53 protein-coding genes and 1 pseudogene (2 of these 54 running past the window's edge) are annotated in these 57,671 nt (G+C 38.1%); 14 read left to right on the top strand and 40 right to left on the bottom strand.

Annotated features, from left to right (window positions below; genetic code table 11):
- From OZX60_03500 to OZX60_03480, 5 genes are all read right to left on the bottom strand, one after another.
- Positions 1 to 211, bottom strand: partial view of an HAD family hydrolase gene (locus OZX60_03500; protein ID WEV45808.1) — the beginning only. The gene continues 497 nt to the left of window position 1, outside the view; 211 of the gene's 708 nt are visible here — the first part of the coding sequence; the start codon lies at positions 209 to 211; its stop codon lies beyond the left edge, outside the window.
- Between the two features lie 168 nt (positions 212 to 379).
- The gene (locus OZX60_03495) at positions 380 to 1,138 is read right to left on the bottom strand and encodes an ABC transporter ATP-binding protein (protein WEV45807.1); all 759 of its coding nucleotides are present in this window, start codon (positions 1,136 to 1,138) and stop codon (positions 380 to 382) included.
- Positions 1,122 to 2,000 carry an ABC transporter permease gene (locus OZX60_03490; GenBank protein WEV45806.1) on the bottom strand — a complete coding sequence of 293 codons (879 nt, stop codon included), beginning with the start codon at positions 1,998 to 2,000 and terminating at the stop codon, positions 1,122 to 1,124. The genes OZX60_03495 and OZX60_03490 overlap by 17 nt, the downstream gene beginning before the upstream one ends.
- Positions 2,001 to 2,062: 62 nt before the next feature.
- Positions 2,063 to 3,046 (bottom strand): tryptophan ABC transporter substrate-binding protein, encoded by a 984-nt coding sequence (gene trpX / locus OZX60_03485; protein ID WEV45805.1) that lies wholly within the window; start codon positions 3,044 to 3,046, stop codon positions 2,063 to 2,065.
- Between the two features lie 20 nt (positions 3,047 to 3,066).
- Positions 3,067 to 3,552 carry a hypothetical protein gene (locus OZX60_03480; GenBank protein WEV45804.1) on the bottom strand — a complete coding sequence of 162 codons (486 nt, stop codon included), beginning with the start codon at positions 3,550 to 3,552 and terminating at the stop codon, positions 3,067 to 3,069.
- 128 nt (positions 3,553 to 3,680) lie between these two features.
- Between OZX60_03480 and OZX60_03475 the strand changes: the two genes are divergently transcribed.
- The 5 genes from OZX60_03475 (at position 3,681) to OZX60_03455 (ending at position 9,207) form a co-directional block, all read left to right on the top strand.
- A complete protein-coding gene (locus OZX60_03475) occupies positions 3,681 to 4,031 on the top strand; it encodes an iron-sulfur cluster biosynthesis family protein (protein ID WEV45803.1) in 351 nt (116 codons plus the stop codon).
- A gap of 2 nt (positions 4,032 to 4,033) precedes the next feature.
- Positions 4,034 to 5,683, top strand: a complete 1,650-nt coding sequence (locus tag OZX60_03470; protein ID WEV45802.1) for an NFACT RNA binding domain-containing protein — start codon at positions 4,034 to 4,036, stop codon at positions 5,681 to 5,683.
- A 198-nt stretch (positions 5,684 to 5,881) separates the two neighbouring features.
- On the top strand, positions 5,882 to 6,862 hold the full coding sequence (locus OZX60_03465; protein ID WEV45801.1) for an L-lactate dehydrogenase: 981 nt from the start codon (positions 5,882 to 5,884) through the stop codon (positions 6,860 to 6,862).
- Between the two features lie 1,309 nt (positions 6,863 to 8,171).
- Positions 8,172 to 8,537, top strand: coding sequence for a hypothetical protein (locus OZX60_03460; GenBank protein ID WEV45800.1), 366 nt, complete (start codon positions 8,172 to 8,174; stop codon positions 8,535 to 8,537).
- A 79-nt stretch (positions 8,538 to 8,616) separates the two neighbouring features.
- On the top strand, positions 8,617 to 9,207 hold the full coding sequence (locus OZX60_03455) for a DUF4352 domain-containing protein (protein ID WEV45799.1): 591 nt from the start codon (positions 8,617 to 8,619) through the stop codon (positions 9,205 to 9,207).
- Between the two features lie 127 nt (positions 9,208 to 9,334).
- Here OZX60_03455 and OZX60_03450 read toward each other — a convergent pair whose 3' ends face one another.
- The 12 genes from OZX60_03450 to OZX60_03395 form a co-directional block, all read right to left on the bottom strand.
- Positions 9,335 to 10,282, bottom strand: a complete 948-nt coding sequence (locus OZX60_03450) for a tyrosine-type recombinase/integrase (GenBank protein ID WEV45798.1) — start codon at positions 10,280 to 10,282, stop codon at positions 9,335 to 9,337.
- Between the two features lie 139 nt (positions 10,283 to 10,421).
- Positions 10,422 to 11,378 carry an ABC transporter permease gene (locus OZX60_03445; protein WEV45797.1) on the bottom strand — a complete coding sequence of 319 codons (957 nt, stop codon included), beginning with the start codon at positions 11,376 to 11,378 and terminating at the stop codon, positions 10,422 to 10,424.
- Positions 11,378 to 12,442, bottom strand: a complete 1,065-nt coding sequence (locus OZX60_03440) for an ABC transporter permease (GenBank protein ID WEV45796.1) — start codon at positions 12,440 to 12,442, stop codon at positions 11,378 to 11,380. Before OZX60_03440 ends, OZX60_03445 begins: the two co-directional genes overlap by 1 nt.
- Positions 12,443 to 12,472: 30 nt before the next feature.
- Positions 12,473 to 13,996 carry an ABC transporter ATP-binding protein gene (locus OZX60_03435; GenBank protein ID WEV45795.1) on the bottom strand — a complete coding sequence of 508 codons (1,524 nt, stop codon included), beginning with the start codon at positions 13,994 to 13,996 and terminating at the stop codon, positions 12,473 to 12,475.
- 151 nt (positions 13,997 to 14,147) lie between these two features.
- On the bottom strand, positions 14,148 to 15,206 hold the full coding sequence (locus tag OZX60_03430) for a BMP family protein (GenBank protein ID WEV45794.1): 1,059 nt from the start codon (positions 15,204 to 15,206) through the stop codon (positions 14,148 to 14,150).
- Between the two features lie 243 nt (positions 15,207 to 15,449).
- Positions 15,450 to 16,499, bottom strand: coding sequence for a BMP family protein (locus OZX60_03425; GenBank protein WEV45793.1), 1,050 nt, complete (start codon positions 16,497 to 16,499; stop codon positions 15,450 to 15,452).
- Positions 16,500 to 16,604: 105 nt separating this feature from the next.
- Positions 16,605 to 17,003 (bottom strand): cytidine deaminase, encoded by a 399-nt coding sequence (locus OZX60_03420; protein ID WEV45792.1) that lies wholly within the window; start codon positions 17,001 to 17,003, stop codon positions 16,605 to 16,607.
- Positions 16,993 to 17,658: a deoxyribose-phosphate aldolase gene (gene deoC / locus OZX60_03415; GenBank protein WEV45791.1), complete on the bottom strand. Its 666-nt coding sequence runs from the start codon at positions 17,656 to 17,658 to the stop codon at positions 16,993 to 16,995. Before deoC ends, OZX60_03420 begins: the two co-directional genes overlap by 11 nt.
- A complete protein-coding gene (locus OZX60_03410; GenBank protein WEV45790.1) occupies positions 17,658 to 18,941 on the bottom strand; it encodes a pyrimidine-nucleoside phosphorylase in 1,284 nt (427 codons plus the stop codon). Before OZX60_03410 ends, deoC begins: the two co-directional genes overlap by 1 nt.
- Positions 18,938 to 19,531: a class I SAM-dependent methyltransferase gene (locus OZX60_03405; protein WEV45789.1), complete on the bottom strand. Its 594-nt coding sequence runs from the start codon at positions 19,529 to 19,531 to the stop codon at positions 18,938 to 18,940. Before OZX60_03405 ends, OZX60_03410 begins: the two co-directional genes overlap by 4 nt.
- Before the next feature lie 383 nt (positions 19,532 to 19,914).
- Positions 19,915 to 20,112 carry a hypothetical protein gene (locus OZX60_03400; GenBank protein WEV45788.1) on the bottom strand — a complete coding sequence of 66 codons (198 nt, stop codon included), beginning with the start codon at positions 20,110 to 20,112 and terminating at the stop codon, positions 19,915 to 19,917.
- Between the two features lie 9 nt (positions 20,113 to 20,121).
- Positions 20,122 to 20,589, bottom strand: a complete 468-nt coding sequence (locus OZX60_03395) for a hypothetical protein (protein WEV45787.1) — start codon at positions 20,587 to 20,589, stop codon at positions 20,122 to 20,124.
- A 60-nt stretch (positions 20,590 to 20,649) separates the two neighbouring features.
- On the opposite strand from OZX60_03395, the gene OZX60_03390 reads away from it, so the two are divergent.
- The 3 genes from OZX60_03390 to OZX60_03380 all read left to right on the top strand — a co-directional run bounded on the left by OZX60_03390 (position 20,650) and on the right by OZX60_03380 (position 23,533).
- On the top strand, positions 20,650 to 21,195 hold the full coding sequence (locus tag OZX60_03390) for a biotin transporter BioY (protein WEV45786.1): 546 nt from the start codon (positions 20,650 to 20,652) through the stop codon (positions 21,193 to 21,195).
- A gap of 2 nt (positions 21,196 to 21,197) precedes the next feature.
- On the top strand, positions 21,198 to 21,509 hold the full coding sequence (locus tag OZX60_03385) for a CHY zinc finger protein (GenBank protein ID WEV45785.1): 312 nt from the start codon (positions 21,198 to 21,200) through the stop codon (positions 21,507 to 21,509).
- Positions 21,510 to 21,649: 140 nt separating this feature from the next.
- Positions 21,650 to 23,533 carry a heavy metal translocating P-type ATPase gene (locus OZX60_03380; protein WEV45784.1) on the top strand — a complete coding sequence of 628 codons (1,884 nt, stop codon included), beginning with the start codon at positions 21,650 to 21,652 and terminating at the stop codon, positions 23,531 to 23,533.
- A gap of 43 nt (positions 23,534 to 23,576) precedes the next feature.
- Here the strand turns inward: OZX60_03380 and OZX60_03375 are convergent, their stop codons facing one another.
- The 3 genes from OZX60_03375 to OZX60_03365 form a co-directional block, all read right to left on the bottom strand.
- Positions 23,577 to 24,698: a Fic family protein gene (locus tag OZX60_03375; protein ID WEV45783.1), complete on the bottom strand. Its 1,122-nt coding sequence runs from the start codon at positions 24,696 to 24,698 to the stop codon at positions 23,577 to 23,579.
- Positions 24,699 to 25,034: 336 nt separating this feature from the next.
- On the bottom strand, positions 25,035 to 25,880 hold the full coding sequence (locus OZX60_03370) for an alpha/beta hydrolase (GenBank protein WEV45782.1): 846 nt from the start codon (positions 25,878 to 25,880) through the stop codon (positions 25,035 to 25,037).
- 24 nt (positions 25,881 to 25,904) lie between these two features.
- Positions 25,905 to 26,315 carry a type II toxin-antitoxin system HicB family antitoxin gene (locus OZX60_03365; GenBank protein ID WEV45781.1) on the bottom strand — a complete coding sequence of 137 codons (411 nt, stop codon included), beginning with the start codon at positions 26,313 to 26,315 and terminating at the stop codon, positions 25,905 to 25,907.
- 137 nt (positions 26,316 to 26,452) lie between these two features.
- Here OZX60_03365 and OZX60_03360 point away from each other — a divergent pair, with 137 nt between their 5' ends.
- Complete coding sequence (locus OZX60_03360) at positions 26,453 to 27,031, top strand: hypothetical protein (GenBank protein WEV45780.1); 579 nt, start codon at positions 26,453 to 26,455, stop codon at positions 27,029 to 27,031.
- A 43-nt stretch (positions 27,032 to 27,074) separates the two neighbouring features.
- Here the strand turns inward: OZX60_03360 and adhP are convergent, their stop codons facing one another.
- The 5 genes and pseudogenes from adhP to OZX60_03335 form a co-directional block, all read right to left on the bottom strand.
- The gene (gene adhP, locus OZX60_03355) at positions 27,075 to 28,139 is read right to left on the bottom strand and encodes an alcohol dehydrogenase AdhP (protein ID WEV45779.1); all 1,065 of its coding nucleotides are present in this window, start codon (positions 28,137 to 28,139) and stop codon (positions 27,075 to 27,077) included.
- Between the two features lie 126 nt (positions 28,140 to 28,265).
- The gene (locus OZX60_03350; protein ID WEV45778.1) at positions 28,266 to 29,036 is read right to left on the bottom strand and encodes an HAD-IIB family hydrolase; all 771 of its coding nucleotides are present in this window, start codon (positions 29,034 to 29,036) and stop codon (positions 28,266 to 28,268) included.
- 21 nt (positions 29,037 to 29,057) lie between these two features.
- Positions 29,058 to 29,654 carry a hypothetical protein gene (locus tag OZX60_03345; protein ID WEV45777.1) on the bottom strand — a complete coding sequence of 199 codons (597 nt, stop codon included), beginning with the start codon at positions 29,652 to 29,654 and terminating at the stop codon, positions 29,058 to 29,060.
- A gap of 456 nt (positions 29,655 to 30,110) precedes the next feature.
- Complete coding sequence (gene guaA, locus OZX60_03340; protein ID WEV45873.1) at positions 30,111 to 31,637, bottom strand: glutamine-hydrolyzing GMP synthase; 1,527 nt, start codon at positions 31,635 to 31,637, stop codon at positions 30,111 to 30,113.
- 219 nt (positions 31,638 to 31,856) lie between these two features.
- Positions 31,857 to 32,469 (bottom strand): annotated as a pseudogene (locus OZX60_03335) (histidine phosphatase family protein).
- 188 nt (positions 32,470 to 32,657) lie between these two features.
- Here OZX60_03335 and OZX60_03330 point away from each other — a divergent pair.
- The gene (locus tag OZX60_03330; protein ID WEV45776.1) at positions 32,658 to 33,686 is read left to right on the top strand and encodes a M42 family metallopeptidase; all 1,029 of its coding nucleotides are present in this window, start codon (positions 32,658 to 32,660) and stop codon (positions 33,684 to 33,686) included.
- A gap of 48 nt (positions 33,687 to 33,734) precedes the next feature.
- Here the strand turns inward: OZX60_03330 and OZX60_03325 are convergent, their stop codons facing one another.
- Entirely contained in the window at positions 33,735 to 35,918 is a 2,184-nt protein-coding gene (locus OZX60_03325) for a glucosaminidase domain-containing protein (protein ID WEV45775.1), read from the bottom strand.
- A 265-nt stretch (positions 35,919 to 36,183) separates the two neighbouring features.
- Between OZX60_03325 and OZX60_03320 the strand changes: the two genes are divergently transcribed.
- The gene (locus tag OZX60_03320) at positions 36,184 to 37,605 is read left to right on the top strand and encodes an MFS transporter (protein WEV45774.1); all 1,422 of its coding nucleotides are present in this window, start codon (positions 36,184 to 36,186) and stop codon (positions 37,603 to 37,605) included.
- Positions 37,606 to 37,632: 27 nt separating this feature from the next.
- On the opposite strand, the gene OZX60_03315 is transcribed toward OZX60_03320, so the two are convergent.
- The 4 genes from OZX60_03315 to OZX60_03300 form a co-directional block, all read right to left on the bottom strand.
- The gene (locus OZX60_03315; GenBank protein ID WEV45773.1) at positions 37,633 to 38,436 is read right to left on the bottom strand and encodes a histidine phosphatase family protein; all 804 of its coding nucleotides are present in this window, start codon (positions 38,434 to 38,436) and stop codon (positions 37,633 to 37,635) included.
- Positions 38,437 to 38,576: 140 nt separating this feature from the next.
- A complete protein-coding gene (gene clpB / locus OZX60_03310) occupies positions 38,577 to 41,186 on the bottom strand; it encodes an ATP-dependent chaperone ClpB (GenBank protein WEV45772.1) in 2,610 nt (869 codons plus the stop codon).
- Between the two features lie 192 nt (positions 41,187 to 41,378).
- Positions 41,379 to 41,654 carry a hypothetical protein gene (locus OZX60_03305; protein ID WEV45771.1) on the bottom strand — a complete coding sequence of 92 codons (276 nt, stop codon included), beginning with the start codon at positions 41,652 to 41,654 and terminating at the stop codon, positions 41,379 to 41,381.
- A gap of 163 nt (positions 41,655 to 41,817) precedes the next feature.
- Complete coding sequence (locus tag OZX60_03300; protein WEV45770.1) at positions 41,818 to 42,321, bottom strand: small multi-drug export protein; 504 nt, start codon at positions 42,319 to 42,321, stop codon at positions 41,818 to 41,820.
- A 150-nt stretch (positions 42,322 to 42,471) separates the two neighbouring features.
- Here OZX60_03300 and OZX60_03295 point away from each other — a divergent pair, with 150 nt between their 5' ends.
- On the top strand, positions 42,472 to 42,858 hold the full coding sequence (locus OZX60_03295; GenBank protein ID WEV45769.1) for a hypothetical protein: 387 nt from the start codon (positions 42,472 to 42,474) through the stop codon (positions 42,856 to 42,858).
- A 31-nt stretch (positions 42,859 to 42,889) separates the two neighbouring features.
- Here OZX60_03295 and OZX60_03290 read toward each other — a convergent pair whose 3' ends face one another.
- A complete protein-coding gene (locus tag OZX60_03290; GenBank protein ID WEV45768.1) occupies positions 42,890 to 43,612 on the bottom strand; it encodes a pseudouridine synthase in 723 nt (240 codons plus the stop codon).
- 172 nt (positions 43,613 to 43,784) lie between these two features.
- On the opposite strand from OZX60_03290, the gene OZX60_03285 reads away from it, so the two are divergent.
- Complete coding sequence (locus tag OZX60_03285; protein ID WEV45767.1) at positions 43,785 to 45,155, top strand: DUF1958 domain-containing protein; 1,371 nt, start codon at positions 43,785 to 43,787, stop codon at positions 45,153 to 45,155.
- A gap of 40 nt (positions 45,156 to 45,195) precedes the next feature.
- On the opposite strand, the gene OZX60_03280 is transcribed toward OZX60_03285, so the two are convergent.
- The 6 genes from OZX60_03280 to lepA form a co-directional block, all read right to left on the bottom strand.
- Positions 45,196 to 46,155, bottom strand: a complete 960-nt coding sequence (locus OZX60_03280; GenBank protein ID WEV45766.1) for a siderophore ABC transporter substrate-binding protein — start codon at positions 46,153 to 46,155, stop codon at positions 45,196 to 45,198.
- A gap of 21 nt (positions 46,156 to 46,176) precedes the next feature.
- Positions 46,177 to 46,935, bottom strand: coding sequence for an ATP-binding cassette domain-containing protein (locus OZX60_03275; GenBank protein WEV45765.1), 759 nt, complete (start codon positions 46,933 to 46,935; stop codon positions 46,177 to 46,179).
- Positions 46,928 to 47,890, bottom strand: coding sequence for an iron chelate uptake ABC transporter family permease subunit (locus OZX60_03270; GenBank protein WEV45764.1), 963 nt, complete (start codon positions 47,888 to 47,890; stop codon positions 46,928 to 46,930). Before OZX60_03270 ends, OZX60_03275 begins: the two co-directional genes overlap by 8 nt.
- Positions 47,883 to 48,833, bottom strand: coding sequence for an iron chelate uptake ABC transporter family permease subunit (locus tag OZX60_03265; protein ID WEV45763.1), 951 nt, complete (start codon positions 48,831 to 48,833; stop codon positions 47,883 to 47,885). The genes OZX60_03270 and OZX60_03265 overlap by 8 nt, the downstream gene beginning before the upstream one ends.
- A 197-nt stretch (positions 48,834 to 49,030) precedes the next feature.
- Positions 49,031 to 49,693: a glutamate racemase gene (locus OZX60_03260; GenBank protein WEV45762.1), complete on the bottom strand. Its 663-nt coding sequence runs from the start codon at positions 49,691 to 49,693 to the stop codon at positions 49,031 to 49,033.
- Between the two features lie 96 nt (positions 49,694 to 49,789).
- Positions 49,790 to 51,613: a translation elongation factor 4 gene (gene lepA, locus OZX60_03255; GenBank protein ID WEV45872.1), complete on the bottom strand. Its 1,824-nt coding sequence runs from the start codon at positions 51,611 to 51,613 to the stop codon at positions 49,790 to 49,792.
- A gap of 192 nt (positions 51,614 to 51,805) precedes the next feature.
- Between lepA and birA the strand changes: the two genes are divergently transcribed.
- Complete coding sequence (gene birA / locus OZX60_03250) at positions 51,806 to 52,732, top strand: bifunctional biotin--[acetyl-CoA-carboxylase] ligase/biotin operon repressor BirA (GenBank protein ID WEV45761.1); 927 nt, start codon at positions 51,806 to 51,808, stop codon at positions 52,730 to 52,732.
- A gap of 27 nt (positions 52,733 to 52,759) precedes the next feature.
- On the opposite strand, the gene OZX60_03245 is transcribed toward birA, so the two are convergent.
- The 3 genes from OZX60_03245 to OZX60_03235 form a co-directional block, all read right to left on the bottom strand.
- Positions 52,760 to 53,662 (bottom strand): RluA family pseudouridine synthase, encoded by a 903-nt coding sequence (locus OZX60_03245; GenBank protein ID WEV45760.1) that lies wholly within the window; start codon positions 53,660 to 53,662, stop codon positions 52,760 to 52,762.
- Positions 53,659 to 54,129 carry a signal peptidase II gene (gene lspA, locus OZX60_03240; protein ID WEV45759.1) on the bottom strand — a complete coding sequence of 157 codons (471 nt, stop codon included), beginning with the start codon at positions 54,127 to 54,129 and terminating at the stop codon, positions 53,659 to 53,661. The genes OZX60_03245 and lspA overlap by 4 nt, the downstream gene beginning before the upstream one ends.
- 72 nt (positions 54,130 to 54,201) lie before the next feature.
- On the bottom strand, positions 54,202 to 57,671 hold the 3' portion of the coding sequence (locus OZX60_03235) for an acyl-CoA dehydratase activase-related protein (GenBank protein ID WEV45758.1). It continues 787 nt past the right edge of the window; the window shows 3,470 of its 4,257 coding nt (coding positions 788-4,257); its start codon lies off the right edge, out of view; it ends in the stop codon at positions 54,202 to 54,204.

The following is a 57,671-nucleotide window of genomic DNA, read 5'->3' as shown; positions in this document are numbered from 1 at the left end:
TGCCTGCTGAAACATCTGGCCATAGTTTTTTATCATATGACAAATAAGTTTCCATTAAATTATCAAAGGAATCTAGTTTTTTCAACCTTGGGGAGTTCTCATAAAAAATTTTATGGGCTGCTAGCCAATAACCATGATAGTCAAATAGGGTATTATCCCAGTCAAAAATCAAATTTTTCCTGCTTCTAAGTTCACTTATATCTTCAACCAATTTTTAACACCAATCCCTTATTATTTTATTCACATAATCATCCTAGCAGATAGCTAAATCAAAAGCAAATTATACAGGGATGTTATTCTTAATACAATCAAAAAACGTTCGTATTTACGAACGTTTTTCTTACCTGTCGGAGTTTCTTCCGACATTAACTGATATTCTTTACTCAAATATCTGATAAAAATCTTGGATGCTTAGTTTAGCTTTTTCCTGACTATTTAAGTCCTGAGCTATTTTTCCGTCCTGCATAACTAAGAGGCGGTTACCGTATTTCAGGGCATCTTCCATATGGTGGGTAATCATGAGTGAGGTTAATTGATCTTTTTTAACCAACTCATCAGTAAGTTCCATTAGGGACTTGCTTGTTTTGGGGTCAAGGGCTGCCGTATGCTCATCTAACAGGAGAAGGTCTGGTTTTTTAATGGTTGCCATAAGAAGACTTAGAGCCTGCCTTTGACCTCCTGAAAGGTTTCCTGCTGGTGTATCCAGATGCTTTTCAAGACCGTTGCCGATTTTTGAGGCCAGTTCAGTAAACTCTTTTTTATAGCTTGCAAGCCGTCTAGGAACCAGTCGTCTTTTTTCACCTCGAAGCCTGGCTACAGCTAGATTTTCAGCTAGGGTCATTCGGGGAGCCGTTCCCATCTTAGGATCCTGGAAGACTCTTGAAATATACTTGGCCCGGACTTCAGGAGATTTTTTAGTCATATCCTCACCCATTATAAAGACCTGACCACTTGTAAGGGAAAGATTTCCAGCAATGGTATTAAAAAGGGTAGATTTACCTGCTCCATTTCCCCCAAGAACTGTAATGAAATCTCCCTGGTTAATGGTCAAGTTTACTTGATCCAGGATAACTTTTTGTTCATCACTACCATTATCAACTACCTTGGTTGCGTTTTTTAACTCAATTATTGCCTGCATTTATCTTGACCCCCTTGAAGAATTTGTCCTTTAATGTTGGGATAATTAGACAGATTGCAAGGATAATCGCACTGAATAATTTTAAGTAGTTGGTATTGAAACCTAGGCGGATTATTAGCATGATAATGATTTGGTAGAAAATACTTCCAATCACAATAGCAATTAAACGCTCAAGAAGACTTACATTTGCAAAGAAAACCTCTCCGATGATAATACTTGCAAGACCGATTACAATAACTCCAATCCCCTTGTTGATATCAGCGTAACCATCACTTTGACTTATAAGCCCTCCTGCAAGGCCGATTATACCATTTGACAAAACAAGTCCCAAAAGCTCCATCTTATCAGTATTAATCCCAAGAGATTGGGCCATATCAGAATTGTCTCCAGTAGCTACAAAGGCCTGACCTAAATTGGTATTTAAAAAGAAGATCATAAGTGATATTACTAGGCAGGCTGCTAGAAGGCCAAGAACTAAGATTGAAAGATCTTGATTTTCAAAGGGTAGGTAGTCCTGCAGGCGCTTGTTGTCCAAAAGTCCTAGGTTGGCCCGGCCCATAATCATAAGCATGATTGAGTTACAGCTGGTCATGACCAAAATACCAGCTAGAAGGGTTGGAACACGTCCTTTGGTATATAAAATACCAGTTGTAAAGCCTGCTAGAGCTCCTGCCAGAAAGGCTGCAAGGGTTGATACAACAGGGTTAAAGCCATGACTAATCATGGTTACAGCCACAGCACCACCTAATGGAAATGAACCCTCTGCGGTCATATCAGGAAAGTTTAAAATCCTGAAGGTTAGGTAAATCCCAAGCCCTAAGATGGCCCATAATAAACCTTGATTGATGGTTGATAAAATCATAAATTATCCTCTTATTTGATGTGTTATGAAAAACTCGCGATTAAGGTCACGAGTTTTACTTGTTATTTTACCTTGTCTGCTTCAGCCAGTAATTTTTCTGGTAAAGTAATTCCAAGTTTTTTTGCTGCTTCTTCGTTGACGACTGGTTTAACCTCGCTAAACTCTTCAACAGGAAGATTTGAAACTTTTTCTCCCTTAAGTATCTTGGCAGCCATTTTCCCAGTAGCCTTACCAAGATCATATTGGTTAATGGCTACAGCCGCAAGACCACCTTGTTCGACCATGGTATCAACACTTGGGAAAACAGGTTTTTTAGCCTTGTTTGCAATATTAATTACTGTTGGAAAGGCACTTGCTACTGTATTATCCATTGGTGTATAAAAGGCATCTACCTTAGAAGTCGCAACTTCCATGGTTGCTGAAATTTCATTTGTTGAAGGTACTGCATACTCAATTACTTCAATTCCAGAAGCTTCTGCTGCTTTTTTAAACTCAGCCACCTGTGACTTAGAATTGTCCTCACTACTTGAATAAAGGACACCGACAGTTTTAAGGTCTGGTAAAACTTCTTTCATTAAGTCAAGTTGTTTGTCAACAGGAAACTTATCAGATACACCTGTAATATTCTTATCAGGTTTTTCAAGATTGCTGATAAGTTTAGCACCCACAGGATCACTTACAGCTCCCATGATAATTGGAATACTTGTTGTTGCATTGGCAAGGCTCTGAGCAGCAGGTGTTGCAATCCCAACGAGAACATCATTCTTCTGGGCTACAAGCTCCTTACTCATGGTTTGAAGCTTACTTTGATCACCTTCACCATTTAGGAAGTTAATCTTTATATCCTTATAACCTTCTTCAGATAAACCTTCCTTAACTCCCTTGTAGATTTCATCAAGGGCTGGGTGAGTTACAAACTGTAAGACACCGATTTGAAGGCTATCACTTTTGCTGTCCTTTTTCTTATCAAGCTGAGGTAGGACAATTGCAGCTAGGGCAAGGACTACAAGACCAAGCAGGGTAAACATTAGTTTTTTATTTTTCATAATTTTCTCCTAAATTCTTCCTATTGTACTGACAATTTGTTAAGTTTGTCTGCAAAATCCTTATTAAAATTGCTTGAACTATCAAAGTAGATAACCTTTGTTTTTTTGTCTCCCTCAAAGAAAACAACAGCTATCCTATCCTTCATATCAATTTTTAAATCCTGCACCAACTTATTAGGGTAAACTTCTTCATAAATATAGATTTTACGATTTAACTTGGTATCTCCCTTACTTTGATCAACATAATCGTAAAACTTTTGATTTAAATCCTCATTCTTAGGATCTATGAAAATAACAGTTGTAGCTAAATTACCTTGTAAAACCTTGCTAATATCCTGAGTTGATGTATCTGCAATTTTATCATTTGTAGCAACATTTAAAACCGCATCAAGCTGCTCTGCCCGGATATTTTTTCTAAAAGTTGGAATTAATAATAGAAAAATAAGTACTAAAATTCCTAAACAAAGTTTAAGATCTCTTGAAAGTTTTCTGGCATCAGTTCTCAAATCTCCCCCTCCTTTCTAAAAGTAAAAATATAGAAAATTATTGATTTCTTAATTATACCTAAAAGCGAGATGCACCGCAAGCAAATTCCTGGGCAAAGTGATAGAATAGGGGTGAGGAGGATACATATATGTACTTAAAAATTACTGATGAAGCACAAGAAAAAATCAAAAAAATGATAGGTGATAAACCAGCCAAATTAATCTTTGACATGGATGACGGAAATGGATTGCTTTCACGCAAGGGATCATGTTCACTTTTCAACCATTTTAGAATCCTCTTAGTCGATCCAGATTTCACTGATCCTGTTTATGATAATCAAATGGATAGTGATTTAGGTCCTATGCCCTATAAAGGCTATTCAAAGAATTACCTATCTGATAAAATGAAACTATCACTCGAAAACTTCAGACTTTTCCTAACTTGTGATTATGAAAGTCTTGACCGCAATTTCGAAATAATAGATTTTAGGAATAAATAAAAATGGCTTTTGATGGTATATTTCTCCACTATATGACCTCTGAATTAGAGGAAAGTCTTACTGGTGGACGAATTCAAAAAATAAACCAGCCCTTTGATAAGGAGCTGGTCCTTACAATTAGGGGAAACGGTAAAAATCATAAACTTCTCTTATCTGCCCACCCAAGTTTTGGCAGGGTCCAATTAACTAAGACGGTTTTTGAGAACCCAAAAACTCCTACAACCTTTGTAATGATTTTAAGGAAATACTTGAGCGGTGCCCTAATCAACAGTATCAAACAGGTTGAAAACGACAGGCAGATTGTCTTTGAAATTTCTAGCAAGAATGAAATCGGGGATGCCATGGAGATTGCCCTAATCTGTGAAATCATGGGTAAACACTCAAACATTCTTTTGGTCGATCGAAAATCAAATAAAATCCTTGAGTCGATTAAACATGTGGGCTTTTCGCAAAATGCCTACCGGACCATTCTTCCAGGAAGCACCTATTTGGCCCCACCTAGTGACGGTAAGATAAATCCCTTTACCGTAAGTGATGATAAATTATTTGATATCTTAAATACTGAGGATAATTTACAAAGAGTATTCCAAGGTCTAGGACGAGATACAGCTGCTGCTCTGGAACAAAATATTCTTCCCAACGAGAAAATAAAATCCTTCCATAATTTCATTAATGACCTTTGTCCTTCCCTTTATCCCTCAAGCGACAACTTCTCTGCTCTTAAACTGGCTGACGATTATTTGGCCTATGATAGTTTATCGGAACTTCTAGATGTCTACTATTCGGATAAGGCTGAGCGGGACCGCGTCCGCCAGGTGGCCAGTGAGGTTATCCGTAAGGTTGATAATGAGCTTAAAAAGAACCGCCAAAAACTTAAGAAGCAGGAAAAAGAACTTAAGGCAACTGACAAGGCTGAAACCTTTAGGCAAAAGGGTGAACTTCTTACGACCTTCTTGCACCAGGTACCAAATAATAAGGATTCAGTTATTCTTGATAACTACTACGATGGTCAAAAGATTGAAATCGCCTTAAACAAGGCTCTAACACCCAATCAAAATGCCCAAAAATACTTCCACAAGTACCAAAAACTAAAACAGGCAGTTAAATATCTTAATAGTCAAATTGAACAAACCAAACAGGCTATTTTATACCTGGAAAGTGTTGAAAATTCCCTAGCCCAGGCTGACTTATCTGAAATCGCTGAAATCAAGGAAGAATTAATCCAAACAGGCTATATTAAACTAAGAAAAAGGGACAATAAACGTCAAAAACTTAAGGATCCTGAACGATATATCGCAAGTGACGGAAGTCTAATCTTAGTTGGGAAAAACAACCTGCAAAATGAACAGTTGACCCATAAAATCGCCCGGAAAAATGATCTTTGGTTCCATGCTAAGGACCTTGCAGGAAGTCATGTTGTTCTTAGAGATAATCCCCATCCAAGTGATGAGGTTGTTACAGAAGCTGCTATGCTTGCTGCCTATTTCTCTAAGGCAAGAATGTCAAACCTGGTCCAAGTTGATATGATTGAAATCAAAAAATTAAACAAACCTGCAGGATCTGCTCCAGGTTTTGTAACCTATACTGGTCAAAAAACCCTCCGGGTCACACCAGATTTTGAGCGAATCAAAGAAATGAAGGAAGAGAACTAATTTTATCTTCCTGTTATATATTGTGTTGCAATATAAAGTGAATTGTTTATAACAACTTTTTGAAACTGTATCTAAAATCTGTTGAAAATCTTTGTTAATCGAATGACAAAGCATAAAGTAAGTGGTATAATTGACCTGTCTGATGGTTTTTTCAAGAACCATCCAAATTAATCTAAATTTAATAGAGGAGATTTAAAAATGACTGATGTTAAACAACACAAAAAAGTAATTCTTGTCGGTGATGGAGCTGTAGGTTCTTCTTACGCTTTTGCACTTGTAAACCAAGGTATCGCCCAAGAACTTGGAATTGTTGATATCTTTAAAGAAAAAACTGTAGGAGATGCTGAAGACCTTAGCCATGCGCTTGCTTTCACTTCACCTAAAAAAATCTACGCTGCTGACTACTCAGACGCTCACGATGCTGACCTAGTAGTACTTACAGCTGGTGCTCCTCAAAAACCAGGTGAAACTCGTCTTGACCTAGTTGAGAAAAACCTACGTATCAACAAAGAAGTTGTTACTAAAATCGTTGAAAGCGGATTTGACGGAATCTTCCTAGTTGCTGCTAACCCAGTTGACGTTCTTACTTACTCTACTTGGAAATTCTCAGGATTCCCTAAAGAGCGCGTAATCGGATCAGGTACTTCACTTGACTCAGCTCGTTTCCGTCAAGCTCTTGCTGAAAAAGTTGGAGTTGATGCACGTAGCGTCCACGCATACATCATGGGTGAACACGGAGATTCAGAATTTGCAGTTTGGTCACACGCAAACGTTGCTGGTGTTAAACTTGAACAATTCTTACAAGACGTTGAAGGAATTGATGAGCAAGGTCTTGTTGACTTATTCGTATCAGTACGTGATGCTGCTTACTCAATCATCGAGAAAAAAGGTGCTACTTTCTACGGTATCGCTGTAGCTCTTGCTCGTATCACTCAAGCAATCCTTAACGATGAAAACTCAGTACTTCCACTTTCTGTATTCCAAGAAGGTCAATACGGAGTTGAAGACGTATTTATCGGTCAACCAGCTGTTGTTGGTGCTCACGGTATCGTTCGTCCAGTTAACATCCCACTTAACGACGCTGAAACTCAAAAAATGCAAGCTTCAGCTAAACAACTTAAAGACATCATCAACGAAGCTTTCAGCAAAGAAGAATTCGCTTCTGCAGCTAAAAACTAATCGTCATTTGATGACTAACCTCCCCTCCTTGTGCGGGGAGGTTTTTTATTACATTTGTTGTCCCTCTACCGAGGATTTACAAAACAGTTTACAAAGAAGCTGAATAGAGCCTCTAAGCACCTTAAGAAGACACAAAAAAAGCAATCAAGTTGATTGCTTTTTATTCACTTTTGCAAGTTATTGTTGCCACTATCCCAAAAATTATTTGAAACAACATCGACATAGCTAGAACAAGAAGTGATGTCAGAAAGACTACTCCCCATGCATGATTTATCTTATAGAAAAGAATCCAAGAAATAATTACAAGTAAAAATAAAATTGCATGTGTGAAGTTTAGTGTTTTCTTAGTTATTTTAGAATCTAATTTGCTTTCATTCATAGTTAAAACTCCTGCTTTCATATAGCTCGTTCATCTAAATTTCCCTTAGAACAGGCATATAATATCAGAAATACTTAACCAAGTAAAGCTAGATATTGCACTTATGCTGCACTTCTTTTAGCCTACTATTCATTTCTATGATCTACTTAAATGATACTTAAACTTATAAGAAAAGGATACCACATAAATTACACCGGCTAGTCCATTCGATTTGAAACATGGGGCCTAATCTAAGAGTTTCTTCGTCATGATTTGCCTAAATACTTTCCTTTCTGCATTTTACAGATTGATTTTTTTGTTTTATTAACTTTATTTAAGAAAAGTAGAAAAAAGATGGAAGTTTATATTTTAATGTAAGTGTTTATTATTTTATTTACTTAATTTAAATCTTTTATTTATATTTTATTTTTGTATCTTTAAATAGTTGTTTATTCAAATAAATATATAGTAAATATCTTAATTTTGCATTTATTTCCTACTTCCGCTAATGCTTATTTGCGGAAGTAGATGTTAATTATTAAATATATTTTTTAATATATTTAAATTAGTTAATTTTTTATTATTTTTATAAATATATTTTATTTAATTAAATATAATAATTATATTAATTATTTATTAAAATATTTTATAATTTTTGTAAATGTCGAAGGCAAAAAAATATTTTCTTAAAAAATGAGCCAAATAACAAAAATCGATCATTTGGGCCCAAAAATAAAACTTCCATTATTTCCCTCTGCATTTTTTAACAAAATCAAAAAATTTAAAAAAAAATGGCTAGAAGGTACTATTTGTGTACTAATTTAGATCAAAATGACATATCCTAATTTCTTATTGATATAATTAAACTAAATGCAAAAAAGTCCCTGACGGCAATCAAGGACTAGGATGTACTGTATTTACAAAATTATTATATCATAGGAGGCTTGTTTTATGGAGAAAAATGTTACTAATGGTAGTAATAAACAAGAGGAATTTATAGCAAAGAAGATTATTATTATACTTTACTCAGCTACTAGCTTATGGCTTTTCTATACCGCATGGAGGGTCCACGCTGTAATTGTTGGTAGTACTAATAGCATGCATGATGCAAGTGACACTATGAGTAAAATCAGATCTGTGAGCGGGGACAGTATAGCTGAAAGCTATTATCAACAAGCAGGGAATGTCTATTCGTCATTTGCCGAAGGATTAAGTGGTATGCGTATCTTTTTCATTGCTATTTTAATTTTTTTAGGAATCATTTGTATTATCAAAGCTCTGAAGGAATCCGAAAATCTTAAGGTATCGATTAATTAACAATATAAAAAGCCCCTGATGGCAATCAGAGACTAGGATGTAATGCATACAAAAATATTATATCATAGGAGGCTTGTTTATGGCTAAAAAAATTACAGACGAAAATGGAAATACATACGTTCAGAAAAAACCTTTTTATAAAAAGGTTTGGTTTTGGGCGATCGTTGTTATTCTGATATTCATTATAGGAGGTTCTCTAGGAACTTCTAAAGCGAAAAAAGTTGAAGATGGTTCTTCAACTGCATCATCTGAAAAAAAATCTGAGCAGACTACTTTCAAGATTGGTGATGTTGTCGAACATAACAACGTTCAATTCAAAGTTAATAGTGTTGAATATTCATCAGGTACAAAATACTCAAAACCTAAGGAAGGAAATCAATATGTTATCGTGAATATAACAATTACTAACAAAGGCGATGACACAATAGACTATAATCCATACGATTTCAAATTAGACAGCAATGGAAATCAGACTAACTTGACTGAATTTGTAATGGCTGATTCTGGGGAGCAATTTGTCAACGATTCTCTTAATTCTGGTTCTTTAGCTAAAGATGGAAGTGTTACTGGTAGTCTAATCGGTCAAGCAAAGGTTGGCGATAAATACAAACTTCTCTATAACGGGAATATGTTTTCAAACAAAAGTAAAATCACTTTTGAGCTTAACTAATTAGATCATCAAAAAAATAACTTACTTCAATCAATGTTTGAGCAGTAATAAAAACCCTTATAAATAAGGGTTTTTTACTTTTCAAATATAAAAAATCGATAGGATTTATGATTTAAATTATCAACCTTCAAAAAATAGAATTCGATATTCCGTCGCTGCAGCCATTTTTATCACGATCGAGGGCGTGATTGTAGATCATAGTTGTGTTTAGACTTGAGTGCCTTGCAAACTGCTGAACCTCTGTTATGTCATGTCCCGCAAGAAGGGCAAGGGTTACAGCCGTATGCCTGAGGCTGTGGGCTGTTAGTCGCTCACTATTAAAGCCTGCTTCCTTCATAACTTTTTTAGCAATGGCTGAAACGGACCTCGTAGTAAGTCTTTTCCCCCTACTATTATTGCTTGTTGAGACAAAAAGTGGACTGTCTTCTTCCAAATCTTCCCGGCTGGCTAAGTACTCTCTTATAGCTTTTTCTACAGGAGCACTTATCTTGATATACTCTGTCTTCTCCTCCCGGCCCTTACCCTGAACATAAAGCACAGTATTACGGCCAAGGATTCTTAAATCTTTGATATCAGCCCTTGAAACTTCAATAGTCCTCAAACCACCTGTAATCATTAAAGAAAAGATGGCATAATTTCTAAGTCCTTCTTCAGTATCTTGATTAATACTTTCAATAATGTGTTTGACCTGATCAGCTGTTAGATAATCCTTTTTATGATTTTTATCAAGCTTTGCTCCTTTAACCCTATCAGCGATATTAGGATAAATTCCCTCTTGAGCTGTCCACTGGAAGAAAAGCCTGGCTGCCATGATGTAATTTTGAACCGTTGTCGGCTTAAGCCCACTATCCTTAAGTCCCTCCCTGTAAGCTAAAATATCAACCCTTTGGGGATTTTTAATATTGTTTAAGGCAAAATACTTAAACATTTGTCTGAGAGCTCTAGTATAAGTCTCAATGGTTTTAGGACTTGTATCTAGGTAGCTTATGAAACTTTCAAGGACCGTGGAATTAATCTCATCTTTAACAAGTAAATCCCTTTTATCATTATAATCTTCTAATTTTATAACTTCCATCTGACTACCTCCTTAGCTATTATTAATAAATTTTCTAGTAAATTTTCCTCAGTAATGATTTTTAAGTCTATTATAACCATTAAGTGGGTAAATATAAATAAAAACCAACAAATTTTTGAGGATTTGTTGGTTCTTTTTTTTATTTTGATTTGATGTAGTTAACACCGTTAGCTTTTGGTCCTGTTGACTTACCTAGGAAGATTGCAAGAACTACGATTGTAAGAACGTAAGGCGCAATTTGTAGGTAAACGATTGGAACGTTAGCAAAGAGTGGAAGTTGACCACCGATTACTGATAAACTTTGAGATAATCCAAAGAAGAGACTTGCAAGCATAGCTCCGATTGGATTCCACTTACCAAAGATCATAGCTGCCATGGCGATGAAACCTTGACCTGCGATTGTTGTCCCACTAAAGTTAACTGAGATTGATTGAGCGAAGATTGCTCCTCCAATTCCTCCAAGAAAACCTGAAATCATAACTCCTAGGTAACGCATTTTATAAACGTTAATTCCAAGAGTATCAGCCGCTTGAGGGTTTTCTCCCACACTTCTTAGGCGAAGACCAAAGCGTGTTTTAAAGAGAACATACCAGGCAACAAAGGAAATCAGAATTGCCACATAACCAACAAGTGAAGTTTTTTCAAAGAAGATTGGACCAATAACAGGAATTTTTGATAGAACTGGGAAGTCATAGTAACCAAAACTTTGTCTGATATTGTCTGTTTGACCTTTTCCGTAAAGGATTTTTGTTAGGAAAACAGCTAGGGCTGGCGCCATCAGGTTAATTACTGTACCACTAATAATTTGGTTGGCACGAAGTGATACTGATGCCAGAGCATGGATTAGTGAGAAAATAAGACCCACCACTCCTCCAGCTAGGCAGGCAATCCAAGGAGTAGCTGCACCAAACTGGTTTGTAAAAGTTAGGTTGAAGACGATGGCTGAGAAAGCTCCCATAACCATGATACCTTCAAGACCCACATTAACAACTCCTGAACGTTCAGAGAAGGTTCCTCCAAGACTTGTTAGAATCAAGGGAGTTGCGTAGATGAGCATTGATGAAATCAATAATTGAAAGATAGTTATTAAATCCATTATGCCTTACCTCCTTTTTCCTTGAAATTTGGGATTAGTTTTTCAATTACATATTTAATCCCCACAAAGAAGATAATACTTGCAATAACAATACTTACGATTTCTGGTGGAATTCCTGTCTTGTTCATTCCTGGAGCTCCAACCTTTAAGATTGAGAAGAGGAATGATGAGAAGAGGATTCCAAGTGGACTATTTTGTCCCAGAAGGGCTACAGCCATTCCATCAAAACCAATCGATGGACTAGATGGTTGAACAAAGAAGTTTTGGAAGGTTCCAAGTCCTTCAATTGTACCTCCAAGACCTGCAAGAGCTCCTGCGATAAGCATTGAACTTACAACGATACGTTTGCTTGACATACCAGCATATTCACTGGCATATGGATTTAGTCCAACTGAGCGGATTTCAAATCCAAGAGTTGTTTTAGTCATCATAATATAAACAAGGATTAGAACAATCAGGGCGATAAAGATCCCAATGTTTAAACGTGAGTTATTAGTTATTGATGACAGCCATTCCTGCCTGAAAGTAGCATTAGCTCCAACCTGAAGGGTTGAATCTTTTTCAGCAAGAATGCTTTTGCTAAATTTATAATGAATCAAGTATGTAGAAACAAAGAGGAAGACATAGTTTAACATGATTGTTACAATAACTTCACTCGTTCCCAGATAGGCTCTTAAAATCCCTGGAATTGCTGCAGCAAGAGCTCCTGCAAGCATACCGATTATAATTAAAAGAGGAATCATTACAAGCCTTGGAATGTCAGGGAAGCTTAGGGCAAACCAAACGCTTGCCATCCATCCACACAGGGCCTGTCCACTCATTCCGATATTGAAGAGTCCAGCCTGGCTTGCGACCGCAAAACTTAAGGCTGTAAGGATTAGTGGTCCCATACTTCTAAAGATTTCACCAATACTTCTTGTTGTCCCGAAGGCTGAGGTTAAAAGATCTTCGTATCCCCATAAAGGATTATAGCCAAAGATTAGCATGATGATAGCTCCAAATAGGAAACCGAATAATACGGCTACCACTGGGACTAAAAATTTCTTCAAGTCAAATGTTTTCATAATAATTAAGACTAAGTGGAAGAAGAGATCTTACTTAGTCTCTCCCCCTTTCCCGCCGACCATTAAGATACCAAGTTCTTGCTTATTAGTATCTTTTGGAGTAACGATTCCTTGTATCTTACCACTATGGATAACAGCTATTCTATCTGAAACATTCAGGATTTCATCTAACTCAAAACTTACAACAAGTACAGCTTTTCCTTCGTCACGTGCTTGAATTAAACGCTTGTGGATGTATTCAATGGCACCGACGTCAAGACCACGAGTTGGCTGGCTGACAATCAATAAATCAGGATTTAAATCAATCTCTCTTGCGATGATTGCCTTTTGTTGGTTACCTCCAGACAATGACCTTGCTGCTACAAGTTCATTAGCTGTCCTTACGTCAAATTCTTCAATCAATTCTCTTGCGTGGGCATTGATTTCCTTGTAATTTAGGAAACCGTGCTTGCTTAGAGGTGATTTATAGTAAGTTTGAAGGGCAATGTTTTCAGCCAGTGTCATATCAAGAACTAAACCATCACGGTGACGGTCTTCAGGGACATGTCCCACAGCCATTTCTGTAATCTTACGTGGTGTAAGATTAGTTGCATCTTGACCTTTAATTTTAACAAGACCACTTTCAATCTTACGAAGACCTGTAATAGCTTGAATTAACTCACTTTGACCGTTTCCGTCAATACCTGCAATCCCAACAATCTCACCAGCACGAACTGAAAGACTTAAGTTATTTACAGCAGGCACTCCACGGCCTTCATTAACCACAAGAGAATCAATTTCAAGGACAACATCCCCTGGAGTTGACTCAATTTTATCTGTCTTAAATGATACGCTGTGACCAACCATCATTTCAGCAAGTTCTTGGTTAGAACGACCTTCAACATCAACAGTATCAATCATTTGACCACGTCTAATGACAGTTACACGGTCTGCAACCTCACGGATTTCATCTAATTTGTGGGTAATCAAAATGATTGATTTCCCTTCCTTAGCAAGCTCCTTCATGATTTGCATTAATTCACCAATTTCAGCAGGTGTTAAAACTGCTGTCGGTTCATCAAAGATAATGATATCAGCCTTACGGTAAAGGGTTTTAATGATTTCAACCCTTTGCTGTTGCCCAACACCAATATCACGAACATAGGCATCAGGCGTTACCTCAAGACCATATCTTTTAGACAGGGCTTCAATTTCTTTAGCCGCATCCTTAGTATCAAGCTTTATACCAGATGTTTTCTCGTCACCTAAGATGATATTCTCGGTTACTGTGAAGGCATCAATCAACATAAAGTGCTGGTGGACCATTCCGATACCCAGTTTTGTAGCCTTGGACGGTGAGTCAATCTTCTCAACCTTACCATTTATCAAAATCTCCCCACTTGTTGGCTCTAAGAGTCCAGCAAGCATGTTCATGAGAGTTGATTTTCCGGCTCCATTTTCACCAAGTAAGGCGTGGATTTCTCCCTTACGTAGGGTCAGATTGATATTGTCATTGGCAACAAAATTACCAAAGACTTTTCTGACGTTACGCATTTCAATAACATTTTCAGCCATTAGTTTTTCCTCGTCTTTTTATTCCTACCATGGAAATAATCATGGTTTTCCATTTGCATAGATGATAATAATTATACCAAAAACCTTGATTATTTGTAAGTAGTTTGGGCACACAAAAACGAGAATAATTCTCGTTTTCATGGTATTTTCATTAATTTTCTGGAACTTCTACTTTTCCATCTTTAATTTCAGTACGAGCAGCTTCTACAGCTTTTTTAGCATCGTCAGAAAGGTTTGTTTCAACAAAGTCAACTGATCCGTCTTTGATACCAAATACTTCATGTTTTCCACCTGGGAATTTTCCGTCAACTGTTTCGTTAGCGATTGTTTTAACAACGGCACCAACACCTTTAATAGATGAACCTAGAACAAAGTTAGATTCTTTACCATCTTTAGATTTGTATGAACCTTCGTCAGCTTGGTCACGGTCAACTCCGATTACCCAAACTTTATCAGCTTCATTTTTTCTTTCGTTTTCTGATTTAGCAGCAGAGAATACTCCAGCACCAGTTCCACCAGCAGCTTGGTAGATTACGTCAACTCCACTTGCGTATTGAGCTGCAGCGATTGTTCTACCTTTAGAAGCATCAGCAAAGTCAGCAGCGTAGTCAACTTTTACGTCAATGTTTTTATCAACTGATTTAACACCTGCAACGAAACCTTTTTCGAAACGAGTGATTACAGTTCCTTCAACCCCACCGATAAATCCTACTTTGTTAGTCTTAGTAGTTTTAGCAGCAGCAACACCTGCAAGGTAAGCAGCTTCTTGGTCAGCAAATGTTGCACTTGCTACATTGTCTTTCCCAGTGATTTCATCGTCAATGATTACGAATTTAGTATTTTCATTTTTAGCAGCAGCTTCTTCAACAGCTTTTTGAAGTTTGAAACCTACTCCAAAGATTAATCCGTATCCGTCAGCTACAGCTGTGTCAAAGTTGTTAGCGAAGTCTGATTCATTTGTAGAAACAAAATATGTGTATCCTTTGTCTTTTGAAAGGCCGTGGTCTTTACCCCAAGCTTGCATACCTTCCCAAGCTGATTGGTTAAATGATTTATCGTCAACACCACCTGTATCAGTGATCATTGCGATTTTAAGATCAGTTTTACCCTCAGATGTAGATGATGAATCTTTCCCATCACGTGATCCACAAGCAGTTAGTGATAAAAGAGCTGTAGCCGCAAGACCAGCACCTAAAACACGTTTGTTCATAATAAAGTTAATCCTCCAAAAAATTTATTCTTTCGTAACCAATGATTATCTAATAATCACTTTCAAGTAAATTATAGTATATTATTTTTTATTTTTCAACATAATCTTAAGATTAATATTAGGAAAACGTTTTCTAAAAGGCTTAAAAACGAACATTAACCAAAAAATTCTTTCTTACCTTCTAAATGTTTACTATTTAACAAAAAATAAAAAAAGATTAGGAAAATTTCCTAATCTTTTTTATTATTTTTCTGGAACTGTAATTTTTCCACCTTTGATTTCAGTACGAGCAGCTTCTACAGCTTCTTTAGCTGAATCTGAAAGGTTAGTTTGAGCAAAGTCAACTGATCCATCTTTGATTCCGTAGGCAATGTGTTTTCCACCTGGGAAACTTCCTTTGACTGTTTCATCACTGATGATTTCAATAACTTTTCCAACTTCTTTGATTGTTGAACCTAAAACAAAGTTAGACTCTTTACCATCTTTAGACTTGTATGAACCTTCATCTTTTTGGTCACGGTCAACTCCGATTACCCAAACTTTATCAGCTTCGTCTTTTCTTTCATTCTCATCTTTAGCAGCAGAGAATACACCATTTCCTACACCACCGGCAGCTTGATAGATTACGTCTGCACCAGTTGCATATTGAGCTGATGCAATTGATTTTCCTTTAGCAGCATCTGAGAAACTTGCTGCATAATCAACTTTTACATCAATGTTTTCATTAACTGATTTAACACCTGCAATGAAACCTGCTTCAAAACGTTTGATTACGACGTTTTCAACTCCACCGATAAATCCTACTTTGTTGGTCTTAGTAGTTTTAGCAGCAGCAACACCAGCAAGGTATGCTCCCTCTTGGTCAGCAAATGTTGCGCTTGCTACGTTGTTTAGGCCGTCAATTTCATTGTCGATAATAACAAATTTAGTATCAGTATTATTTTTAGCAGCATCTTCTAAATCTTTAGTTAGTTTAAAACCAATACCGTAGATCAGATTATAGCCACTTGCAACTGCTTGGCTGAAGTTATTTGCAAAGTCTGCTTCAGAACCTGAGTTGTAGTAAGTGTAACCTTTATCTTTAGAAAGGCTGTGCTCTTTACCCCAAGCCTGTAAACCTTCCCAGGCTGATTGGTTGAAAGAACGGTCATCAATACCACCTGTATCAGCTACCATAGCTACCTTAAGATCAGTATCTCCTGATTTAGAAGTACCACCATCACGTGAACCACACGCTGTTAAGCTTAAAACTGCACCAGTTGCAAGGCTAGCTGCTAAAAATTTTTTGTTCATGAAATAACTCCACCTTTTTCCGTTTCTATACGGCATAAAAAATGCCTACAGGTATTAATTATATTACATTTATTTTACATTTGCAATAGTAAATATGAGGAAATATTAGCTTAATTCGTCAAATTGATAAGGTAAAAGCTCAGTTATCATAATTTTTTTGACTTCTTGGGTATTAGAAATTAAATATACTGGAAAATCACGGTCAAAGAATTCAACCATTACCTGCCTACAGGCTCCGCATGGTGAGATTGGTTTTGCAGCCTTGTCGCCATAAACAGCCATAGCTACAAATTCGCCCCTTTCTTCACCCTCACTGATTGCCTTAAAAATTGCTGTTCTTTCAGCACAATTTGTTAGGCCAAAAGAAGCATTTTCAATATTACATCCTTCAAAAATCTTTCCATCAATCGTAAGTAGAGCTGCACCTACTGGAAATTCTGAATAAGGAACATAGGCATTTTTACTGGCATTAATGGCAGCATCTTGTAACTTCTTAATATCCATCGTTTGCTTTCTCACCCTCCATAATTGCTACTCCAGCGCTGGTACCAATTCTTGTTGCTCCAGCTTCAATCATAGCCTGAGCATCAGCATCACTGTAGATTCCACCACTAGCTTTAACTCCCATGTCAGGACCTACTGTTTGACGCATCAAGCGGATGTCTTCCACTGTTGCTCCACCTGTAGAAAAACCAGTTGAAGTCTTAACAAAGTCAGCTCCTGCTTCTTTGGCGATTTTGCAAGCTGTAACTTTTTCTTCGTCAGTAAGAAGGGAAGTTTCGATGATAACCTTCGTTGTAGCCTGACCTGATGCATCAACTACTGCCTTAATATCGCGAGAAAGAAGATCTAAATCTCCTGATTTTAAAGCACCGATATTGATTACCATGTCAACCTCGTCAGCACCATTTTCAACAGCATTTGCTGTTTCGAAGGCTTTAGTTTCTGGTGTATTTGCTCCCAAAGGAAAGCCAATTACTGTACATACTAAAACATCAGAATCCTTAAGTTGGTCAGTTGCATAGCTCACCCAAGTAGGATTGATACAAACACTCTTAAAGTCGTATTTTTTAGCTTCATCAATAATTTGTTGAACTTTTTCCCTAGCTGTATCGGCCTTTAAAACCGTATGGTCGATATACTTGTTTAATTTAGTCATTATTTAATAATCTCCAAAATTTCTTTTATTTCTTTTTTGTTAGGTCCAATTACAATCTTAGGACGAACTTCTTCGATTTCTGAATCAGACAGATGATTATTATAGTAGATAGTAAAGATTTTGTCACCCACTTCTACTGAATCACCTATTTTTTTGTCAAGGACAATTCCTGCATCCATATCAATTGAATCAGCCTTGGTTGCGCGTCCTGCCCCCGCTTTCATGGCCAAACGACCTAAAACATCTGCTGGCAATTCTTCAATGAAACCTGCCTTATCTGCCTTAAATTCATAAGAGTACTTGCAGGGAGTTATATGACGAGCATTTTCCAAATCACCACCTTGGGCTAGAACAAATTGATCAAATTTATCAAGGGCTGGCCCTTCTGTTAGATTGTATCTGATTTCTTCATCAGTCTTTTCAAGACCAGCAAGAGACAGCATGATTTTAGCCAACTGACAGATAAAATCAGTTAATTCCTTGCTGCCACGTCCTTCCATGACCTCAATGGCTTCAATGATTTCAAGCTTGTTACCAATTGTAAGACCAAGTGGCTGCTGCATGTCGGTAAGTACCGCCACAGTATCACGTCCCACTGCTTTTCCAAGATCAACCATGGTAGTAGCAAGCGTTTCTGCGTCACTCAGATTTTTCATGAAGGCACCATCTCCGACTGTTACATCTAAAAGAATAGCATCAGCTCCTGCCGCAATCTTCTTAGACATGATAGATGATGCGATTAAGGGGATAATATCCACTGTCGCTGTAACATCACGCAAGGCATAAAGAAGCTTATCTGCCTTAACCAAATCATCAGATTGGGAAATAATTGCAAGATCGATATCTTGAACTTGATTCATAAAACGGTCTTCAGTAAGCTCTGTTTCAAAACCTGTAATTGATTCAAGCTTATCAATAGTACCACCTGTGTGACCAAGACCTCGTCCACTCATTTTGGCAACAGGAACATCAAAACTTGCCACAAGTGGGCCCAAGATAATACTTACCTTGTCTCCCACGCCACCAGTTGAATGTTTATCAACCTTAATTCCTTCAATCGAAGAAAGATCAATCTGTTTACCAGTTCCAACCATGGCCATGGTTAAATGACGAGTTTCCTCTGTTGTCATCCCCTGAAAGTAAATGGCCATGGCAAGAGCTGACATTTGATAGTCAGGAACTGTACCTTCTGCATAGTTATTTACCAGCCAGTAAATTTCTTCTTCCTTAAGCTCAAGACCGTCTCTTTTTTTCTGAATAAGATCAATCATCCTGTAAGTCATTCTTTCACACTCCTTAGAATAAAATACCCCTTCTCCTTGGCTACAACACTTACATTACCGAAGGTTTCCTCCATTTTTTTCTGAGCCGACGGTGCCCCTTGTTTCTTCTGGATAACAATCACTAAATCCCCACCCGGATTCAAGTGATCATAAGCTCCCGTAAGAACAGAATGAACGACAGTCTTCCCAGCACGAATGGGCGGATTACTCACGATATGATCAAATTTTTCGTCCCCAAGAGCTGAGTAAACGTCAGACTTGAAGATACGAGCATCAACATGGTTTGCTTGGGCATTTTGTTCCGCAAGGCCCAACGCACGTTCATTAACGTCAATTAAAGTTGGATGAACACCGTATTTTTTGGCAAGGGTTAGTCCCATAGGACCGTAACCACATCCAACGTCAAGTAGGCTTTCTCCCTCTTCCATGTGGGTATTATCGAGAAGAACACGACTTCCAAAGTCAATTTGAGTTTTACTAAAAACCCCGCTATCAGTCAAAAATGACATAGGGATATCCAGCAATTTAACCTTTAACTCATGAATGTCATGCTTGGCATCTGGATTTTCATCAAAGTACATTTTAGCCAATTACTTCAACCTCTTTCTATATCTTAGCCAATTACTAAAAGACAGGTAATAACTGCAAATATAATTACTACCAGCTAGCAAATACGCTAACAAATCTTCTAATAAACTGCTTTCATCTAATTCTACCATATTTTTCAACATGTAACCCTCTTTTAAAGGATAAATGCTTATAGACCAAAAAGTTAAACAAAATCACGCGCGGTTGGTGAGTGTTTTTGGTATTTGTTTATAAATCTTATCTTGCATATTCAATATTCTTCAGTAATACAAGAACTAAATACTGCTTAATCACCTAACCCACGTCATCCAAATTCTTCCTGTTTCCTTGTGTTTTTCTTTTGTTATTCATTGAATAAAAAAAGCCCGTGTGGGCTACTAGATACTTAAAAAATAATCTTATTATAGATGTCTTCTGGGATTGTCTCTAAAGGCGTATTAGTATCAATTGCTTTATTAATATCCCTTCTCATATTAGCAAGTCCTTCTTTTGCGAGCTCATAATTATCATAAAAATGCAAAAGTTCAAACCAACTAATAATATTTCTAAGAAATTCTCCACTAATTATTACTCTTGAATTCAAGTAATGCTATTAATAAAAGCCGTCCTTTCCTAATTCATATCTAATCCATTGCCATTTAGTACCTTTTGCTATTTTTCCTTGTTTTTCTGCTTGTTCTGCTTCTTTTAATTTAGCATAAACATAATCTAATATCTTAAATTTTTTAGCTAAGGATGTATATTTCCATTTCTTTTCAATTATATCAATAGATTCAACTTTATCGGACAACACGGAATCACTTACAGGTTCATAAGTTAAAAACTGATAACCAACATATCTAATTCTTTCAATATCCATAGCGGTTGAAAATTTACAAATTTGTAAGGCATAAGCCTCCCGCATCTCGTTAGATTTTTGAAAAGGGAACCAAGAAGAACGCTGGGCATCTACAGAAAGCCTCCCATATATTGTATTAGTTTCAAGGCGTGAAGGATAGATACAAAAACTACTAATTTTACTTTCACAACATTTCAGAAAAAAATTGTCTTGCCAAATCATTTTCTTTTTGTTACCCTATATTTATTGTAATAGTTAACAAATATTTTAGGAGATTTTATTTTGAAAACACAAAGACTTACACTTTCTGCCATGATGCTTGCAATTATCATTGTCTTAGGATTTTTCCCAGGTATCCCTCTGGGCTTCATTCCTGTTCCTATAGTTATCCAAAACATGGGTATTATCCTTACTGGTCTTTTACTTCGTAAGGCTGAATCTTTCACCGTTGTATCAGTCTTTCTTTTAATGGTCGCAATCGGTCTTCCTCTTCTTGCAGGTGGTAAGGGAAATGCGGCATCATTTGTAGGACCTACTGCAGGTTACCTCTTTGCATATCCTGTATGTGCCTTCCTTATTTCTTACCTAATCGAAAAATGTCCAAAGCCTATTAACTTTATCAAAGCCTTTGTCATTTCCTTCTTAATCGGAGTTCTCCTTCTTGATTTCTTAGGCGCCCTAGGTCTTCACCTTTCACCGGCCAGCAAGATGCCTTTCTTAAAGGCCCTTTACCTTCAAGTTACCTTTATCCCAGGAGATACAATTAAGGCCCTTGTTGCAAGCCTAATCTATGTTCTTCTACCAAAAAACATCACTGGTAGAAACTAAAAGTGGAAACTGTTTACGGACTTAAGCTTCAAGCAAATGGCGGCTGCATTCATTATAATAGTGATCTAGATATCATTGCTAACAGGTGTAATGAATGTAAGAAACTCTATGCCTGCTACCTTTGCCATGATTCCTTAGAAAATCATAAATTCAAAGGCTTTCCCTATGAGGATCAAACACTTTCTGTCATGTGCTGCCTTTGTGGCCAAACATATAGCTACAAGGAATACAGTAAACTTGTAAAATGTCAGTCATGTCAGTCAGCCTTTAATCCAAAATGTAGCCTACATAAAGATATTTACACCCACAAGTAATAATCAAGTAATCCAATAACCAAATAGTAATAAAAAGACAGGGCACAAATCCTGTCTTTTTTCTTACTTATTATTTGACTTTTATCATTCGTATGATAAAATTTACATATGAAATAAATATCATGTATGGAGAAATTATTATGAAAACTTTCAACCTAAGACTGGATAAGGAAGCAAAGGAAAAGGGATCTTTAATCCTTACAAGTATTGCCTTTTGTATCCTTGGAATCTACTTTAAGTCAAGCAACCAAGCCCTAAGCACAGGAATTTTCCTTCTTGCCTATCTAATTGCGGCCCAAGGGGTGTTAAGAAAAACGGTTAAAAATATCATGGCAGGAGATTTTTTCAGCGAAAATATGCTCATGTCCATTGCAACTATCGGGGCCCTTTTAATCGGTGAATATCCTGAAGCAGTTGCTGTAATGGTCCTTTATGAAATTGGAGATATCATCGAAGACATGGCTGTTGACCGGTCAAAACGTTCTATCTCAGGTCTTTTAGAAGCAAAACCAGAATTTGCCCACCTAAAAACTGATAAGGGAGTTGAAACCGTAGATCCTACCCTTTTAAAGGTCGGAGACATTTTCCTTGTAAAACCAGGAGAAAAGGTACCAGTTGATGGGCTAGTAATTGACGGTAAATCAAGCGTTAATACCGCAGCCCTCACCGGAGAATCTCTTCCCGTATCAGTAGACAAAGGAGACACAGTTTTAAGCGGTTCTATCAATCAAGAAGGGCTAATCACTCTTAGGGCAAGTAAAGTCTATCAGGACTCAGCCGTTGCTAAAATCCTTGATCTTGTTGAAAATGCAAGTGACTCCAAGGCACCGACTGAAAAATTCATCAGCAAGTTCGCTCGCTACTACACTCCCCTAGTTGTCCTAGCTGCTATCTTAATTGCCGTCCTTCCGCCCCTTTTAGCAGGTGGCGACTGGACAGTCTGGTTTAGAAGATCTCTTGTCTTCCTTGTTATTTCGTGCCCTTGTGCCCTTGTTATCTCTGTTCCACTAAGCTTCTTTGCAGGTATCGGTGCCGCCTCTAAGCACGGGGTTCTAGTAAAGGGAAGTAACTTCCTTGAAGCCCTAAATGACGTTGATACAGTTGTTTTTGACAAAACAGGGACACTTACTGAAGGGGTTTTTGAAGTAACAAATATTGAAAACCACAGCAAGCTATCTGACCAAGACCTGATAGCCCTTGTGGCAGCCCTTGAAAAAGAATCAAATCACCCCATCGCAAAGTCAGTTTTAGCCTATAATAAGATAGATTTAGCTGCCTATGAGACCAAAGGAATTGAAGAAATCCCAGGTCACGGACTTAAAGGATTTATTAACGGGCAAGAGCTTGTTGTAGGTAATATGAAGGCCATGGAAAATCTTGGCTTAAAAATTACAGCAAGTAAAAGAAGTGGTACCCTTATCTATGTGGCCCTTGACGGCAACTACTTAGGTGTTATAACAGTATCTGATAAGATTAAGGCTGATGCAAAAGTTGCCATCGGAAACCTTAAAAAACTTGGAATTACAAATCTTGTCATGCTTACAGGGGACAATGAGAAGGTAGCAAAAGATATTGCTGGCCAACTGGGATTAAGCCAAGTCTATGCAGGACTCCTACCTGAGGACAAGGTTAATATTTTAGAAGACTTAAAGGAAAAATCTCACGCCCGCAATAAAAAAACAATCTTCACAGGTGATGGTGTCAACGATGCCCCAGCCTTGACTCTTGCTGATATCGGAATATCAATGGGCGGGGTCGGAAGTGATGCGGCTGTTGAAGCATCTGATATTGTTATCATGAAAGATCAACCTTCTAAGATTGCTACAACCATTAAAATTGCAGCCTTCACGCGCAAGATTGTCATCCAGAACATTGCCTTTGCCTTGATTGTAAAACTACTTTTCATCATCCTAGGAACCTTTGGGGTTGCAAGCATGTGGGAGGCAGTATTTGCAGACGTAGGTGTCACAGTCATTGCAGTCCTAAACACCGTTCGCATCCTTAAAAAAGATTATCAAAAATAAAAAACCTGATTTATTCAGGTTTTTTTGTTAATTTCATACCACATTAGCCCTCTAATATTCTCATAAGACTATAATTTCTATACTTTTTATTGCGTTTTTCCTGCTTACTTACATAAAGAAGGCCTTCATCTACTAGTATCTCTAAATTTTTTCGAACAGTAGCCGCACTTAGTCCAGTAATCTCCTTAATTTGTGCCACAGTAGCAACAGGGATTCTAAATGTTGCTAGCCATACTTGTTTAAGAGAAGGAGTTTTTAAATTTTTATTACCATTTAATGCCAAATCTTGAGCTAAATTCAGCTTTTTCAGTAGATTATCAGCCATTCGATCACAAGAATCAATAAAAAATTTAATCCAAGAATACCAATCAGGATTATCCCCTCTAACACCATTTAGTAAATCATAATATCTGGCCTTTTCTTTTTCCAGCTCTTCGCTGACAAAAAATACAGGATATTCAATTAATTTATCATTTAACATATTTAAAACAATCATTATTCTTCCTAAGCGACCATTACCATCTAAGAAAGGATGGATTGATTCAAATTGGGCGTGCATAATTGCTGTTTTTATTAAAGGGTCAACAGTTTCATCAAAAATTTCACCTTCTCCAGAGTGTTTAACAAAAGAACGATGGCTTTGAGAATTTATATAGTGTTCCAAATTTTCCATATAGCTACTAATCTCATTAGCACCTATTGGAATGTATACTGCATCTTCTATTTTATTAGTAGGACCTATGAAATTTTGAATCTTTCTAAACTTACCAGCACCACTGGATGTCCCCCTAGAACCATTCATCAAAATTTCATGGAGTTCTTGCAGTAACCTAGTAGCAATAGGATATCCATTACGAACTAATTCTGATCCTCTTAGAAGAGCCCTTTGATAGTTTTCAACTTCTCTTTGCTCTGTACTTTTTTTTGCAGAATCAATATTTTCAATAGCATTAGAAAAAGTTACCTGAGTTCCTTCAATCCTTGTCGATTCTACAGACTCTTGAAGGGATAGTAAATTTACAAGATTTTCACTTACGAGTGAGTATTTAATTTCAGCAGTTAATTTACCAATTTTTTGTTTGACATTTGCTAGAGAAGCATAAATGTCCTTTGCCTGACGATCTGATACTGATGGTGGCAACATTTTTATACCTTTTATAGCCATATTACACCTCTATTATTATATTTAGTTACACTATTGTACATTTTTTATACTTTAAATTCAATTGTTTTAATTTTAGATATAATATTAAGCAATATATATGCTTATGAAGTAAATTTTTAGATTATCCAAAACTCTAATTTTTTCATAAAAAAAGAACAATCAAAGAAGAGAAAAGAGCTAACTCTTTAGTTAACTATAATATCGCTTGTACTGGAAATACTCGATAAAGTCGTCGACATTCTTCTAAAATTGTTCAGTAAGTAAGGGATGGGGCATTCGCCCCGATACTTACTATTATTTTATCATATTTTTATACTCATATAAATATAAAAATTTTTATTCACTCTTTTTCTGCCAGAGGAAGTCACCAATCAACTTATCAACCTGGCTATTTTCATGAAGTTTACTGTGCTGGGCATCTTCTCCTTTGATTTCGACCTCTTCATAGGATTTGGCATATTTATTAGCCAAATATTTGAGGGATTTTGCTGCTACTGTTGTAACACTACCATCAGAATCACTCCCGTCCTCAAGATTTCCGTAAATATTTAAAATATCAATTTGATTTTTAGGGAAGCTATCTATGTTGGCTATATAGTACTCATAGTTTTTATTGACAATCTTGGGATAGCCGTCCTCACCCAGGGAATTTGCATTTTCATGGTCATCCAAACTAATATCCCCATTAATCGGAGCAGCTAGGACAACCTCCCTATTAAGCTTAGGAAAGTCCGCATTTGTAGCCTCCCTAATCAGAAGGTACTGGATGCCTGAATTTCCCATGGAGTGCGCGACCGTATTGTAGCTTTCAAAATCATGCTCTGACTTTACCTTCTCAATGACATTTGAATACCAGATGGCAAGCATATCCATATCCGTACTTATATTATCTTCCACAATCACCTGGATAAGAGGCTTGTCTGTACCCTCGTCCCAGGAACCACTAAGCTTGACACTTCCGCTACTAGAGACAGTAGCTGTAAGCACCTTGTGGGCCCCGTAGTTTTTTTTGGCATAACTAATCATGCTTGAAGTTGAGTTTGCAGTCCCACTGTAGCCATGAAAATAAAAGGTGGGCACTGGATCATAGACATAGGACGATTTCTTATAATGAAAGTATCCTACATAAGCCAGCAAAATAAGCAGACAACTTACTAGAAGAGGAAGCAAAAACTTTTTCATACCATTACATACCTTTATACCTTTCTAGATTTTCAGTTCATCAATCAATGCTCTTTTTAGAAGATCTGAAAAGTTAATCTTCTTCTCCACTCCTAGATCATTCAAATATTTGGGGATATTTACTGTCTTTTTAACTGGCCTGGTATCATATTTTGCCTTATAAGAGCTTACATCAACATCAATTAAAGTTATTAGGTCATTATTATCACTACTGACACTAATATGACTGCTTGCTTCTTCTGGTAGCTCATAGCTTGACGCTGGTAGATCATTTTTTAAACTGTACTCGCCCAAAGTATCCCTAGCAAGCTCCATTGATTCGGCCACTGACTTGGCCTGAATATAGGTATCAATGGCTGGTATATAGGTTAGGTAGGGCTTCAGCTCACCTTTTTCCTCGCTAATAATTACCGGGCAAACAAAAAAATTATTCATTTTTTCTCCTTGTCTTTGTAGTCTTCTTTTATTTTACCATGTTTGGCTTCATCCCTATGCTTATAAGATTTGACTTCTTAGGAATCTACGGGTATTCTTGCTATAATGATTTATAAAGAAAAAGAAAGGGTGATTTTATGAATATTTTTTACTTCCTCACAAGTTCAAGTCTGTCTTTGGATGATATTTTGGCCTATATTGACTCAATCATAACAATCCTTGTAGCCATTATATCAGCGACTGCTGCGGTCTACTATACGGGCAAGCCGCAAAAGCAGGTGACAGAAAGAAGGATTTTTGAGTCCTGCTATTCAAAGATCTATACCCTGGTGGAAGACCTTTTGTTTTATGAGGATTTAACCCTTGAGGAAACCCAGGAGCTCGGGAAAAAAATTCTAGCTATTTGCGAAAAGGCCGATAACTACTACCATCCTTTCATCAAGGTCTATGCCCATAACTTGATTGATGCAACAGCTGACAACTACCAGAAGGAATGGCTCAATTTTTCCCAGCAGTTTTCAACCAGATATGATAGAAACTGTAGGCAAATAGGAATCCCCCTAAGAAATTACCGCTACAGGATTCTCAAAGGACATCTTAAGAACAAACCAGACATAATCTTTTTGATTTTCAAGAACTATGCCCTTGATCTGGTCTTTCTAATCCTTCTAATCCTACTTATTCTTTTTCAAATTTACAGGTATGTACATTTGTAATAAAAAAACCAACTCAATGAGCTGGTTTTTTTGTTTTCTACTTTTAAAGCTTAATCTGCTCGATTTGTTCCTTGCGTTCACAACTACAAGAATGTCCCGCCTGCATGTCAATAACCATGCGACCTTCAATTTTACCTGCTTTCATTTCATCAATGATTTGGTTGATGTCTTCCATGGGGCGCGTGTTGACTATTGGTTTAACAAGACCACGAGCTCCAAAATCAAAGGCTTCTTTAAGATCCTCACGAGTACCTACAAGTGAACCCACAACTTTAATACCATCAAGCACAGTCCTTGGAATTGAAAGATCCATAGTTTCAACAGGAAGTCCCACAGCAACAACTACTCCCATTGGTTTCATAGCAGCAATTGCTGAATTAAAGGCAGCCTTTTGAACAGCGGTGACAATAGCTGCTTGAGCTCCTCCTAATTTTTGAATCTCAAGGGCTGCATCAACCTCAAGAGAATTAAAGGTAAATTCAGCTCCCAACTCACGGGCAAGCCTTAATTTGTCCTCGTTAATGTCAACTGCAATAACACGTGCTCCAAAGACATTTACTGCATATTGAATGGCCAGATTCCCTAGACCTCCTGCCCCGTAAACGGCTAAAAATTGACCAGGTTTAATGTCTGATACCTTAATGGCCTTATAAGTAGTTACACCTGCACAGGTAATAGAACTTGCCTCAACTGGATCAAGATTAGCTGGCACCTTTACTGCATAGTCAGCGGTGACAATAGCTTGTTCAGCCATACCTCCATCAACTGTATAACCTGCATTCTTAACCTTACGACAGAATGTTTCATTACCACTTACACAGTACTCACAACGTCCGCAACCTTCAAAGAACCAAGCAATTGAGACCCTATCACCAATTTCAAGAGAAGTAACCTCACTTCCAATTTCACGGACAATCCCAATCCCTTCATGTCCAAGAACTCGACCAGGTTTTTCCCCGTAATCACCAGCTGCTACATGAAGGTCAGTATGACATACTCCGCAATACTCAACATCAACCAGAGCCTCATTTGACCTAATAGGACGAAGTTCTTTTTCAACAACATCAGTATAACCATCACTAGAATTTCTCACAACGACTGCTTTCATAATCAAACCCCCATAATTTTAAGTTAATTAATTTACAAACTTATTGTAATCGTTTTCTGAATGCTTTTCAAATTATAAAGGATTAAATCAAAATTTCATCAATTAAAAAACCTCCAATGGAGGTTTTTATTTACAATATTCCAAAATACTCTCAGCCACATAATCTTGGCCAGAAATAATGGTTAAGTTTTCATGGTGCTGGCATTCTTTTATCACTTCCTCTGCGGGGTTGACCAAGTAGGCCTTACTGGCATTGTTAATAAGCTTAATATCATTGGCATCATTTCCCCAAGCGGTGTATGCGGCACCCTCTGGCAGGTATCTTTTAAGGCTTGAATACTTATTAACACCTACCGCACTTATATCTATGCCTCCTTCAGCCCTGTGTCTATAAATTTCAAGCTCCCCTTCAAAATTATCCGTAAGCTCCCGGTACACTGCCTCATAAATATCATCTTTTAAATCAAGTAAAAGTATCTTAATTGCAGGTGATATCTTTTTTCTCTCCACCTTTTGGGCCAAATTCCCAGGATCAACTTGCTTTTTTATGGGATGACTATCAGGAATACTTGCTGCATAGTCAAAACTTCCATCAATTAGATAACTTACTTGATATTTACTAATAATCTCTTCTATCCTTTGAGCTGCTTCCTCATTAATAGCCGCAAGAACCTCAATGTTCCCTTTTTTATCCTTAATTATTGAGCCATTGCCACCAATAAAATGGGCACTTGAAAAGTCTTCCAAAAGCGGTAGCATGTCCCTGATTGGACGAGCTGAGGCAAAAATTACCTCCTGTCCCTTATCAATCAGCCGATTTAGGGCATCTTTTATGTCATCTCTAAAACTTACCCCATTAAAAACTAAAGTTCCATCAAGGTCAAAAACGTGAATCATATGCTTATTATCTCCAATAATCTAAATAAATTTTTCCAAAATCATAATAAAAGTTATGATAAAAATTAACAGTACTTCTCTACCTGTATTTTTCTCCTTAATAATTAAACTTGATGCAATAAGGCCATAAAGGGAGCTCATATTTAGGAAAATCCAACCCACCGCAGCTAGAGGGCTTGAGGTTACTATTGTAAAAGTAAATTGTGCTAAAACTGTAAGGATTGACCTAACGGAATATAGGACCAAGCTATTCCCATTCAAATTAAAATTCCCCTTAATTCTTCTTCTAGTAAACAAGGGAAACATGCAGATAATAAACCTAAGAACTAAAGTTGCAAGAGTAAACGATATAATCTGTTCCAAGCTATTTTTATAATTTCCCACGAGAATAGGCGAAAGGTAGGCTTGAATAACTAAAAGAGGAACAATAATGAAAATCCCTCGAACAAAGTCACCCTTATTACTTTTGCCATCCCTAAACCAAAATAAAACTAGCAAGGTTGTAATAATAGCTAGAATATAAGTTTTAAGGTTAAAGGTGCCTGTTGAAAGATAGACCGCTAGAGGAATAAACAAATCAGCCATCTTAGCTGACATAATGGATTCAAGAATTGTCATTTTCCTAAAGAGGACAGAATAACCTACAGCTACTAATTGCACTAAAAGGCTATACATTAATACTCGCCAATCAAGAAGATATGGAAGAAAGTAAAATTTTTTCGCCAAAAGAATTACAAAAAATAAGGTGAATAAATTATTGAAAAAATTTACTTCAATAACTGAATTCTTTTTAATGCCAATTTGATAACGATCTATGACACTAATAATACCCCTAGAAAAAGCTGAAAGCGTGGCTAGGAGAATAATAACTGTGCTAGTTTGAAACATATCTTTACCCAATCTATAATAATTAAAATATGGGTGATTTAAAAAGATTATTAAATCATAAACATCTATTCTAGCATACCAGTCTAGAAAAGAGTTGTAAATCATATCTGTGTAAATAGGTAATGATTTGCTGCTAATGTTCGTATGTACCAGCAAACAAAAAAACCTCCTAGGAGGTTTTTTATTTTATTCCCACTCAACAGTTGCTGGTGGTTTGCTCGTAATGTCGTAGACTATGCGGTTGACGTGGTCAACTTCATTTACGATACGAACTGAGATTTTTTGTAGGATATCCCAAGGAATTTGAGCAAAGTCTGCTGTCATTCCGTCAATTGAGGTAATGGCACGAATGGCTACTGTGTAGTCATAAGTACGACCGTCACCCATAACACCTACTGATTTAACTCCAGTATTTACTGTGAAATACTGCCAGATTTCACGGTCAAGACCTGCTTTTACAATCTCTTCACGAAGGATAGCGTCTGACTCACGAACGATTTCAAGCTTGTCTTCAGTGATAGCACCCATGACACGGATAGCAAGACCTGGTCCTGGGAAAGGTTGACGCCAAACGATTTCTTCAGGCATACCAAGTTGGATACCTAGAGCACGTACTTCATCCTTGAATAGAGTATTTAAAGGCTCGATTAGTTCAAACTGCATGTCTTCAGGAAGTCCTCCCACATTGTGGTGGCTCTTGATTGTTTGAGCAGTTTCTGTACCTGATTCGATTACGTCAGTATACAGAGTTCCTTGAGCTAGGAAGTCAACTCCCTTAAGTTTTGTTGCTTCATCATCAAAAACATAAACAAATTCATTACCAATGATTTTACGTTTTTTCTCAGGATCATCAACACCAGCAAGTTTGTCCATGAAACGGTCTTTTGCATCAACTTTGATGATATTAAGTCCGAATTTTCCACCAAGGGTATCCATAACTTGCTCAGCTTCACCCTTACGAAGAAGCCCGTGGTCAACGAAGATTGAAGTTAATTGATCTCCAATGGCGCGTTGTAAAAGAACACCTACAACTGATGAGTCAACACCACCTGAAAGACCTAGAAGAACTTTCTTGTCGCCAACTTTTTCACGGATTTTTTGTACTTCCATCTCGATGAAGTTATCCATTGACCAGTCACCGCGCGCCTTACATACGTCAAAGGCAAAGTGTTTTAGAAGGTCATTCCCGTAGATTGAGTTAGTAACCTCTGGGTGGAACTGTACTCCGTAAACATTTGTTACTGTGTTTTGGATGGCAGCAATCGGACAGTCTGAACTTGTCGCTACAGTTTCAAAGTCTTCTGGAAGTTTAGTAACTAAATCCCCATGACTCATCCAAACTTGTTGCTCACTTGGAGTGCTTGCAAAAAGAACAGCCTCATCAGCATGTTTAAGGATGGCTTTCCCGTACTCACTGTTATCTGCAGATTCAACCTTACCACCAAGGCGGTCAGTAATTAACTGCATTCCGTAACAAATACCAAGAATTGGAATACCAAGTTCAAAAATTTCTTGGTCAATTCCAAATGCTCCCTCGTCATAAACAGAGTTAGGTCCACCTGATAAAATGATACCAATTGGATCAATTTCACGGATTTCACGAGCAGTAACCTTGTGGCTTAAAAGCTCAGAAAACACACCAAATTCACGGATACGGCGGGTAATTAATTGGTTATATTGGCTACCGTAATCTAATACGATAATCTTTTGCATAGCATCAGCAATGCTCAAGTTTGTAGTCAAGTCTAGTCCTCCTAATATTTAATAACTATTCTAATCTTATCACAGAATAGAATGAATTTACAGGGCTTTGACTAAAATATTGAAAATCAATTTTCTATCATCTACTACAATCACAGTAAACCTAACTTCCTTATGCATTGTACCAATTAAAAACCATAAACATACTATATCAACATACTAATATAAGTATCAACCATTTCCACTAGTAGATACTAACTCTTTTACATTTACCACTTCAATAAATTCGAATTTACCGTCTATATAAGTGAATTTTAGGATGCAACAGTTATGAAAATCTGTAACTCGTTTTTTAATTTCAGGAAAAGAGAGCCATTTTTGCAGAAACATATAGCAGGCACCCCCGTGACTTACTACAAGAACCCGCCCGTAGCCTTCTCTTTCCATAATCTGGCTCAAGCAATCATTCATCCTCTCCTGCACCTCTTTACTAGACTCACCCCCATACTGCACAAAAAAATCGCCATAAGAAGTTTCACCTGGTTTATGAGGCGGGTTAAGCTCCTCACTTTGCCCCTCAAAACGCCCAAAATTCCATTCTTTAAGTCCCTCCATTCGCTCGTAAGGCATGAGAGTAATGCACTCCAAGGTGTCACTCGCCCTCTCATGGGTTGACGAATAGGCAAAATCAAAAAATTCCTTGATTCCTAAAATAATCCCCCACCTCAACCGCATCAGCAATCCCCTTGTCAGTTAAGGGCGAATCACTCGAACCTTGAATCCTCTTCAGTTCATTAAAAAGAGTTTGCCCGTGGCGCATCAAAAATAATTCCTTTACTTCCATATAATCTCCTTTTCTCTAATCAAATTATATAAGAAAGTTAATTTATTGTAAAATATTTCACAAATATTGGAATTAAAAATTAGGCTGCATTAAAAAATTTTCTTCTATTTTTTATTGATAGTTTTCATGTTATAATTTACAGAAGAATAATTTAGAAAGGATGTAAGAAATTTACTTACAAAATTTATATGTTTAAAAAAGACGAAACCATTCCCTTCCTAGTCGACCTACTTTCAATCGATAGCCCAAGCGGTTATACCAGAAATGCCATTGATTTTCTGGGCCAAAGTCTTAATGATTTAGGTTATGAACCTATGATAACTCCTAAAGGAAATCTTTTAGTTCACCTTGAGGGGGAAGACACTAGCCAAACACGTGGTCTAAGTGCCCACGTTGATACCTTAGGTCTTATGGTTAGATCAATCAATGACGACGGAACTCTTTCACTTACAAAACTTGGGGGGCCACTAACTCCAACTCTTGACGGAGAATATTGTAATATCATTACCCGTTCAGGTAAGGTTTATACAGGGACAGTTCTTTCAAAAACTCCATCAATTCATGTTTTCCCTGATGCTTCGACTAAAGAACGTGATATTGATAGCCTGGTTGTAAAAATTGACGAGCGAGTAAAATCAAAGAATGATGTTAAGAAGCTTGGCATCCAAAATGGTGATATTGTAGCCTATGATACTAAGGTTCAGGTTACAGAATCTGGTTTTGTTAAGTCACGTTTCCTTGACGACAAGGCTTCAGTTGCCATTCTTTTTAGCCTCTTAAAAGAACTTAAGGAAAATAATCTTAAACCAAAAACAAACTTAACCTTTATCTTTTCAACCTACGAAGAGGTTGGCCATGGGGCTTCATGGATTCCAGAAGATATCACAGAACTTCTAGCCGTTGATATGGGATGTATCGGTCTTGATTTAGCTTGTACCGAATATGATGTTTCAATCTGTGCCAAAGATTCATCAGGTCCATATGACTATGAGTTAACCAGCAGACTAATCAACCTAGCACAAGAAAATAAACTTAGCTATGCTGTTGATATCTACCCAATGTATGGAAGTGATGCTTCAGCTGCCTTAAGTGGTGGAGCAAATATCAGAGCAGCCTTAATTGGTCCTGGTGTTGCAAGTAGCCACGGTATGGAAAGAACCCATATTGATGCTCTTAAAAATACCTATGATTTAGTTATGGCCTACATTATGAACTAAAGCCAACAAAAAAGCCGCTCCCTAGGATGCGGCTTTTTTATATTTCTTTTATTTTGGTGCGATGTACATAACTCCACTAGATAGAGCTACATCATTTGGAATAATCCTGTATGATACTGTCTGTTGGTTAACAACATTACTTTCTGAAACCAGAATTCCGTCTGCTGTCACAGCTTCAACAAAGGCCACGTGACCATAAGTACCGTCAGCCCCAGCAACTCCTGGCTTAAAGCTTATAGCATAACCTGCTTGTGGTGTTGTTGATGTTTTGTAACCAAGGCGCATAGCATTGATACCCCAATCACCACCGTTACCCATGTAATCACCGATGTTTCCACCTAGCTGCTTGATACGGTTATAGGCATACCAGGTACATTGACCCACCTGATAAGAACCACTCAGATTATAGTTAAATCCGTTGTATGAAGCAAACTCCATAGCATCCTTGTATTCACTAGGAATATTTTTAACATCTTGAATAATAACACCTGGATCAGCTTTTGGTTCATCAAAACGTGTTAAATTATAGGCTGCGATAATTGAATTAAGCTTATTGCTGTATTGAGTATCAGTAGCATAACGACCAGTTAGGTAGTCAGTTGCTTGCAGATAATTTTTAGCTTCAGAGCGCCAAACTCCCTTGTAGATACTGCTATTTCCACTGATTCCATTACGAATTAGGGTCACATAATCTTCAAGTGATTGAGCTGAACTGCTATAAACCCTAAATGGTGCTTGGATTGAATATAGTTGCCCATTTCCAGCATCTTCCTGGGTAGCAAAGACAACTGAAGCAACACCAGATCCACCCTTAATTCCGAAAAGGTTATTGTAAGGGACACGAGAGAGTCCGCTAGAACCTGATCCACTTTCCAGGATGGCTTGAGCAATCATAACTGAGGCAAAAACATCATATTTTTGACCTAAATCACGAGCACTATCACCAATACTTTCAATGAAATCTTTAGTAGCTTGGACTGGTTTCACATCCATTGATGCAGCATAATTTTTAACTAGATCTTGACCATAAGAAGTTAAGGTCTTACCAACTGAGGCCTTAATTGCATAGTCAGCAGTTGGTAAATTGTCATATTTAAGGTCAGTATCCTTGTCTTTTGACTCAGTCTTTTTAGAATTTAGAGTGAAAACCTTAACTGCAGATAGCTTACTTTCTTCAGCCTTTTGCTCTTCGCTCTTAGCCTCGTCTTCAGTAGTTTTAGTAGCATCAGCTGGGAAATTATCAGCCATGATAAATTTGTTGTTCCCAAGATAGATGGCAACCTTTTGGCTGTCCTTCCAAACCAAGATATCTCCAACCTGAGCTTTAGAAACCTCAACTTGTTCACCTGATTTAGAAACTTGGTCAAAATTATCACCTAATTTACTTGCAAAAACCTTTTCATAGACATAATTTACCAAATGAAGATTGTTGAAACTTTCATCATCCTTGGCATCATCTGCATAAGGTTTGTTTAATTGTTTGAGGGCCTCAACAATAATGGCTGCCTGATCTTTATTATCTAAGCTAGATAGTAAAGGTAGTTCATATCCATTTAGGGTCGATTTAGTAATGCTATCAACTAAAAGATCCTGTGAAATATTACTATCTTTAACAGGTCCAATAATGTGAGGAGTGACCTCTGTTACAATGGTACTAGTATCAGCTGAAGGACTTGGAAGAACCTGATCCGCTCCAGTTGATGGTTTTGTAGTTGAAGTCCCTTGATTTCCACTTGTTTGACCACTGTCACTAGGTTTTTCACTTGAAGCTGGTACTTCACTTGTGGAAGATGAAGTGCCGGTTTCTCCTGCTGAAGATGAAGTACTTGTTGAAGATTCCGAAGTTGATTCACCTGTTGATGACTCTGATGTGGTTGCTTCTGAACTTGATGAGGTTGAAGATTCACTTGTCGAATCACTTGAACCTGTGCCTGGAAGTTCACTAGTGTTCTCACTTGGTGTCACAGGTACTTCAGTAGTTGTTGATTCAGTAGGTGCAACCTCTGAGACTGCTGGTGCAACTTCACTTGAAGTAACGGGCACTTCAACATTTATAGAAACTGAAGAACTTGAAGTCTGATTTTCTGTAGACGTATCCTTATCCTTTGTATTTTCCTGTTTACTTTCACTCACAGAATTAGCTGCCGCAAGAACGGGAGCCGCCTGTGAAAAAAGAAGCAGGGCTAAACTTGTGGATGATATATATTTTTTTATTCTCTTGTTATTAGTCAATGTTTAACGTCCTCCTAATGTGTACTATACTCTACTTTATTATACAAGAAAGAAAAGGCTTTTACAATCTTTTTGTTCACATATTATATATTCATAATATTTAAAATAACAAAAATAAATTATGTTTTTCACAAATGTTTAATTTTTTAAAATTACCTTGAATCTGCTCTCTAGGTCTGTTAAGATTGTTCTTGCTGGAATTTTTGGTCAAGTCGATTCTAAAACAGAAGAAAAAATAAAAATAAATAAATTAAGGAGATTTAAATTGCAGAAAAAATCCAATTTAAAAGAGATTGTAATTCTCGTAACTGTCTGCGTCTTTACCCTCATGTCAACCCTGGACTCAAGTATCGTAAATATCGCCCTACCAACTATTTGTAGGGAATTAAATATCGGTCAAGATAAGGGAAGCCTAATCGTATCAAGCTATCTACTAGTCATTTGCTGTAGCCTTCTTCCCTTTGGTAAATTAGGTGATATATACGGAAAATCTAGGGTCTTTAAAATAGGAGGAATCGTCTTTGTTATCGGCTCTCTCCTCTGTGGTATCAGTAGCAGCCTTTTCATGCTGATTGTAGCCCGTGTTATTCAGGCTATTGGATCTGGTATGACTATGAGTACTAACAGTGGTATCATCACAGAAACCTTCTCCCAAGAAACAAGGGGGCGTGCCCTTGGAAGTGTAGCAGCCTTTGTATCAATCGGAGCTATCGCAGGACCTGGACTTGGTGGTTTTATCTTAAATCATTTATCCTGGCACTACATCTTCCTAATCAATATTCCAATTGGTCTTGTTGGAATACTAAGTAGCCAACTTATTCTTAAAAATAAGAAGAAAAAATCTGCTTCTAAAATTGACTACAAAGGAGGTATCATCCTTTCAGTCCTAATCCTAAGCTTCTATGCCTTCATCACTTCTGTTCAGGACGAAGGACTAGTCAATCCACTAACGCTTGTCTTCCTTCTTGTAACCCTTGCAACCTTCTACCTCTTTATTAAACTTGAAAAAAATATTGAAAATCCTTTGGTTGATTTAAAGATATTTAAAAATAAGCTTTTTTCAGGAAGTCTATTAAGTGCTCTTTTTATCTTTATTGCAGCTTTCTTCTATACTATGATTATGCCCTTCTATCTTCAAGAAGTTAAGGGACTAAATCCAAGTCAAGCTGGAATGATTATGATGGTTATGCCCCTTGTACAGATAGTATTTTCTCCTATAGCTGGAATCCTTGCTGACAAATACGACCGCCAAAAACTTACCTTGATAGGTCTAATTCTTCTAGCTGGCGGAATCTTTACCTACAGCTTTTGGAAGATTGATACAGATATTAAGATTATTGTTCTTTCCATTGCTATTACAGCCCTTGGAAATGCCCTCTTCCAAGCACCTAACAATACCATTGTTATGAGCTCAGTTAAGGCAAATGATTTAGGGATTGCAGGTGCCCTAAATGCCCTGGCTCGAAATCTTGGGATGGTTGTTGGAGTTGCCGTTTCAACCCTTAGCATGAACCTTTTGGTTGAACATCAAGCAGGCCACCATGTTAGTGATATCGCTATAAATCCGACTTACTTTGTAAGTGCCATGCATTCTTCATTTTTAATAGCTAGTGTCTTTTGTTTGGTAGCTATTTTCTTTAATAGTATGAATCACTTTAATAAAAAACAAAAAAAGATTAGCCTTTAAGGCTAGTCTTTTTTATTTAGGGTATTCTTATGCTGCTCCTTTTTCAACGTACTCAAGGTTTCCGACCTCTTGAACATCAAATTTTCCGTCCTTATAGACAATCTTTGTCACACTGGCGTTGGGTAGTTGGCCACCTGCAGGTTTTTGATCTGTCATCTCAGAAATCATAGCAAGTATTGACATACCGTGTGCTACGACAAGAACATTACCACCACCTGCTTCTTCAGTTTTTTTAGCAATTTCAGTAAGTTCTTCTCTCATTCGGTTTCCAACACCGTCCCAATCCTCAGACATGTTTGATGTGTCAAGTTTTTTAAGGGAGGTTAGCATGTCAGCAATAGAAGACTCACCACCTATTACAGCTGACATGAAATCGTCATAGGAGTCATAGCCCAAATCCTTACCAGTCTCACCCCACATCACCTCATCAGTTTCGCCCTCATAGGAACCAAAGCAAACCTCTCTTAATTTTTCACTTTCTTGAACATTAAGATCTTCCTGGTTATTGTTTACCAAGGCATAATGAGCAGTCTGACGGGCACGTCCTAGGTCACTCGAATAGGCAGAAACAAATTCAATATTGTCCTTTTTAAAACCACGTCCCAACTGCTCAGCCACTTCAACTCCTGGAGCTGTTAGGGGAGTATCTGACCACCCCTGGGCCCTGTGAACGCTATTAAACATGGTCTTCCCGTGACGGGTAACATATAAGACAACTTCGTTAGCATCTTTACTGGTACTTGAATCAACCTTGCTGCTACTATTTTTACCACATCCGACAAGAACCAGTAAAAAGACCAAAAGCATCCCCAGTGAAATTTTCTTCTTCATTTAAATCCTCCTTTGATTAAAGATAACCCTTATATTTATCTTATGAAAACGCATTCATTTTGTCAAAAATTAACTAGGTTAACTGGGGACATATAAAAAAGAGAATCCCACAAGGAATTCTCTTTAATTTATTATAGTTATTAAACTTCTGCTTTTTTCTCAGACTTAAAGTTAAGTTTGTCAGCTAAAATATCGATTACAACATCAGATTTTCCAGTGACTTTGCCTGAAACAATCTCTTTGGCAAGAGGAGTTTCAACTTCACGGGTAATGTAACGACGAAGCGGACGGGCACCATAAGCTGGTTCATAGGCATTTTCAGCAATAAAGGTTTTTGCATCATCACTTATTTTAAGGCTAATGTCTTGGTGTTCCAAACGTTTGGCAACAGATGCCACCATCTTATCAACAATTCCCTTAACATCATTTAGGCTAAGTGGTGTGAAGAGGATGGTATCGTCAATCCTATTAAGAAATTCTGGTTTAAAGTTTCCACGGAGGATTTCAAGAACCTGCTCTTCAGTCTCCTCAGAAATCTCACCATCAGAATTTACCCCTTCAAGAAGAAGTTGTGAACCGATATTACTTGTCATAATCATAACTGTATTTTTGAAATCAACAACACGACCTTTAGAGTCAGTTAAACGGCCATCATCAAGAACTTGAAGGAGGATATTGAAGACATCCGGATGAGCTTTTTCAATCTCATCAAGGAGAACAATGGTATATGGATTACGACGGACTGCCTCAGTAAGTTGCCCACCTTCTTCATATCCAATATATCCTGGAGGCGCTCCGACCAAACGAGATACAGCGTGTTTTTCCATGTACTCACTCATGTCAATTCTGACCATGTTATCTTCTGAATCAAAGAGACTTTCAGCTAAGGCCTTGGCAAGTTCTGTCTTCCCGACCCCAGTAGGTCCTAGGAAGAGGAAGGATCCAATTGGACGGTTTGGATCTTGTAGTCCTGCCCGAGATCTAATTACTGCATCAGACACGGCATCAACCGCTTCATCTTGTCCGATTACACGTTTGTGAAGGGTTTGGTTGAGGGTCATTAGTTTTTCACGGTCACTTTCAACAAGTTTTTTAACCGGAATACCTGTCAAACGACCGACAACTTCTGCAATCGAATCTTCAGTTACAGACTCTTGAACCAGTTTATCACTGTTATCGTTAGTTGCTTTTTGCTCTAATTTTGCCAGTTCTTTTTCAAGTTCTGGGATTGTACCATGACGGAGGACAGCTGCTCGTTCAAGGTCATAATTGTTTTCAGCATCTTCAAGTTCATGTTTGGCCTTATCAATTTCAGATCTTTTGTTTGAAACGGCATTAACTTCTTCTTTTTCAGTCTCCCACTTCATCTTAAGGGTGTTTGCTTCCTCACGTAGGTCAGCAAGTTCACCGCGAAGGGCATCTAGACGTTTTTTAGAAGCATCGTCACTTTCTTTTTTAAGGGCTGACTCTTCAATTTCAAGTTGAAGGAGACGGCGGGTTACCTGGTCAAGTTCAGTTGGCATTGAGTTCATCTCAACCCTAATACTTGCACAGGCTTCATCGACTAGGTCAATAGCCTTGTCAGGAAGGTAACGGTCTGTAATGTAGCGATCAGATAATTGAGCTGCCGCAACAAGAGCATTGTCATGGATGTTAACTCCGTGGTGGATTTCAAAACGCTCTTTAAGACCACGAAGGATTGAAATGGCATCATCAACAGTTGGTTCTTTTACCAGAACCTTTTGGAAGCGGCGTTCAAGGGCCTTGTCTTTTTCCATGTACTGGCGGTATTCATCAAGAGTTGTTGCCCCGACCACATTAAGTTCACCGCGGGCAAGCATAGGTTTCAACAGATTTCCGGCATCCATACTACCTTCTGTTTTACCAGCTCCGACAATATTGTGGATTTCATCAATGAAAAGGATGATTTGTCCTTCAGACTTCTCAACCTCTTTAAGGACAGCCTTTAGTCTTTCTTCAAACTCACCACGGAATTTAGCTCCGGCAATAAGAGCCCCCATATCTAATGAGTAAATTTTCTTATTTTTAAGATTCTCTGGTACGTCTTTTCTAACGATACGTTGGGCTAAACCTTCAACAATGGCTGTTTTACCAACCCCAGGTTCCCCGATTAAAACGGGATTGTTTTTAGTCTTACGTGACAGGATACGAATAACATCTCGAATCTCCTCATCACGCCCAATAACTGGATCCATCTTACCACTTTTAACATCTTCAATCAGGTCAGTGGCATATTTTTCAAGGGCCTCATATTGCTCTTCTTGATTTTGTGAAGTCACTCTTTCTCCCCCTCTTAACTCCTCAATTGCTTTTTTCATTTCACCTTCTGTAAGCCCTTGGCTCAAAAGGTAGTTGGTTAACTTATTATTTTTAACCTTCATTAGGGCTAGGAGAACAATTTCAGTTGATAGATATTCATCCTTAAATTCTTCTCTTAGCTTATCAGCTTCATTAAAAATATTAAATAAATCCTGGCTGATACTTTGACCATATTGGACATTTGATCCTGAGATACTTGGCAGGCTGTCAATTTGCTTGTCAATTACCCCCTCAAAGCCTTCAAGGTCAATTCCTAAATCAGTATAAAAATTCCTTGCAAAATGATTGGGTTGAACAAAAATTTTCCAAAGATGAGCTGTATCAATATCTTGATTGTGTCTAGTTACAGCTATTCCTTGGGCTTCACCCAGGGCATCTTGCATAGTAGTGGTCATTTTCTCAATGTTCATGTACACTCTCCTTCTTGGTGTAGAAGTAAAACATTATTTAAATCAATTACTGGACCTCAAATGAAAACGCTTGTTGGTCTACAAATAGATTATAGTAATTAATTTTCTTTTAGTAAAGCAATATATTAACAACAAAGGACAAGGATGAAGCTATCCCTGCCCTTGTCTATTTAAGATTATTTCTAAATAAATTTAACCAATTTGATCTTCAATTGATTCAACATACTCTTGAACTTGAGCAAGTTCTTTATCATATTCATGGTCTGCATTGTCAGAATATTTATCAACTTCTTTTAAGATTTTTTTGATTTCATGGATGGCTTTTTTCTCTTCAATCCATTCTCTGATGCGATGTGATTTTCCGTCTTCTTCTAATTCGCTGTATTTATCAACAGTTTCATCTAATTTAGTAAGAACACGTGAAATTTTATCCAAAACTTTTTCTTGTTTTTCAGTATAATCTGCCATTTTGAGACCCTCCAAATTTTAATAATGTCGAATAAGCGATTGCTTATTTCCTAACAAGGTCATTGTATTCCTTTTCAACTTTTTTTGCAAAAATTTATACCTTCGATTTTAAAAAATAAATAAACACACTTTTAATAGTGTGTTTATCTTCTTATTTAAAAGATTATTTTATAAGGAGTCCAGGCATAAGATAGGCCAGAATAAGCATAAGAGCTGCTGCGATGACTGTACCAGCAAAGATAGCCGGAAGAGACTTTTTAGGTGACATTCCAAGTAGGGCTGCAATTAAAGCTCCTGTCCAAGCACCAAAACCTGGGAAAGGAATGGCCGCAAATAAAAGTAGACCAATATTTAAGCTATTAGGATACTTTTTCTTAAGTTTTTCTCCGCCTTCACGTCCTTCTTTAACGATTTTTTTAGCCAGTCCTTTAATTGGACCATGTAGGCTTAAGAAATCTAGGATTTTTTCAATAAAGAAGATGATAAAAGGTACTGGTAACATGGTTCCTAAAACTGCAATTGGTCCTGCTTGATACCAGGGTAAGTCTAAAAGTCTTGCTGCTACAAGACCTCCCCTAAGCTCTAGAACTGGAAGGATTGAAATTATAAAAACCATCATCTTTGGTCCTAAATACTGCTTAAAAAATTCTACTACTACTTCTACCATGTTTATTTCCTTTTAATATATTTTATTCACAAACTACCTTTAAAGTTACCATTTTAAAAGGCTGAAATCAACCCCTTTTTACCCTGTCTCATTCCATTAGATAAAGAAAATTTTGCTATAATAAAAATAAAAATCAAAAAGGAGAAATTTATGCCACTCGCCCAATCGAGTCTTTTAGTAAGTCTCATTTGCCTGGTCTTTTATATTCTTGGCCTTTACTTTATTACAAAGCCCCTCAGCTACAGAAAACCTTTAGTTATTGTAGCCTCTTTAGTGTTTTTTGCCTTTATCAGCTACTATAATCTAAAATTTTATAAAAAATTAAGTAATGATAATATCTTTCAGGTTGTTAACTTAGTTAAAATTATGATTCCCCTGAGTTTTCTGCCTTATATTCTTGGAATTAATGCTTGGTTTAGATCAAAAAAATTCCCCATCAAGGAAATTTACACCTTCATTTTAGAGGTCTTATTTATCCTTCTTGCCTATTACCTGTGGCAACTATGCTTGAGTAATTTATATCTTGGAAGCATCTAATCACTGGGACTAAACTAGCAAGCAAGGCTTGCTAGTTGTTTAGGTCTAGCTTTTCTAAATCCTTATCTGATAACGGCCTATAGGCTCCGCGCTTTAGGTTATCATCAAGCATTAGATTTCCCATGCCAAGCCTTTCCAAATAGGTCACTTTTTTTCCAACAGCCTTGACCATTCGCTTAACTTGGTGGAATTTTCCTTCATGAAGGGTTAGCCTTATAAGGGAGGTGTCTTCTTGCGGATTTACTGATACAAGTTCCAGTTCTGCAGGTAGGCACAATTCTCCTCCGTCAATCGTAAGTCCTTCTGCAAAGAGCTTGATATCGTCCCCAGTCATGATGCCAGAGATTTCTGCCTGGTATAGTTTTGGAACGTGTTTTTTGGGAGAAAGGAGTCTGTGCGCCAAGTCGCCGTCGTTGGTCACTAGTAAAAGCCCTTCTGTATCCTTGTCAAGTCTACCAACAGGAAAAAGGTCATCCCTTCTATCAGAAGCCTTAAATAAATCCATGATTGTCTTGTCACGAGTATCGGTCTTGGCTGAAAGGTAGCCCGCTGGCTTATTAAGAAGATAGTAAAAATATTTTTGATAGTTTACTAGCTGTCCTCTGAAAGTAATTTGATCGGCTTCTTCATTAATTTGATGCTTGTCTGACTTTATCACCTGGCCATTTACTGTTACTTGGCCTTTTTTTATGTCCTTTTTGACCTCTGTCCGGGAACCCAGATTCATATTAGCTAAAAACTTGTCTAAACGCATTTATATTTCTACTTCCATTTCCTTTGTTATTCTGGTCATATTTTAACATTTTATCAGTGCTTTTTCTTTATTTAGGCGATTTTCAGCTTGTTTGGGTAAATTTATTATTAAATGAAAGCCAATCTATGCTAGAATTATTTCATATGCCCCAAAATATATTAAAGGAGATGTTTTGAAAAAATCTATTTTTTTATTCTTGTTAACTTGCCTATTTTTTATTTATCCAGCTAAAATCCTAGCTGATGATTCTCTAGGACCTAGTGGAGATCTTGTAAAAATTGCCCAAGATTTGGGCTACAAGGTCACAGAGGACTACAAACCTAAATCATCAATTGTAATTGATGCCAAAGACGGTCAAATCCTCTGGCAGGACAATCCAGATGAGATTAGAAATCCCGCCAGCATGTCAAAACTTATGACCATGTATCTGGTCTTTGAAGCCATGAAGGAAGGGACATTTGCCATGGATAGCCAGGTCACAGCCAGCGAGCTTGACCAGGAAATAAGCTGCCTTTATGCCGTAAGTAACAGTAGCATCCATGCTGGTGTTGATTATCCGGTTAAAGAGCTTATAACTATGACCCTAGTACCTTCATCAAATGTTTCAACAATCATGCTTGGAAATCTTGTTGCAGACGGAGATACTGGTAAATTTGTTGATATGATGAATGCCAAGGCCCAGGAAATCGGGATGACCAACACCCATTTCAACAATGCTGGGGGAGCTGAGGCTGTAGCCTTTAGTGGACTTTACAATCCAGCAGGCTATGATCCTAACAAGGGAAATTCAACTACTGCTAGGGATTTTGCCATTTTAGCCTACCATATTTTAAATGAATACCCACAAATTCTTGAATTTACCAGCCAGGCCACAGCAACTACCATGAAAGGCACCCCTTACGAGGAAAGTTTTGAGAACTATAACTATTCTCTACCAGGTACTGTGACTGGAGCGGCTTACGGATACGAAGGAGTTGACGGCTTAAAAACTGGATCAAGTCCTGAAGGAGCTTACAACTATACTGTTACCTGCAATAAAAACGGAATGAGGGTTATTGAGGTCATTATGGGAGTTGGTGATTGGGACGACGAGCCCAGCGAATTTATCAGACATCTCTTTGGAAATGCCCTTCTTGATAAAATTTATGCTGACTACAGTATGAATACCCTTTTAGCTAGTGGAGAGCAGACTGTCAATAATCAAAAAATCACAGTTGACCAGGAATTAAAGGCGGTCACTAAAAAGGGGACAGAAGCAAGTTTTAGCTTGGAAAATAATCAACTTGTTCTCACAAGTGCCCTTCCGCTAGTCAGTAAGACTTTTTCACCCCTTGCTGTCAACTATACGGAGACTAAATCAAGTCCTACCACCACGGCATCTAAAAATACAACAAAAAATACTGGTTCAGGATCTTCATTAAAAGATAGCTCCTTGTTTAAACTTTCAAAAATCAGCCTTCTACTTGTTCTGGGAATCACTATTTTAGTTGTTTTCCTAGCCCTTATCCTTCTTAGAGTTACTAGAAAGAGAAGAAAGGCTTAAAAACAAAAAATCTCCATAAATTGGAGATTTTTTTGTTTTTTTATTTTTCAGCCTTATCAAGATCGCTTGTCATTACATCAAGAGATTCAAGACCTGAACCTGCAAGGTACCAAACTTGTGGATCTAGACTTATAACCTGGTTATTTTTACCAGCCTTAGTTTCCTTAACTAAATCATTTGAAGCTAGATCATTTTTTGAATCATCTCCACCAATGGCCTTAGTACGGTCAATTACAAAGATAATATCTGGATTCTTTTCAGCAATGTACTCATAAGAAACATTTTGTCCGTGGGTACTTGCCTTAACATCTTCATCAGCTGGTTTGAAGCCGTATGAATCAAAGACAATTCCAAAGCGTGAACCCTTACCATAAGTTGATAGGTTACCCTCACTTGCCATAATAATCATAGCCTTCTTATCTGATTTTTCATTGGCTTCTTTCATTTTATCCATTGATTTTTGGATTTTTGCAATCTTTTCATCAGCTTCTTTTTCTTTACCAAAGACTTTGGCAAGTTCTTTAATATTTTCTTGAGTTGAAGCCCAAGGAGAGTTTGCATCTGTTGAGAAGAAGACAGTCGGTGCTATCTTAGATAGTTGTTCCTCGTAGTCCTTTTGACGACCTGCAATAACAATCAAATCAGGTTTTAGCTGATTAATTTTTTCAAGATCAGGCTCCTTAACTCCACCAACTGATGCAATGTCCTTGTATTGATCCAGGTAGCTTGGTAGAGAGCTTGTTGGAAGACCTGTTACACGGTCTTTAAGACCAAGTGAATCCATGGTGTCAAGTGAGCTGTAATCAAAAACAACAACCTTTTCCGGATTATAAGGAACTTCCTTTTCTCCATTAGAATCTTTAATTTTAATGGTCTTCTGGCTACTTGCCTCTGATTGGGTACTTGAACTTGTAGCTGTATCACTTGACCCCTTACTTCCACAGGCTGCAAGACCTATAAGAGTCACCAAAACAACAAGCGCTGATAGCATTTTTTTCATAATTTATTCTCCGTAAATTTATTAATTAAAGTACAGGCAAAATGGTTTGCCCTTTATTTGATGGACATGGACGTCCATATCATAGAGGTCACTTAAAACATCTTCTTTGATAATATCCTCTGTTTGTCCCCTTTTAAAGATTTGCCCGTCTTTCATGGCAACAATGTAGTCGGCATAAACAGCCGCAAAATTAATGTCGTGTAAAACAATAAATACTGTCTTATCATCCTTATCAACAAGTTCTCTTAATTCCTTCATGATCTGCTGGGCATGATTCATATCAAGATTATTAAGAGGTTCGTCAAAAAGCATGTAGCTACTATCTTGAGCCAAAATCATGGCAATATAAACCCGCTGCAGTTGACCACCTGACAGCTCATCAATCTTGTCCTGGGCCAAATCCCAAAGGTTCATTTTTTTTAAAACATGGTCAATAACCTGCTTATCTTCTGCAGTCAGCCTTCCCTTGCTGTGAGGGTAGCGGCCAAATGATACTAAATCTCTGACTGAAATCTTTAGGTTATAGCTATTTGACTGCTTTAAAATCGCAAGCCTCTTTGACAAGTCCCTTGATGACCAGGTCTTAATTTCCCTTTCATCAATGTAAATTTTTCCTTGATTTATGTCCTGCAGGCGACTAACTAAAGATAGCATGGTTGACTTTCCGGCCCCATTAGGACCAATAAAAGCAACTAGCTTGCCCTGAGGAATTTCAAGGTTAATGTCCCTTAATATGTCCTTACTGCCAAGCCTTTTTTCAACTGCACAAAGTTCAATCATACTTTCTTTCTCCTATAATTTTTCCAATAAAGATAATCCCACCAAGAAATTGGATGATAACGCTAATGGTCGTTGAAAAACCAAAGACCTGCTCAACCAGAAATTGACCTCCGACGAGTAAGACAATACCTATCAAACTAGATGCTAGAAAAATATAGCGGTGGTTAAAACTCGTAAAGATGGCCCGACTAATTGTTGATAAAATAAAACCTAGAAAAACTGTCGGTCCAACTAAGGCAGTTGACGTTGCTGTAAGTACGGAAATTAAAATTAAACTAACCATTTGAATCCTTGAAACATCAAGACCCAGGTTGATACTCGTATCCCGCCCCAGCTGCATGACATCAAGCTTTCCTCCAATGCCAAAAAAATAAGCAATCCCTATGAATATTAAAAGACTAGCTAGAAGCATGTGGTAGGTGTTGACATTACTAAAGGAGGCAAAGAGCTTACCCTGAAGCATGTCATACTCATTTGGATTCATAACAACCTGCAAGAAGGTACTAATGCTTGAAAAGAAAGTACCAGATACAATCCCAATCATTAGGACCTCAAAAAGATCCCCTCCCTCTCTCTTGGTAAAAACCATAATGGCAACTGTACTTAAGAGGGTCATCAAGAAGATGGTTCCTAGAAAAAGGGCCGTTGATTCTTGAGAGAGCATGGTAACCCCGCCAAATATAAAGAATAACAGGGTTTGAATAAGGACGTAAAGGTTGTCTAAACCTAAAATTCCTGGACTTAAAAGTCGGTTGGTCGTAAGGGTTTGAAAACTTACCGTTGACACTGAACTTGCTAGAGCTACTAGAACAAAAGCCATTAAGCGCTTACCTCTAAGGGCCAAAGCAAACTCCCAATTCCCGTAGGTATTATAGGTTAAATAAAGGACTACAAGAGCCAAAGCAAGCACAGCCAAGCAGCTGATTTTTAACCAGTAATTTTTTTCCTTAAGCATGCCTAATCCTCCTGTATAAAAAGAATAAAAATATACCACCACCCAAGGTTCCTACAATCACACTTACTGGAATCTCGTAAGGCGCAATGATCGTTCTTGAAAGGATGTCACAGACCACCAAAAAGATACTTCCAGACATCCAGGTTTGATTAAGGGTATTTTTTAAATGGTCTCCGTACATGAGGGAAACAAGATTTGGAATAATAATACCAAGAAAGGGAATACTTCCAACCATGATAAGAACAGACGTTGATCCAAGGGAAACAAGGACCAAGACCAGGGGAATTAAAAACTTATGATTGATACCAAGACTTGCTGCCATATCCTCACCCAGTCCTAAAACAGTTATTTGATAGGCAAGGATATAAATGGCGATAAAAACTGGTACGGTCACATAAATTAACTCATACTGACCCTTCATGACCATGGAAAAATTTCCCTGTAGCCAGGATGATAGGTTCTGGACAATTTGGAACTGGTAGGCAAAAAAGGTTGCAACAGATCCAATAATATTTCCAAACATAATACCTGCCAAGGGAAGAATCATCTCGTCCCCCTTGGGCAGCATCCGGCTCAGGGCCAAAAAGGCCAGGGAGCCAAGAAAGGCAAAAACAAAGGCAAAACTTGACTTTAAAAGCATGGTGCTGCCCGGAAAAATAAGCATGGCAATTAAAATACCCAAACGGGCACTATCCATCATTCCAATGGTTCCAGCTGATACGAATTTATTTTGCATCATATGCTGCATTATTTTCCCCGAAAGACTAATCATACCACCAGCCAAGATTAAACTAATGGTTCGTGGTACACGAACCTTAGAAAAAACCATTAATTGATTTTTGTCACCAGACAATACCCCTTCCATGTTGATACTATGAACTCCAACAAAAAGTGATAAGAGTCCAAAAATTACCAATAGCCCTAAAGGTATATACTTTTTCACCCCAACTCCCCTAAAATCTTATTTGTCTTTGGTAAAAATCTCTAGTATTCACTTAATTTTAATAAATTTTTGTGAAAAATTTAATATAACAAAGACCTGTCTAGTATATCATTGTCAAATACTTTTTACAAGAATAATGTAAAATATATTTTACTTTTTTAAAAAATATGAAAAAAAGAGCTAATTTTATAGCTCTTTTATAGGTCTTGTTCAAGTTTTTCAAGCATGAGGGAGGCCACATTAAGGCACTTTAGCTCAGTCCTCTTTTGGTATTCTTCAAAAAAGTAGGGAAAGTGGGTACAGGCAAAAATTATCTCTTGGACGGCATTTTCCTTAAAAAATTCAATGCTAGCAGGAAGGCCGTAAGATTTCACAAGTTGAGCTGCTGGTACCTCCTCCTCCACTGCATAAACCCAGGCAAGGTTTGAAATGGCAGAAATTCTAATTTGCGAATTGGCCTGGGTCATAACCCGCTCCACCCCTGCTGCTCCCTGGGCATTGGCTGCTAAAAGGCCCAATTTACTGTGATTTTGAGCCAGCTCCTTGTAGATAGTAAAGGGTGTAATGACTGGTTTTTGGTACTTACTGGCCAAAAAATCAAAATCGACAGAGGCTGAGAGGGAATTACAGTAGATAAAGAAGGCATCTACACCTTGGGCCAAATAATCTTCAAATATCTCTTCCATTTTAAGCATCCTCTCTTCTGACTCCATGGTCTGAAAGTAGGTCTGTTCATTAGGATTTTCAGATATATATTTTTCAAGCATCAAAATTTTATCAGCAAACTCGGACTTGGCTACAAGCTCCGCTCCTGCCCTGGTATCAACAGGCGTTCCCGCAACCACAAGTACTTTTTTCATAGACTCCTCCTAAGATCTTAAAATTCCTTCCAGTATAGCAAAAAATTTGGAGGGTGACTAAAAAAACCACCCTTCATAAGGTGGTTTTTTCCATTTCTATTCTTCATCCATGCTAAGGACACTTAGGAAGGCTTCCTGTGGTACCTCAACTGAACCGATTGATTTCATCCGTTTTTTACCGGCCTTTTGCTTCTCAAGAAGCTTACGTTTACGGGATACGTCACCACCGTAACACTTGGCAAGTACGTTTTTACGAAGGGCCTTGATGTCAGATCTAGCCACAATCTTGTGACCGATAGCTGCCTGGATTGGCACCTCAAATTGCTGGCGGGGGATGATTTTCTTAAGTTTTTCAACAATAAGTTTCCCGCGCTCATATGCAAAGTCCTTGTGGACGATGAATGATAGGGCATCGACCTTTTCGCCGTTAAGAAGGATATCCATCTTAACCAGGTTACTTGGACGGTACTCACTGATTTCATAGTCAAAGCTTGCGTAACCCTTGGTGCTTGACTTAAGCTTGTCAAAGAAGTCATAAACGATTTCAGACAGCGGAATTTGGTAGATGATATTTACCCTGTTATCATCAATATAGTCCATGGTCACAAACTCACCACGTTTTCTTTGGGCCAGATCCATAACAGCCCCTACGAATTCACTTGGAACCATAATTTGAGCTTTAACAAAAGGCTCTTCAATGTTTTCAATCATAGTTGGATCAGGGAATTCACTTGGGTTTGAGACAGTAATTGACTCACCAGCTGTTGTGTTTACCTGGTAGATAACACTTGGTGCAGTCATGATAAGATCCAGATTGAATTCACGCTCCAGACGCTCTTGGATAACGTCCATGTGAAGAAGTCCTAGGAATCCACAGCGGAAACCAAAACCAAGGGCTTGAGATGTTTCAGGCTCAAAACGAAGGCTGGCATCATTCAATTGAAGTTTTTCAAGGGCCTCACGCAGGTCATTATATCTGTTTGAGTCAATAGGATAAAGACCACAGAAAACCATCGGATTAAGTTCCTTGTACCCTTCAAGAGGTTCTGCTGCTGGATTGTCAGCTAAAGTCACTGTGTCCCCAACACGGGTGTCGGCAACTGTTTTGATGCTGGCTGCAATGTAACCAACGTCACCTGCCATCAGGTAGTCACGGTCAACGGCCTTAGGAGTAAAAATTCCAACCTCTGTTACGTCAAAGGTCTTACCATTACTCATCATCTTGATCTTATCACCTGGCTTAACCACCCCGTCCATTACACGAATGTTTAAGATAACCCCACGGTAGGCGTCATAGACTGAGTCAAAGACCAGAGCCTTAAGGGGCGCTTCAACATCACCAGCTGGAGCTGGTACCTTTTCAACGACTTGCTCAAGGATTTCTTCAATCCCGATCCCTGCCTTGGCACTGGCTAAAACTGCATCACTAGCATCAAGACCGATAACATCTTCAATCTCAGTACGAACACGCTCTGGATCAGCTGCTGGTAGGTCAATTTTGTTAATAACTGGAATAATTTCAAGATCATTATCAAGGGCCAGGTAAACATTGGCCATGGTTTGGGCCTCAATCCCTTGGGCTGCATCAACCACAAGGATGGCACCCTCACAGGCCGCAAGACTTCTTGATACCTCATAGGTGAAGTCGACGTGTCCCGGTGTGTCAATCAGGTGGAAAATGTAAGTTTCCCCGTCTTTTGCCCTATAGTTAAGCTCGATGGCATTAAGTTTGATGGTAATCCCGCGCTCACGCTCAAGATCCATTGAGTCAAGGAGCTGGTCCTGCATCTCACGTTTAGAGACAGTCTGCGTCTGCTCCAAGATTCGGTCAGCCAGAGTCGATTTCCCGTGGTCAATGTGGGCAATAATCGAGAAGTTACGAATCTTCTTCTGACGTTCCTTTAATTCATTAATATTTATATTTGACATTTATTTTTCCCTCATCATATTAATTTGATAATTCCTTTAATTCTACCATTTTTTTGGTCAAAAGTCATTATTTCTAGGACAAGCATGGCCTTAAGATTTAGAAAACACTTATAATTCTCCCAGTAAATTATCTGGGCTAGGATAACTTTTTATCAAAAGCGAAATAAATGTTATAATCAAGCTATGACGACTAAAGAAAAAGTATTTAAAATTTTATTCGAAGCTTCCGACTATGTTAATGGCGAGGAAATTGCCGTTGATTTGGATATCAGTAGGACAAGTGTCTGGAAGGCGGTCAAGGCACTTGAAAGGGATGGAATCTTGATTGATTCCGTTAAAAATAGGGGTTACCGCCTGATTGCAGGCGATCTTCTTGACGCTAAAAAAATCCTTGAGGCAAGTCCTAAACTAAGGGCTGTTGAAATTATTAAATCTAGCCAGTCCACCCAGGCTGATGCTAAGATGGACCTTTCAGAAGACACCCTCTATCTGGCAAATGAGCAAGGGCACGCCAGGGGGCGATTTGGTAGGGAATTTTATTCGGAAAAAGGCCGGGGTATTTATATGAGTCTTGTCATAAAGCCTCATCTCCTCTTTGATGAAATGCCTCAATATACTGTACTTACAGCTGCAGCTGTGGTTTGCGCCATTAAAAAACTGACAGGGATTGAAACTGAAATTAAGTGGGTTAATGACATCTACCTAAACGGTAAAAAACTTGCAGGGATTTTAACCGAAGCCCAGACTGACGTTGAATCAAAAACAGTCACTGACTTAATTATTGGGATTGGACTTAACTTTTCCATCCAGGACTTTCCAGATGAAATCAAAGACAAGGTCACAAGCCTTTTTAAAACAGATGCTCCTATCACAAGAAATCAACTAATTGCAGAGATTTGGAATCAATTTTTTGAATTGATGGACGAAGACTATCTGGCAATCTACAAGAAACATTCACTTGTTTTAGGCCGTGATGTTTCCTACAAGCAGGGTAAAACTGAATACGAAGGACGTGCTGTTGACATTAATGACCGGGGGGAATTAATCGTTGACACTCAAGAAGGACTTAAGACCATTGGTAGCGGGGAAATTTCTCTTAGTAAATGGTAAAACAAAAACCAGCCTAGGCTGGTTTTTTTATTTGTCTTGGTTTGCTTTAAGTTTTGCTACTGCTTTTTCAAATACTTGAGGTAGTGGGGCTTCAAATTCAAGCCATTCACCACTTGTTGGGTGTTCAAAACCAAGTACTTGAGCATGAAGGAACTGGCCTTCATTTGGTGTTAGTGTCTTTTTAGGTCCGTATAAGGGATCGCCTGCCACAGGGTGACCAATATAAGCCATGTGAACACGAATTTGGTGGGTTCTACCTGTTTCAAGTTCTAGTGAAATCAGACTGTAGTCTTTGAAACGTTCAAGGACTTCAAAGCGGGTTACAGCGTCTTTTCCACCTGCTACAACAGCCTGTTTCTTACGGTCTTTAGGACTGCGGCCAATTGGCGCTTCAATCATCCCACGGTCTCGTGGTAGAACTCCGTGAACCAAGGCCAGATAACGGCGCTTACTTGACTTGTCCTTGAGTTGGGCTGCAAGTTTTTCATGGGCCGCATCATTTTTTGCGACCATGAGAAGGCCTGAGGTATCCTTGTCAATCCTATGAACAATCCCTGGGCGAACAACTCCGTTAATTGAAGAGAGGTTTTTAATCTGGTGCATGAGTCCATTAACCATGGTTCCAGAGGGATGACCGGCTGATGGGTGAACTACCATGCCTTGAGGTTTATTAACTACTGCCACATCATCATCTTCATAAATGATATCAAGATTAAGATCTTCAGGTAGGTACTCTAAGACTTCTTCTACAGGCGGTTCAAATTCGATAACATCTCCTGCTTGAACCTTGTATTTGGCCTTGGCCACACGCCCATTGACTGTTACTTGACCTGTTTTGATTAATTCATTGGTAACAGTTCTTGAGTATTCGGTTAAATCAGCTAAGGCCTTGTCCAAACGAGGTCCAGCATTTTCTATTAGTATTTTCAATTTTTATGGTTCTCCTTTTTTTTATCATCACGGTAGATGGCTATATAAAGTAATACTACACCAACACATAGGAAAATATCTGCCAGATTAAAAATTGGAAAATTAATAAAATCTACTTGGAACATGTCAACAACATAACCCATACGAATACGGTCGATGAAATTACCTAAGGCTCCTGCAATGATTAAAGCCACAGTATAGCTAATGCCATTGTTTTTATTTATATTTTTTAATAAAAAATAGATTCCAACTGCTAGAGCAAGGATTGTTATGAGGGTAAAAAACCACTGCTTTCCTTCCATTAGGGACCAAGCTGCACCTGTATTTTGCAGGTGGGCCAGGCTAAAGACGCCCTTAACTACAGATTTACTTTCACCTAGGGGAATATTTTTAACCGTCTCAATTTTAACTAATTGATCAGCTATTACTCCTCCTATTATCATTAGTGGGATTAATATTTTTTTCATACCCTGTATTATACCATTTTATTCCCAGTTTATTAACCTTCTTGTATGATGAGAATTAAAAGAAGTGGCGGTCTAGACCTCCACTTCCTCCTTGATTTGTTTTTTAGCCGTAGCAAGCATTAGCCTAATCCTATTGAGTTGGTTGACCAAGCTAACTCCTGGATCATAGTCAATAGGGGCAATATTTGCCTTAGGATACTGGCGGCGCAGCTCCTTGATCATTCCCTTTCCGACTATATGGTTTGGCAGACAGCCAAAAGGCTGCAGGCAGACAATGTTATCAACACCGTCTTGTAAAAGCTCAATCATCTCACCTGTTAGGAACCATCCTTCACCCGTATGATTACCGATTGAAATAATTTTTTCCGTATCAGCTGCTAGACTGTCAATTGAATGAAGACCTTCAAACCTATTCGATGCACGAAGGGCCTTATTCATTGGTTTTTCAACCATATTGATGATATTTAGTAGCCCACGCGCTAAAAATTTACCCTTCTTGGAATGACCGATATTTTCAGCCTTCCAAATTTGATTGTAAAGGGAATAGTTCATAAAGCCTATAATATCAGGAACAACAGCTTCTGCTCCTTCTGCCTCAATGATTGATACAATGTCATTATTGGCAGTTTTTGAATACTTAACAAGGATTTCTCCCACAACCCCGACTCTTGGTTTTTTAATATCTAAAAGAGGAATTTCATCAAACTCACGAATTATGGCCTTCATATTTCTATTAAATTCAAAGAGTGAGGCTGATTTGACATTCTTTTGGGCCTTCTTCAACCATTTTTGATGGAGGGCATTAATTTCTCCCTGGTTTATTTCGTAAGGTCTGGTCCTGTAGACTACCCTTTCAAATAAATCCCCGTAGAGGGCTGCAATCATAAATCTTGTCATCAAAGGCAGGGTGAACTTAAAGCCTTCAGATGACTCTGTCCCCTTGTTACCCATTGACAGACTGACTACAGGTACCTGAGGGAAACCAGCATCTTTTAAGGCCTTCCTAAGAAGGGGAATGTAGTTGGTCGCCCTACAACCGCCTCCTGTCTGGGTCATCATTACACTGGTGTTATTGACATCGTAATCTCCTGACTGAAGGGCATCAATCAATTGGCCTATTGAGATGATGGCAGGATAGCATGAGTCATTATTTACAAATTTAAGTCCTGCTGAGATACTGTCTTTGGTATCTGGAAGGACAACCACATTGTAGCCTGAAGCTTGAAAGGCTGTATCAATTAGACCTGCCTGGTGAATCGGTGACAGCATGGGCATAAGAAGGGTGTGTTTCTTTCTCATATCCTTGGTGAAGACAGGCTCTTCTTTTACAAGTTCTTCAATCTTAGTTGGAAGTACATCTTTTCGTTTGTCCCGCTCCTTAACGGCAGCCTTAAGACTTCTTAAACGAATTCTTACAGCTCCCATATTTGAACCTTCATCAATTTTTAAAACAGTATAAAGTTTGTTCTTTTGGGCCATGATTTCTTCAACCTGGTCAGTTGTAACGGCATCAAGTCCGCACCCAAAGGAATTAAGTTGGACTAGTTCAAGATTTTTATTTTTGGCAACAAGGCGGGCTGCAGCATAAAGTCTTGAATGATAAACCCACTGGTTTACGACCCTTAAACCACCCACATCTCCTAAATGAGAGACACTGTCCTCTGTTAGAACATGAAAGCCCTCTTGAATCATAATGTCCGCAATCCCGTGGTTAATTTCAGGATCCAAATGATAAGGGCGGCCTGAAAGGACAATGGCCTTTTCATTATTTAAATTAATCTTCATAAGAAGATCCTCTGCCTGATTTCTAAGATCATTTTTAAAGGCATCTAGCTCTTCAAAACCATGGATAATCGCTGCCTCAACCTCTTGTTTACTAAGGTCAAAATCAGCCAAAGAATCATAAAGGGACTGGGTCATACTCTTCACATCAGCTAGGTTAATAAAAGGGTGAATGTACTTAACCTGACCATCACGAATTTCATCAACATTATTTTTTATAACCTCAGGATAGCTCTGAACAATCGGACAGTTGAAGTTATTTTGAGCCGTCTTGTCCTCCTGCCTTTCAAATAAAACAGAAGGATAGAAGATTGTTGGAAGGCCTTTTTTAATCAGGCTTGCAATATGTCCGTGAGATAGTTTTGCAGGGTAGCAGACCGTATCAGAAGGGATGGTCTCAATTCCTGACTCATAAAGTTCCTTGTTGCTTCTTGGAGAAAGAACAACCCTAAAACCTAGGTCACTTAAAACAGTGTGCCAAAGGGGATAGTTTTCATACATATTAAGAACCCTTGGTAGTCCAATTTCCCCGTTTTTGGCGTCTTTTCTCCTTAAGGATTTATACTTGAATAATTTCTTGTATTTATAGTCAAGAAGGTTGACCTTTTTGTCCTTATTGAGAGCTTTCTGCTGCATGGCCTTTTCCACCCCACGCTCGCACCTATTTCCTGATACGAACTTACGACCATCATTAAAGACTGAAAGGGTCATCTTACAGTTGTTCTCGCAAAGACCACATTTGACAAATTCCTTGGTTGTCTCAAAGGCCGAAAGCTCCTCAAGGGGTAAAATCTGTGATGGTACAGAATCCATGTTTTCAAGGGCGATTAGGGCACAACCATAGGCACCCATAAGTCCTGCGATATTGGGACGAACAGCCTGGCGACCACTAATTTTTTCAAAGGACCTAAGGACAGCTTCATTGTAGAAGGTTCCCCCTTGAACAACTATTTTTTCACCCAAGTCTTCTGGCTTCTTAACCTTGATAACCTTGTAAAGGGCGTTTTTAATAACTGAGTAAGACAAGCCAGCTGAAATATCACCAACACTTGCCCCTTCCTTTTGAACCTGCTTAACCTTAGAGTTCATAAAGACCGTACAACGGGAACCAAGATCAACTGGGTGACTGGCTAAAAGGGCAAGCTCTGCAAAATCACGCACATCGTGCTTGAGGGATTTGGCAAAGGTTTCAATGAAGGATCCACAGCCAGAACTACAGGCTTCATTAAGCTGAATACTTGATAGGGCTCCGTCCTTAATCTTCATGGCCTTCATATCCTGGCCACCAATATCTAGGATAAAGTCAACCCCAGGCTGGAAGAAATCTGCAGCCTTATAATGAGCCATGGTTTCAACCTCACCAAAGTCGATTTTGAGAGCATTTTTAATCAAATGTTCCCCGTAACCAGTAACAGCTGATTTGGCAATGTAGGCATCCTCTGGCATCTCCTTATAAAGCCTACTTAGGACTTCAATAACATTTTCAAGGGGCTCTCCGTTATTACTACCATAGTGGTCAAAAAGAATATCCCCGTCCTCATTGATAAGCACAAGTTTACTGGTTGTTGAACCGGCATCGATTCCTAGAAAGGCTGGGCCCTTATGATCTGATAAGTTGGCATAAGAGGCACTGGCCTTTTTGTGACGCCTTCTAAATTCCTTAAGTTCTTCTTCATTTTCAAAAAGTAAATCAAGAGTATCCTGAGGAACAAGGGCATCTGATGAGTCCTGGCTAAGGGAGGCGATTAGGTCATCGATTG

This window comes from Streptococcaceae bacterium ESL0687, from assembly GCA_029392475.1.
Lineage (GTDB): Bacteria > Bacillota > Bacilli > Lactobacillales > Streptococcaceae > Floricoccus.
Note: the sequence above shows the minus strand (reverse complement) of the source record. Positions and strands in the feature narration are given on the sequence as shown.

Coding starts and splice junctions, on each gene's coding strand:
- OZX60_03370 (WEV45782.1), bottom strand. CDS start 25,880: ATGAAAAAGTTTTTGCTTCCTCTTCTAGTAAGTTGTCTGCTTATTTTG.
- clpB (WEV45772.1), bottom strand. CDS start 41,186: ATGAACATTGAGAAAATGACCACTACTATGCAAGATGCCCTGGGTGAA.
- OZX60_03315 (WEV45773.1), bottom strand. CDS start 38,436: ATGAAGAAGAAAATTTCACTGGGGATGCTTTTGGTCTTTTTACTGGTT.
- OZX60_03410 (WEV45790.1), bottom strand. CDS start 18,941: ATGACTTACAGGATGATTGATCTTATTCAGAAAAAAAGAGACGGTCTT.
- OZX60_03490 (WEV45806.1), bottom strand. CDS start 2,000: ATGATTTTATCAACCATCAATCAAGGTTTATTATGGGCCATCTTAGGG.
- OZX60_03270 (WEV45764.1), bottom strand. CDS start 47,890: ATGCTTAAGGAAAAAAATTACTGGTTAAAAATCAGCTGCTTGGCTGTG.
- OZX60_03365 (WEV45781.1), bottom strand. CDS start 26,315: ATGAATAATTTTTTTGTTTGCCCGGTAATTATTAGCGAGGAAAAAGGT.
- OZX60_03395 (WEV45787.1), bottom strand. CDS start 20,589: ATGATTTGGCAAGACAATTTTTTTCTGAAATGTTGTGAAAGTAAAATT.
- OZX60_03375 (WEV45783.1), bottom strand. CDS start 24,698: ATGGCTATAAAAGGTATAAAAATGTTGCCACCATCAGTATCAGATCGT.
- OZX60_03380 (WEV45784.1), top strand. CDS start 21,650: ATGAAAACTTTCAACCTAAGACTGGATAAGGAAGCAAAGGAAAAGGGA.
- OZX60_03425 (WEV45793.1), bottom strand. CDS start 16,499: ATGAACAAAAAATTTTTAGCAGCTAGCCTTGCAACTGGTGCAGTTTTA.
- OZX60_03360 (WEV45780.1), top strand. CDS start 26,453: ATGAATATTTTTTACTTCCTCACAAGTTCAAGTCTGTCTTTGGATGAT.
- OZX60_03430 (WEV45794.1), bottom strand. CDS start 15,206: ATGAACAAACGTGTTTTAGGTGCTGGTCTTGCGGCTACAGCTCTTTTA.
- OZX60_03455 (WEV45799.1), top strand. CDS start 8,617: ATGGCTAAAAAAATTACAGACGAAAATGGAAATACATACGTTCAGAAA.
- OZX60_03460 (WEV45800.1), top strand. CDS start 8,172: ATGGAGAAAAATGTTACTAATGGTAGTAATAAACAAGAGGAATTTATA.
- OZX60_03440 (WEV45796.1), bottom strand. CDS start 12,442: ATGAAAACATTTGACTTGAAGAAATTTTTAGTCCCAGTGGTAGCCGTA.
- birA (WEV45761.1), top strand. CDS start 51,806: ATGACGACTAAAGAAAAAGTATTTAAAATTTTATTCGAAGCTTCCGAC.
- deoC (WEV45791.1), bottom strand. CDS start 17,658: ATGACTAAATTAAACAAGTATATCGACCATACGGTTTTAAAGGCCGAT.
- OZX60_03465 (WEV45801.1), top strand. CDS start 5,882: ATGACTGATGTTAAACAACACAAAAAAGTAATTCTTGTCGGTGATGGA.
- OZX60_03305 (WEV45771.1), bottom strand. CDS start 41,654: ATGGCAGATTATACTGAAAAACAAGAAAAAGTTTTGGATAAAATTTCA.
- lspA (WEV45759.1), bottom strand. CDS start 54,129: ATGAAAAAAATATTAATCCCACTAATGATAATAGGAGGAGTAATAGCT.
- OZX60_03330 (WEV45776.1), top strand. CDS start 32,658: ATGTTTAAAAAAGACGAAACCATTCCCTTCCTAGTCGACCTACTTTCA.
- OZX60_03450 (WEV45798.1), bottom strand. CDS start 10,282: ATGGAAGTTATAAAATTAGAAGATTATAATGATAAAAGGGATTTACTT.
- OZX60_03470 (WEV45802.1), top strand. CDS start 4,034: ATGGCTTTTGATGGTATATTTCTCCACTATATGACCTCTGAATTAGAG.
- OZX60_03295 (WEV45769.1), top strand. CDS start 42,472: ATGCCACTCGCCCAATCGAGTCTTTTAGTAAGTCTCATTTGCCTGGTC.
- adhP (WEV45779.1), bottom strand. CDS start 28,139: ATGAAAGCAGTCGTTGTGAGAAATTCTAGTGATGGTTATACTGATGTT.
- OZX60_03300 (WEV45770.1), bottom strand. CDS start 42,321: ATGGTAGAAGTAGTAGTAGAATTTTTTAAGCAGTATTTAGGACCAAAG.
- OZX60_03290 (WEV45768.1), bottom strand. CDS start 43,612: ATGCGTTTAGACAAGTTTTTAGCTAATATGAATCTGGGTTCCCGGACA.
- OZX60_03260 (WEV45762.1), bottom strand. CDS start 49,693: ATGAAAAAAGTACTTGTGGTTGCGGGAACGCCTGTTGATACCAGGGCA.
- OZX60_03350 (WEV45778.1), bottom strand. CDS start 29,036: ATGATTCACGTTTTTGACCTTGATGGAACTTTAGTTTTTAATGGGGTA.
- guaA (WEV45873.1), bottom strand. CDS start 31,637: ATGCAAAAGATTATCGTATTAGATTACGGTAGCCAATATAACCAATTA.
- OZX60_03475 (WEV45803.1), top strand. CDS start 3,681: ATGTACTTAAAAATTACTGATGAAGCACAAGAAAAAATCAAAAAAATG.
- OZX60_03345 (WEV45777.1), bottom strand. CDS start 29,654: ATGACAATTCTTGAATCCATTATGTCAGCTAAGATGGCTGATTTGTTT.
- OZX60_03275 (WEV45765.1), bottom strand. CDS start 46,935: ATGATTGAACTTTGTGCAGTTGAAAAAAGGCTTGGCAGTAAGGACATA.
- OZX60_03445 (WEV45797.1), bottom strand. CDS start 11,378: ATGGATTTAATAACTATCTTTCAATTATTGATTTCATCAATGCTCATC.
- OZX60_03420 (WEV45792.1), bottom strand. CDS start 17,003: ATGGATATTAAGAAGTTACAAGATGCTGCCATTAATGCCAGTAAAAAT.
- OZX60_03280 (WEV45766.1), bottom strand. CDS start 46,155: ATGAAAAAAATGCTATCAGCGCTTGTTGTTTTGGTGACTCTTATAGGT.
- OZX60_03435 (WEV45795.1), bottom strand. CDS start 13,996: ATGGCTGAAAATGTTATTGAAATGCGTAACGTCAGAAAAGTCTTTGGT.
- trpX (WEV45805.1), bottom strand. CDS start 3,046: ATGAAAAATAAAAAACTAATGTTTACCCTGCTTGGTCTTGTAGTCCTT.
- OZX60_03495 (WEV45807.1), bottom strand. CDS start 1,138: ATGCAGGCAATAATTGAGTTAAAAAACGCAACCAAGGTAGTTGATAAT.